56 protein-coding genes, 2 tRNA genes, 2 pseudogenes and 1 other annotated feature (2 of these 61 cut by a window edge) are annotated in these 57,671 nt (G+C 39.4%); of the genes and pseudogenes, 31 read left to right on the top strand and 29 right to left on the bottom strand.

Annotated elements, in window-relative coordinates:
• From BKG94_RS01685 to ndk, 10 genes are all read left to right on the top strand, one after another.
• Positions 1-712, top strand: partial view of a Stealth CR1 domain-containing protein gene (locus tag BKG94_RS01685; protein WP_077433602.1) — the 3' portion only. 290 nt of this gene lie to the left of the window's left edge; the window shows 712 of its 1,002 coding nt (coding positions 291-1,002); the start codon falls outside the window, past its left edge; it ends in the stop codon at positions 710-712.
• A gap of 3 nt (positions 713-715) precedes the next feature.
• Positions 716-2,017, top strand: a complete 1,302-nt coding sequence (locus tag BKG94_RS01680; protein WP_077433600.1) for an O-antigen ligase family protein — start codon at positions 716-718, stop codon at positions 2,015-2,017.
• Positions 2,001-3,449 (top strand): oligosaccharide flippase family protein, encoded by a 1,449-nt coding sequence (locus tag BKG94_RS01675; protein ID WP_077433598.1) that lies wholly within the window; start codon positions 2,001-2,003, stop codon positions 3,447-3,449. Before BKG94_RS01680 ends, BKG94_RS01675 begins: the two co-directional genes overlap by 17 nt.
• 122 nt (positions 3,450-3,571) lie before the next feature.
• Entirely contained in the window at positions 3,572-4,882 is a 1,311-nt protein-coding gene (locus BKG94_RS01670) for a sugar transferase (RefSeq protein ID WP_077433596.1), read from the top strand.
• 20 nt (positions 4,883-4,902) lie between these two features.
• Positions 4,903-5,964: a dTDP-glucose 4,6-dehydratase gene (rfbB, locus tag BKG94_RS01665; protein WP_077433594.1), complete on the top strand. Its 1,062-nt coding sequence runs from the start codon at positions 4,903-4,905 to the stop codon at positions 5,962-5,964.
• A gap of 70 nt (positions 5,965-6,034) precedes the next feature.
• Positions 6,035-6,907 carry a glucose-1-phosphate thymidylyltransferase RfbA gene (gene rfbA, locus BKG94_RS01660; RefSeq protein WP_077433592.1) on the top strand — a complete coding sequence of 291 codons (873 nt, stop codon included), beginning with the start codon at positions 6,035-6,037 and terminating at the stop codon, positions 6,905-6,907.
• Complete coding sequence (gene rfbD, locus BKG94_RS01655) at positions 6,908-7,786, top strand: dTDP-4-dehydrorhamnose reductase (protein ID WP_077433590.1); 879 nt, start codon at positions 6,908-6,910, stop codon at positions 7,784-7,786. It begins immediately after the preceding gene.
• A gap of 2 nt (positions 7,787-7,788) precedes the next feature.
• Complete coding sequence (rfbC, locus tag BKG94_RS01650; protein WP_077433588.1) at positions 7,789-8,331, top strand: dTDP-4-dehydrorhamnose 3,5-epimerase; 543 nt, start codon at positions 7,789-7,791, stop codon at positions 8,329-8,331.
• 72 nt (positions 8,332-8,403) lie between these two features.
• Positions 8,404-9,708 carry an aminopeptidase PepB gene (gene pepB, locus BKG94_RS01645; protein ID WP_077433586.1) on the top strand — a complete coding sequence of 435 codons (1,305 nt, stop codon included), beginning with the start codon at positions 8,404-8,406 and terminating at the stop codon, positions 9,706-9,708.
• A gap of 9 nt (positions 9,709-9,717) precedes the next feature.
• Positions 9,718-10,140, top strand: a complete 423-nt coding sequence (gene ndk / locus BKG94_RS01640) for a nucleoside-diphosphate kinase (RefSeq protein WP_077433584.1) — start codon at positions 9,718-9,720, stop codon at positions 10,138-10,140.
• A 63-nt stretch (positions 10,141-10,203) separates the two neighbouring features.
• Here ndk and frdD read toward each other — a convergent pair whose 3' ends face one another.
• From frdD to frdA, 4 genes are read right to left on the bottom strand one after another with little or no spacing between them, the layout of a single operon-like run.
• Complete coding sequence (gene frdD, locus BKG94_RS01635) at positions 10,204-10,548, bottom strand: fumarate reductase subunit FrdD (protein ID WP_077433582.1); 345 nt, start codon at positions 10,546-10,548, stop codon at positions 10,204-10,206.
• Positions 10,549-10,560: 12 nt separating this feature from the next.
• Positions 10,561-10,971, bottom strand: a complete 411-nt coding sequence (frdC, locus tag BKG94_RS01630; RefSeq protein ID WP_077433580.1) for a fumarate reductase subunit FrdC — start codon at positions 10,969-10,971, stop codon at positions 10,561-10,563.
• Between the two features lie 10 nt (positions 10,972-10,981).
• On the bottom strand, positions 10,982-11,752 hold the full coding sequence (locus tag BKG94_RS01625) for a succinate dehydrogenase/fumarate reductase iron-sulfur subunit (RefSeq protein ID WP_077433578.1): 771 nt from the start codon (positions 11,750-11,752) through the stop codon (positions 10,982-10,984).
• Entirely contained in the window at positions 11,745-13,544 is a 1,800-nt protein-coding gene (frdA, locus tag BKG94_RS01620; RefSeq protein WP_077433576.1) for a fumarate reductase (quinol) flavoprotein subunit, read from the bottom strand. The genes BKG94_RS01625 and frdA overlap by 8 nt, the downstream gene beginning before the upstream one ends.
• Before the next feature lie 291 nt (positions 13,545-13,835).
• Between frdA and epmA the strand changes: the two genes are divergently transcribed.
• The 5 genes from epmA to arcC all read left to right on the top strand — a co-directional run bounded on the left by epmA (position 13,836) and on the right by arcC (position 19,867).
• Positions 13,836-14,819 (top strand): elongation factor P--(R)-beta-lysine ligase, encoded by a 984-nt coding sequence (gene epmA / locus BKG94_RS01615; RefSeq protein WP_077434096.1) that lies wholly within the window; start codon positions 13,836-13,838, stop codon positions 14,817-14,819.
• Between the two features lie 227 nt (positions 14,820-15,046).
• On the top strand, positions 15,047-16,276 hold the full coding sequence (locus BKG94_RS01610; RefSeq protein WP_077433574.1) for an HAAAP family serine/threonine permease: 1,230 nt from the start codon (positions 15,047-15,049) through the stop codon (positions 16,274-16,276).
• 46 nt (positions 16,277-16,322) lie between these two features.
• Positions 16,323-17,690 carry an L-serine ammonia-lyase gene (locus BKG94_RS01605; protein ID WP_077433572.1) on the top strand — a complete coding sequence of 456 codons (1,368 nt, stop codon included), beginning with the start codon at positions 16,323-16,325 and terminating at the stop codon, positions 17,688-17,690.
• Between the two features lie 158 nt (positions 17,691-17,848).
• Complete coding sequence (locus BKG94_RS01600) at positions 17,849-18,853, top strand: ornithine carbamoyltransferase (protein ID WP_077433570.1); 1,005 nt, start codon at positions 17,849-17,851, stop codon at positions 18,851-18,853.
• Between the two features lie 69 nt (positions 18,854-18,922).
• Positions 18,923-19,867, top strand: coding sequence for a carbamate kinase (gene arcC / locus BKG94_RS01595; protein ID WP_077433568.1), 945 nt, complete (start codon positions 18,923-18,925; stop codon positions 19,865-19,867).
• A gap of 41 nt (positions 19,868-19,908) precedes the next feature.
• Here arcC and BKG94_RS01590 read toward each other — a convergent pair whose 3' ends face one another.
• The gene (locus BKG94_RS01590) at positions 19,909-21,000 is read right to left on the bottom strand and encodes a metallophosphoesterase (RefSeq protein WP_077433566.1); all 1,092 of its coding nucleotides are present in this window, start codon (positions 20,998-21,000) and stop codon (positions 19,909-19,911) included.
• A 115-nt stretch (positions 21,001-21,115) separates the two neighbouring features.
• Here BKG94_RS01590 and BKG94_RS01585 point away from each other — a divergent pair, with 115 nt between their 5' ends.
• From BKG94_RS01585 to BKG94_RS10115, 7 genes and pseudogenes are all read left to right on the top strand, one after another.
• Positions 21,116-21,445, top strand: coding sequence for a YbaB/EbfC family nucleoid-associated protein (locus BKG94_RS01585; protein ID WP_077433564.1), 330 nt, complete (start codon positions 21,116-21,118; stop codon positions 21,443-21,445).
• A gap of 60 nt (positions 21,446-21,505) precedes the next feature.
• Positions 21,506-22,108 (top strand): recombination mediator RecR, encoded by a 603-nt coding sequence (gene recR / locus BKG94_RS01580; protein ID WP_077433562.1) that lies wholly within the window; start codon positions 21,506-21,508, stop codon positions 22,106-22,108.
• A gap of 9 nt (positions 22,109-22,117) precedes the next feature.
• Positions 22,118-24,046 (top strand): DNA topoisomerase III, encoded by a 1,929-nt coding sequence (locus tag BKG94_RS01575; RefSeq protein ID WP_077433560.1) that lies wholly within the window; start codon positions 22,118-22,120, stop codon positions 24,044-24,046.
• Between the two features lie 136 nt (positions 24,047-24,182).
• On the top strand, positions 24,183-24,524 hold the full coding sequence (gene secG, locus BKG94_RS01570; RefSeq protein ID WP_077433558.1) for a preprotein translocase subunit SecG: 342 nt from the start codon (positions 24,183-24,185) through the stop codon (positions 24,522-24,524).
• 22 nt (positions 24,525-24,546) lie between these two features.
• Positions 24,547-24,632: transfer RNA gene (locus BKG94_RS01565), tRNA-Leu, on the top strand.
• Positions 24,633-24,743: 111 nt separating this feature from the next.
• Positions 24,744-25,166: pseudogene (locus BKG94_RS10120) on the top strand (glucose PTS transporter subunit EIIB); the annotation flags it as partial.
• Positions 25,167-25,301: 135 nt separating this feature from the next.
• Positions 25,302-26,300: pseudogene (locus BKG94_RS10115) on the top strand (PTS transporter subunit EIIC); the annotation flags it as partial.
• A 120-nt stretch (positions 26,301-26,420) separates the two neighbouring features.
• On the opposite strand, the gene mtgA reads toward BKG94_RS10115, so the two are convergent.
• From mtgA to BKG94_RS01525, 7 genes are all read right to left on the bottom strand, one after another.
• The gene (mtgA, locus tag BKG94_RS01555) at positions 26,421-27,173 is read right to left on the bottom strand and encodes a monofunctional biosynthetic peptidoglycan transglycosylase (protein ID WP_425272253.1); all 753 of its coding nucleotides are present in this window, start codon (positions 27,171-27,173) and stop codon (positions 26,421-26,423) included.
• Complete coding sequence (gene trpR / locus BKG94_RS01550; RefSeq protein ID WP_077433552.1) at positions 27,151-27,456, bottom strand: trp operon repressor; 306 nt, start codon at positions 27,454-27,456, stop codon at positions 27,151-27,153. The genes mtgA and trpR overlap by 23 nt, the downstream gene beginning before the upstream one ends.
• Before the next feature lie 32 nt (positions 27,457-27,488).
• A complete protein-coding gene (locus BKG94_RS01545) occupies positions 27,489-29,648 on the bottom strand; it encodes a transglycosylase SLT domain-containing protein (protein ID WP_077433550.1) in 2,160 nt (719 codons plus the stop codon).
• Positions 29,649-29,760: 112 nt separating this feature from the next.
• Complete coding sequence (locus BKG94_RS01540) at positions 29,761-30,057, bottom strand: YciI family protein (protein ID WP_077433548.1); 297 nt, start codon at positions 30,055-30,057, stop codon at positions 29,761-29,763.
• Between the two features lie 11 nt (positions 30,058-30,068).
• On the bottom strand, positions 30,069-30,551 hold the full coding sequence (gene yciA, locus BKG94_RS01535; RefSeq protein ID WP_077433546.1) for an acyl-CoA thioester hydrolase YciA: 483 nt from the start codon (positions 30,549-30,551) through the stop codon (positions 30,069-30,071).
• Complete coding sequence (locus tag BKG94_RS01530; RefSeq protein WP_077433544.1) at positions 30,551-31,111, bottom strand: septation protein A; 561 nt, start codon at positions 31,109-31,111, stop codon at positions 30,551-30,553. The genes yciA and BKG94_RS01530 overlap by 1 nt, the downstream gene beginning before the upstream one ends.
• Positions 31,112-31,861, bottom strand: a complete 750-nt coding sequence (locus BKG94_RS01525; RefSeq protein ID WP_077433542.1) for a hypothetical protein — start codon at positions 31,859-31,861, stop codon at positions 31,112-31,114.
• A gap of 276 nt (positions 31,862-32,137) precedes the next feature.
• Here BKG94_RS01525 and BKG94_RS01520 point away from each other — a divergent pair, with 276 nt between their 5' ends.
• Positions 32,138-32,818 carry an OmpW/AlkL family protein gene (locus BKG94_RS01520; RefSeq protein ID WP_077433540.1) on the top strand — a complete coding sequence of 227 codons (681 nt, stop codon included), beginning with the start codon at positions 32,138-32,140 and terminating at the stop codon, positions 32,816-32,818.
• A 57-nt stretch (positions 32,819-32,875) separates the two neighbouring features.
• On the opposite strand, the gene purN is transcribed toward BKG94_RS01520, so the two are convergent.
• The 3 genes from purN to BKG94_RS01505 all read right to left on the bottom strand — a co-directional run bounded on the left by purN (position 32,876) and on the right by BKG94_RS01505 (position 35,031).
• Positions 32,876-33,514, bottom strand: a complete 639-nt coding sequence (gene purN, locus BKG94_RS01515; protein ID WP_077433538.1) for a phosphoribosylglycinamide formyltransferase — start codon at positions 33,512-33,514, stop codon at positions 32,876-32,878.
• A 54-nt stretch (positions 33,515-33,568) separates the two neighbouring features.
• Positions 33,569-34,606, bottom strand: a complete 1,038-nt coding sequence (gene purM, locus BKG94_RS01510) for a phosphoribosylformylglycinamidine cyclo-ligase (RefSeq protein WP_077433536.1) — start codon at positions 34,604-34,606, stop codon at positions 33,569-33,571.
• Positions 34,607-34,743: 137 nt separating this feature from the next.
• The gene (locus tag BKG94_RS01505; RefSeq protein ID WP_077433534.1) at positions 34,744-35,031 is read right to left on the bottom strand and encodes a YfcZ/YiiS family protein; all 288 of its coding nucleotides are present in this window, start codon (positions 35,029-35,031) and stop codon (positions 34,744-34,746) included.
• 199 nt (positions 35,032-35,230) lie between these two features.
• On the opposite strand from BKG94_RS01505, the gene BKG94_RS01500 reads away from it, so the two are divergent.
• The 3 genes from BKG94_RS01500 to mutH all read left to right on the top strand — a co-directional run bounded on the left by BKG94_RS01500 (position 35,231) and on the right by mutH (position 37,912).
• Positions 35,231-36,643, top strand: coding sequence for an outer membrane protein transport protein (locus BKG94_RS01500; protein WP_077433532.1), 1,413 nt, complete (start codon positions 35,231-35,233; stop codon positions 36,641-36,643).
• A 70-nt stretch (positions 36,644-36,713) separates the two neighbouring features.
• On the top strand, positions 36,714-37,253 hold the full coding sequence (locus BKG94_RS01495) for a methylated-DNA--[protein]-cysteine S-methyltransferase (RefSeq protein WP_077433530.1): 540 nt from the start codon (positions 36,714-36,716) through the stop codon (positions 37,251-37,253).
• Positions 37,250-37,912 carry a DNA mismatch repair endonuclease MutH gene (gene mutH / locus BKG94_RS01490; RefSeq protein ID WP_077433528.1) on the top strand — a complete coding sequence of 221 codons (663 nt, stop codon included), beginning with the start codon at positions 37,250-37,252 and terminating at the stop codon, positions 37,910-37,912. Before BKG94_RS01495 ends, mutH begins: the two co-directional genes overlap by 4 nt.
• Positions 37,913-37,991: 79 nt before the next feature.
• Here mutH and BKG94_RS01485 read toward each other — a convergent pair whose 3' ends face one another.
• The 6 genes from BKG94_RS01485 to znuC all read right to left on the bottom strand — a co-directional run bounded on the left by BKG94_RS01485 (position 37,992) and on the right by znuC (position 43,626).
• Positions 37,992-38,609: a MarC family protein gene (locus tag BKG94_RS01485; RefSeq protein WP_077433526.1), complete on the bottom strand. Its 618-nt coding sequence runs from the start codon at positions 38,607-38,609 to the stop codon at positions 37,992-37,994.
• A gap of 78 nt (positions 38,610-38,687) precedes the next feature.
• On the bottom strand, positions 38,688-39,977 hold the full coding sequence (tilS, locus tag BKG94_RS01480; protein ID WP_077433524.1) for a tRNA lysidine(34) synthetase TilS: 1,290 nt from the start codon (positions 39,975-39,977) through the stop codon (positions 38,688-38,690).
• Complete coding sequence (pdxY, locus tag BKG94_RS01475) at positions 39,977-40,843, bottom strand: pyridoxal kinase (protein ID WP_077433522.1); 867 nt, start codon at positions 40,841-40,843, stop codon at positions 39,977-39,979. The genes tilS and pdxY overlap by 1 nt, the downstream gene beginning before the upstream one ends.
• A 156-nt stretch (positions 40,844-40,999) precedes the next feature.
• Positions 41,000-41,947 carry an acetyl-CoA carboxylase carboxyl transferase subunit alpha gene (accA, locus tag BKG94_RS01470; protein WP_077433520.1) on the bottom strand — a complete coding sequence of 316 codons (948 nt, stop codon included), beginning with the start codon at positions 41,945-41,947 and terminating at the stop codon, positions 41,000-41,002.
• Positions 41,948-42,037: 90 nt separating this feature from the next.
• Positions 42,038-42,823, bottom strand: a complete 786-nt coding sequence (gene znuB / locus BKG94_RS01465) for a zinc ABC transporter permease subunit ZnuB (protein WP_077433518.1) — start codon at positions 42,821-42,823, stop codon at positions 42,038-42,040.
• Positions 42,823-43,626, bottom strand: coding sequence for a zinc ABC transporter ATP-binding protein ZnuC (gene znuC / locus BKG94_RS01460; protein ID WP_077433516.1), 804 nt, complete (start codon positions 43,624-43,626; stop codon positions 42,823-42,825). The genes znuB and znuC overlap by 1 nt, the downstream gene beginning before the upstream one ends.
• 177 nt (positions 43,627-43,803) lie before the next feature.
• Here znuC and mepM point away from each other — a divergent pair, with 177 nt between their 5' ends.
• Both mepM and BKG94_RS01450 read left to right on the top strand, forming a co-directional pair.
• Positions 43,804-45,264: a murein DD-endopeptidase MepM gene (gene mepM, locus BKG94_RS01455; RefSeq protein WP_077433514.1), complete on the top strand. Its 1,461-nt coding sequence runs from the start codon at positions 43,804-43,806 to the stop codon at positions 45,262-45,264.
• Positions 45,265-45,429: 165 nt separating this feature from the next.
• A complete protein-coding gene (locus tag BKG94_RS01450; RefSeq protein ID WP_077433512.1) occupies positions 45,430-46,383 on the top strand; it encodes a sigma 54-interacting transcriptional regulator in 954 nt (317 codons plus the stop codon).
• Between the two features lie 26 nt (positions 46,384-46,409).
• Here BKG94_RS01450 and hflX read toward each other — a convergent pair whose 3' ends face one another.
• The 3 genes from hflX to rluC all read right to left on the bottom strand — a co-directional run bounded on the left by hflX (position 46,410) and on the right by rluC (position 49,116).
• Positions 46,410-47,765 carry a ribosome rescue GTPase HflX gene (gene hflX, locus BKG94_RS01445; RefSeq protein ID WP_077433510.1) on the bottom strand — a complete coding sequence of 452 codons (1,356 nt, stop codon included), beginning with the start codon at positions 47,763-47,765 and terminating at the stop codon, positions 46,410-46,412.
• Positions 47,766-47,773: 8 nt separating this feature from the next.
• Positions 47,774-48,052, bottom strand: coding sequence for an RNA chaperone Hfq (gene hfq, locus BKG94_RS01440; RefSeq protein WP_018355316.1), 279 nt, complete (start codon positions 48,050-48,052; stop codon positions 47,774-47,776).
• Between the two features lie 92 nt (positions 48,053-48,144).
• On the bottom strand, positions 48,145-49,116 hold the full coding sequence (gene rluC, locus BKG94_RS01435) for a 23S rRNA pseudouridine(955/2504/2580) synthase RluC (RefSeq protein ID WP_077433508.1): 972 nt from the start codon (positions 49,114-49,116) through the stop codon (positions 48,145-48,147).
• 402 nt (positions 49,117-49,518) lie between these two features.
• On the opposite strand from rluC, the gene rne reads away from it, so the two are divergent.
• Both rne and BKG94_RS01425 read left to right on the top strand, forming a co-directional pair.
• The gene (gene rne, locus BKG94_RS01430) at positions 49,519-52,326 is read left to right on the top strand and encodes a ribonuclease E (protein ID WP_077433506.1); all 2,808 of its coding nucleotides are present in this window, start codon (positions 49,519-49,521) and stop codon (positions 52,324-52,326) included.
• Positions 52,327-52,463: 137 nt separating this feature from the next.
• Positions 52,464-52,553 (top strand) — tRNA-Ser (locus BKG94_RS01425).
• Positions 52,554-52,601: 48 nt separating this feature from the next.
• On the opposite strand, the gene priC is transcribed toward BKG94_RS01425, so the two are convergent.
• From priC to cmoA, 5 genes are all read right to left on the bottom strand, one after another.
• Entirely contained in the window at positions 52,602-53,186 is a 585-nt protein-coding gene (priC, locus tag BKG94_RS01420) for a primosomal replication protein PriC (RefSeq protein ID WP_077433504.1), read from the bottom strand.
• Positions 53,187-53,219: 33 nt separating this feature from the next.
• Entirely contained in the window at positions 53,220-54,572 is a 1,353-nt protein-coding gene (locus tag BKG94_RS01415; protein ID WP_077433502.1) for a Na+/H+ antiporter family protein, read from the bottom strand.
• An 87-nt stretch (positions 54,573-54,659) separates the two neighbouring features.
• Positions 54,660-54,782, bottom strand: a sequence feature (His leader region).
• Positions 54,783-54,897: 115 nt separating this feature from the next.
• On the bottom strand, positions 54,898-55,557 hold the full coding sequence (gene rnt, locus BKG94_RS01410) for a ribonuclease T (protein ID WP_077433500.1): 660 nt from the start codon (positions 55,555-55,557) through the stop codon (positions 54,898-54,900).
• A gap of 74 nt (positions 55,558-55,631) precedes the next feature.
• The gene (gene gloA / locus BKG94_RS01405; RefSeq protein WP_077433498.1) at positions 55,632-56,039 is read right to left on the bottom strand and encodes a lactoylglutathione lyase; all 408 of its coding nucleotides are present in this window, start codon (positions 56,037-56,039) and stop codon (positions 55,632-55,634) included.
• Between the two features lie 100 nt (positions 56,040-56,139).
• A complete protein-coding gene (gene cmoA, locus BKG94_RS01400; protein WP_077433496.1) occupies positions 56,140-56,865 on the bottom strand; it encodes a carboxy-S-adenosyl-L-methionine synthase CmoA in 726 nt (241 codons plus the stop codon).
• A gap of 145 nt (positions 56,866-57,010) precedes the next feature.
• Between cmoA and aspS the strand changes: the two genes are divergently transcribed.
• On the top strand, positions 57,011-57,671 hold the 5' portion of the coding sequence (gene aspS, locus BKG94_RS01395) for an aspartate--tRNA ligase (RefSeq protein WP_077433494.1). The gene runs 1,109 nt beyond the window's last position; the window shows 661 of its 1,770 coding nt (coding positions 1-661); it begins with the start codon at positions 57,011-57,013; its stop codon lies off the right edge, out of view.

Here is a 57,671-nt window from a genome sequence, read left to right as displayed (position 1 = left end):
GTATTTACCCACGTTTAATTCTAATGTAATTGAAATGAATATTCATAATATAGAGGGATTGAGTGAAAAGTTTGTTCTTTTTAACGATGATACGTTTATTAACTCGCCTGTTGAGCAGAAAGATTTTTTTGATGGTAATTACCCTAAAGATGTGGGGGTTTTTAGTCCTATAGTTCCTAATTTTGGAGGGATTGCATCAATTGTACTAAATAATCTTGAAATTATTAATAAATATTTTTCTTTTCGAGATGTTGTTAAAAATAACTTTTTTAAATTTTATAACCTGAAATACAATAAGCATTTACTCAAAAATATATGTGTATCTCCTTGGAAAACAATATTGGGTTTTTATGATGTACATATCCCAATATCTTATAGTAAGAGCTATTTTAGAAAAATTTCTGAGCTTGAATCATCTATTTTTAGTGAAACCTATTCTCATAAATTTAGGGAGAAAAAAGATATTAATCATTGGTTAATTCGATATTGGCAATTATGTGATGGATATTTTTCACCAAGAAACATTAAATTTGGTAGTTATTATAATATATTAGATCAGTTAGACTTATCTTTAAATGATATTACTAATTCAATATCTAAGATTGTCTGTTTAAATGATGGAGAATCTGTAGATAATTTTTTATATGCTAAAAGCATGTTAGGTATAACATTTGAAAAGAAATTCCCCCAAAAATCTAAATTTGAATTATAAATCATGAAAGTTGCTATTGTTAGTGTTTTTTATATTTTCTTTATTTCTATATTATTTTTCCTTAGAAAGAATAAGTCAGATATCTTCTATATAGGAATGCCGTTAGTCCTAATTACAGGATTTTTAATCCCTTTTAGTGATGAAGTTTATAATATAGTTTTAGATGATATAAAATTTTCTATAAATAGTATTACTTTATATCTTGCTTTTTTATTCTTTATCCTGATAGATTTTAGGAAATTTAAATATAATAATTTTATCTTCTTTTGTCTATTTATATTTCTAATTACACCATTAATAAATCTTATCAATGGTGAGATATATAATAATCCTAGATTTTTAAATGTGTATTTGATTGATGTTTCTATCTTTTTTTGTCTAGCTATTATAATTAACTTTCAAAATTTAAATTTAAATAAGTTAATGGGTTTGTTTTATTTTATTTCTATATTTAATGGTGTTATTTCTATTCTTCAAATGATTACTAAGAAAGCTCTAAATTTTAATAATTGGAATACATCTATTTTATACACTGAAGGTATTGTAGATTCTTATAGAGCAGTTGGGGTTGCGGGTTCTAACAATTCAGCAGGAAATTTAGGTGCAATTTTGTTTACTATATGTTTTTATGGATACATAAATTCAAAAAATAAATATGCTGCGTTGGGCTCTATTTTATCTTTAGTTGCGATCGCGTTATCTCAAACTAGAATTGCAATGTTAGCTATTATTATTTTAATGTTTTATTTTTTATTTTCTTGTTTTATAGAAAATAGGTTGAGAATGAAAAAAAGTACTTTGCTATTCTTTATATTATTTTTTATTATTGCTTTTATAGTATTTATTTTTTTCTTAGATAAAATTTATCAAATTCTTTTCTTAGATCGTGGGAATACAGAGTCATCGAGATTTATTCAGTTTGATATAGCAATCACATATGGTGTTTTAAAGAATATATGGTTAGGTGTTGGCGTTGGTCAATGGCAATCTTATATTTATAACTTAAATAATTACGTAGATCTTTATATTCACTCTCAATATTTAAGTGTTCTTACTGAGCAAGGGATATTTTCATTCTTAGCTTTTATATTTTTTAATTTATATCTTTTATTTAAAATAAGAAATAGTGATTTTGTTGATATAAAATTAAAAAAATTTGCCACAATGTTATTCCTTGTAAATTTTATTATATGTAATGCAAATCCAAATCAAATGTATTTAATTACTAATGTTATATACTATTTGTTAATGGCTTCATTATATATGTTAAATAAAGGTAATACTAAGTATGAAACTATTAAGTAACTATTTATACAATGTTTCATTTCAATTGCTTAATGTATTAATTCCATTTGTTACTCTACCTTATGTGTCTAGAGTATTAGGGGTAGATAATATGGGAATTAATGCGTACACTAATTCTATAATTATATATTTTGTGTTAATTGCAAATTTTGGAACAAGTTTATATGGTAGTCGAACTATAGCATACAATAGAGATAATATATATAAAAGGACTCAAGTTTTTTGTGAAATTTTAACTATAAAATTTATAATGGCACTGATTTCATTTTTATTGTTATTAGGTTTCACGAGTGTTTGTCACAGTTATTCATATATTATTTATTTGCAAGCTATTCATATCATTGCGGCAGCTTTTGATATATCTTGGTTGTATACTGGATTGGAAGATTTTAAGAAGATTGCAATTAGAAATTTTTTTGTCAAATTATTTTCTTGTTTTTTAATGTTTTTATTGGTAACTAATGAAGATGATCTAGAAAATTATATTGTAATCTTGTCTGCATCGTCTTTATTAGGAAACTTATTGTTTTGGTTATATATTAAAAATTACTTGGTTAAAATTAGATTATCTACTATACGTGTTTATTCTCATATAGTGCCAATTATAATACTATTTATGCCTCAGATATCTATATCCATATTTACTACTGTGAATAGAATTTTTTTAGGAAACTTTTCTTCTCTTAGCCAGGTTGGATACTTTGATGTGGCAGATAAGTTGATTCGGATAGTATTACCTATTATTGTTGCTATTGGTGGGGTTTTTTTTCCTAGAATAGCAAATAATTTTAATAATGGTTATTATGATAAAGTAAATAAATTAACTCAAATTGCTTTTAGATTAACTTTTTTATTATCTGTTCCTATAGCTTTTGGACTTGTATGCATTAGTGATATTTTTTCTAATTTACTTTTTGGTGAAAAGTTTCATGGGATTTCTACCGTAATTTCTATTTTATCTATAGCATTGATTTTTATGTCTGGTGCATCAATCATTGGTAATCAATATTTAGTAGCAATAAATCAACCTAAGTATTTAACAGTATCTTTGACAATTGCAACAGCTGTTTTAATTTTATTTTCTATTTTATTAACGCCTTTACATGGTGCAATAGGTGCTGCTTTAGCTGCTCTTATAGGAGAGGCTACAGCTTTTCTAGTACTACTTTTTTGTGTCAGTAAATATTTTAAATTGAAATTTTTATTTGTAGATTTTTTTAAAATTCTTTTATCTGGTCTAGTTATGGTTATGGTATGTTTAAGTGCTAGGGGGTTGTTCTCAGTCTCAGAATATGCCGATTTTATAAATTTATTTACTCAAATCATTCTTGGAGTATTGTCCTATACTTTTTGTTTATTTTTACTTAAAACAGATATAGCTAATTTAATTAAAAATGAGGTTTATAATAAGTTTAGAGCGCTTAATAAATAAAAATATTTTAAATTTAGATAATGTTTTCAAATTTTATATGCTTTATTTAAAAATGTTTTAGAAATATCTATTTTATTGCATGGATAGTGTTGCTTTAAATTAGACTTGTAGAGGGTTATATTTTGAATAAATCTATTTCTATTGTGGTGTTGATAATTGCTGATATTATCGCTATATTTATATCCATTTTATTAGCTGTTTCATTAAGAAAGATATTAAATTTATTTTGGGATGTTCCTATTATAGAATATTCTTATGTTACTTTTAGTGCGGTTTATGTAACGCTTATTTTAATACTAACTTATTTTGGTGTTTATACTAAACGTTTTGACTTTTGGCATGAAAGTAAGCTTATTGTTCGCTCTTGTTTTTTATCATTTTTGATGTTGTTTGCTGGATTGGCCCTAGGACAAAATGCAGACTTTTATTCTAGAAGTACATTGATATTGATTTTTATCAGCTGTTCTGTATGCCTCCCAATTTCAAAACTTTTTTTGAAGAGATATTTATTTAAATTAGGTTTTTGGAGAAAGCCTATAAAAGTGATTACTGATAATGAAGAGTTTAAGAATCAATTATTTGAAGATCATTATCTAGGTTATGTAAGAGCTTCTGGATTAGAAAGAGGTGTAATCTTTATTGATGGACAATCTCTTAATAAGGAGAAGTTAAATAAAATTATAGAAAATAATATAAATAATAGTAGAGAGATTATATTTACACCAGTTTTAAGTAGTTATGATTTCTCACATTCTTATATCTATAATATGTTTAATTCAAGAACCAGTATTTTTACTCTAGAAAATGAGCTACTTAGTAAAACTAATAAAATTATAAAAGGTATACTTGATTATTTTGTTATTTTCACCTCAAGTATTTTTTGGATTCCCCTTTTGGGAATAATTGCTGTTGCGATAAAACTGGAAGATAAAAAAGGTGATATATTTTTTAAACAAAAAAGATTGGGGCTAAATGGTAAAGTATTTTTGTGCTATAAATTCCGTTCAATGTATTCAGATCAATCTTTTATGGAGGAATGGCTAAAAGCCCATCCAGATGAAAAGGAATATTACGATAAATATCACAAATACATTAATGATCCTAGAGTTACTAAAATTGGAAATATTTTGCGGAAAACTTCTCTAGATGAGTTGCCACAGCTCATTAATGTACTTAAAGGTGAGATGAGTTTAGTTGGTCCTCGCCCTTATATGGTAACGGAAAAAGAAGATATTGGGCAGAAGGCATATCTTGTTCTTTCAGTAAAACCAGGTATTAGTGGTCTGTGGCAAGTAAGCGGCCGAAGTGATGTTGATTTTGATAGTCGTGTTGAAATAGATATTTGGTATATGAAAAATTGGTCATTATGGAATGACATGGTTATTTTATTGAAAACTATTGGTACAGTTTTAGGGCGTGGTGGGGCACGCTAGTTTTAAGGGAGAGTTATTTTATGAAAATCCTCATTACTGGCGGGGCTGGCTTTATTGGTTCTGCAGTCGTTCGCCATATAATTAATGACACTCAAGATTCAGTTATTAACGTAGATAAATTAACTTACGCAGGCAATTTAGAATCACTTGAGTCTATTAAAGATAGCTCACGTTATTCTTTTGAACAGGTTGATATTTGTGATAAGTCTAAATTAGACTGTGTATTTAATCAATATCAGCCTGATGTGGTTATGCACTTGGCTGCAGAAAGTCATGTTGATCGTTCTATTGATGGACCGACTGCCTTTATCGAAACCAATATCGTCGGGACTTACACTTTATTAGAAGCAGCCCGTGCTTATTGGAACGGTTTAAGTGATGAGAAAAAATTGTCATTTCGTTTTCACCATATTTCAACGGACGAAGTTTATGGCGATCTAGCAGGCACGGATGATCTTTTTACCGAGACCACGCCTTATTCGCCATCTAGTCCTTATTCAGCCTCTAAAGCCTCAAGCGATCATCTCGTTCGTGCATGGTTGCGTACTTATGGTTTGCCGACCATTGTCACTAACTGTTCTAACAACTATGGTCCGTTCCATTTCCCTGAAAAATTGATTCCGTTGATGATTTTAAATGCCCTAGAAGGGAAAAAATTGCCTGTGTATGGTAACGGTATGCAAATTCGTGATTGGTTATTTGTCGAAGATCACGCTCGTGCGCTATATAAAGTTGTTACGGAAGGTGTCGTTGGAGAAACCTACAATATCGGCGGGCACAATGAAAAAGCCAATATTGAAGTGGTTCGTACAATTTGTGGTTTATTGGAAGAACTTGTTCCGAATAAACCGGCAGGCTTGGCGAAATATGAAGATTTAATCACTTACGTAACCGACCGCCCGGGGCATGATGTGCGTTATGCCATTGATGCAACCAAAATTGGTATTGAATTAGGCTGGAAACCGCAAGAAACCTTTGAAACCGGTATTCGTAAAACGGTGGAATGGTACTTGAATAACAAAAAGTGGTGGAGCCGTGTATTAGATGGTTCTTATAACCGTGAGCGTTTGGGGACTCAATAGTTTCTAATCGGTTTGATTTTGCAATTGATAAAATACAGTAAAATTTGACTGAGCTTTAAAAGGTATTTTTATGAAAGGTATTATTCTTGCAGGCGGGTCAGGTACCCGTCTCTATCCCATAACTCGCGGTGTTTCAAAACAGCTTTTGCCTGTATATGACAAACCGATGATTTATTATCCACTCTCTGTATTGATGTTGGCTGGTATTCGTGACATTTTGGTTATTACTACTCCTGAGGATAATGAGAGTTTTAAGCGTTTGTTAGGGAATGGCGATGATTTTGGGGTGAATTTGCAATACGCTATTCAACCTAGTCCTGATGGGTTAGCTCAAGCTTTTTTGATTGGTGAAGACTTTATCAATGGCGATAGCTGCTGCTTAGTTTTGGGTGATAACATTTTTTATGGGCAGCACTTTACGCAAATGCTTCAAGAAGCCGTTTCTCAGCCACATGGGGCGACAGTTTTTGGTTATTTAGTGAAAGATCCGGAACGTTTCGGTGTTGTGGAGTTCGATGAAAATTTCAAAGCCATTTCCATTGAAGAAAAGCCTGCTCAACCGAAATCTAATTATGCGGTAACGGGTTTGTATTTTTATGATAATCGTGTCGTTGAGTTTGCTAAACAAGTAAAACCTTCTGCTCGTGGAGAGCTTGAAATTACCACATTAAATGAAATGTATTTGAAAGATGGTTCGTTGAATGTTCAGTTGCTTGGTCGTGGTTTTGCGTGGTTAGATACTGGTACACATGAGAGCCTGCACGAGGCCGCCTCCTTCGTACGTACTATTGAAAATGTTCAAGGCTTACAGGTTGCCTGTTTAGAAGAAATTGCGTGGCGTAATGGCTGGTTGACTTCTGAACAAGTGAAAACATTGGCTAAACCAATGACAAAAAACGAATATGGTCAATATTTGCTACGTCTAATCAAAGAGGATAAGTAAATGGCAAAGTTTTTGATTACAGGGGCAAGCGGACAAGTCGGCTATTGTTTAACCAAACAATTACAAGGTAAACACGAAATTTTAGCCGTTGATCGTGATGAGCTTGATATTACCGATCAAAGTGAGGTACAAAATACGGTCGAAAATTTCTGCCCAGATGTTATTATCAATGCGGCAGCTCATACTGCTGTCGATCGTGCTGAAACAGAAATTGAACTTTCCGAAGCCATTAATGTGAAAGGTTCGCAATACTTAGCGGAAGCCGCAAAAGATGTAGGTGCGGCCATTTTACACATTTCAACCGACTATGTTTTTGACGGTCAGCGTAAAGGCAAATATAAAGAAACTGATGCCACCGATCCGCAAGGGGTCTATGGAAAAACTAAATTAGTAGGAGAGCAAGCGGTTGCAAAAGCCAATGATAAATTTATTGTTTTGCGTACCGCTTGGGTATTTGGTGAACACGGTAATAATTTTGTGAAGACAATGCTACGTTTAGCAAAAACACGAGATACTTTAGGTGTAGTTGCTGATCAAATTGGTGGTCCTACCTATGCAGGCGATATTGCAGCTGCCTTAATCCAAATTGCCGAAAAAATTATCGCAGGCGAAGAGGTGCAATATGGTATTTATCACTTCACAGGCGAGCCCTATGTAAGTTGGTGTGATTTTGCAAAAGCAATTTTTGATGAAGCGATTTCTCAGAATGTGTTAGAAAAAGCTCCGCTTGTAAATGCTATTAGCACGGCAGATTATCCAACACCAGCCAAACGCCCTACAAATTCTTGTTTAGATTTAACGAAAATCCGGCAGGTTTTTGGTATTGAGCCGAGTGATTGGAAAAAGGCGTTGAAAAATATTAAAGCTTATGCGGAGTAAAGATGAAAGTCATTGATACTAAAATCCCTGATGTGAAATTATTAGAACCACAAGTGTTTGGTGATGAACGTGGTTTTTTTATGGAAACCTTCCGTGATGAATGGTTCAGAGAAAATGTGGCCGATCGCACTTTTGTACAAGAAAACCATTCAAAATCCATTAAAGGCGTATTGCGTGGTTTACATTATCAAACAGAGAATACCCAAGGCAAATTAGTCAGGGTAATTTCTGGTGCTGTATTTGATGTGGCTGTGGATATGCGAGAAAGTTCACCAACTTTTGGACAATGGGTAGGCGAAATTTTATCTGTAGAGAATAAACGTCAATTGTGGGTGCCTGAAGGTTTTGCACACGGTTTCTATGTATTAACAGATGAAGCGGAGTTTACCTATAAATGCACGGATTATTATAATCCAAAAGCAGAACATTCACTGATCTGGAATGATAACGCTGTTGGGATTGAATGGCCGCTTGAAGGTGTGCCGAATTTGTCGGCGAAAGATTTAGCGGGTAAAAAATTAATTGATGCCGTGAAATTTAAATAAATTTTAGGTTTAAAAGGATAAAAACTGGTATAGTTCGCTAACCAGTTTTTTCTTTATAAGGGGAGTTAAAAAATGGAGATTATTCTTTCTAGTCGTCCTGCAGCAGATTGCTGGGGTAAAAATGCGATCGTAAGTTTTAATGGTGAAGAAGCGATTATTCACTTAAAAAATAATGAAAAAAATGACCGCACTTTGGTGCAACGTGCCGCTCGTAAGTTGCGTGGGCAAGGTATTAAAGATGTAGAATTAGTCGGTGAAGAATGGAATTTAGACTTTTGTTGGGCGTTTTATCAGGGATTTTATACGGCAAAACAGGATTACAGCATTGAATTTCCGCATTTAGAGCATGATTTACAAGATGAATTATTGGCTCGTATTGAATGTAGCGATTTTGTTCGAGATATAATTAATGAGCCTGCACAAAGTTTAACTCCTATTAAATTAGCCGAGCGAGCTGCAGAGTTTATTAGCGTTCAAGCAGAAAACCATTCTGAGAAAAGTGAGGTTAGTTTTCAGATTATTTCCGGGAAAGAATTGGAAGCGCAAGGTTATCAGGGAATTTGGAGCGTAGGGAAAGGTTCGTCAAATTCGCCGGCAATGTTGCAGCTGGATTTTAATCCGACGGGGGATTTGAATGCACCCATATTAGCTTGCTTAGTGGGTAAGGGTATTACTTTTGATAGTGGCGGATATAGTATTAAACCAAGTGATGGTATGAGTACAATGCGTACGGATATGGGAGGTGCAGCGTTATTAACAGGGGCTTTAAGCTTGGCTATTGCTCGCGGATTAAACCAACGCGTGAAACTTTATTTATGCTGTGCTGAAAATTTAGTGAGCAGCAACGCATTTAAACTAGGCGATATTATTACCTATAAAAACGGCATTACAGCGGAGATTTTAAATACCGATGCAGAAGGCCGTTTAGTGTTGGCAGACGGCTTAATTGAAGCGGATAATCAGCATCCTGAATTTATTATTGATTGTGCGACATTAACCGGTGCTGCTAAAGTGGCGGTGGGTAATGACTACCATTCGGTACTCACAATGGATGATGAACTTGCGACAGCGCTTTTCCAATCGGCGAAGGCTGAAAATGAGCCATTTTGGCGTTTACCTTTTGAGGAATTTCATCGTTCACAAATTAGCTCTTCATTTGCGGATATTGCCAATATTGGGACGGTGCCGGTTGGTGCCGGGGCAAGTACTGCGATAGCATTTCTTTCCTATTTTGTGAAAAATTACCAACAAAATTGGTTACATATTGATTGCTCTGCCACTTATCGTAAATCCGCAAGTGATTTATGGGCGGTTGGAGCAACGGGTATTGGGGTTCAAACATTAGCGAATTTATTGTTGTCAAAATCAGAAAAGTGAGGATGAAATATGGCAGAAAGAACACTTTCAATTATTAAGCCTGATGCGGTGAGACGTCACCTTATTGGGGCAATTTTGGCGCGCTTTGAGCAAAATGGATTTAAAATTGTTGCAACCAAAATGGTACATTTAAAGAGAGAGCAGGCTGAGGGGTTCTATGCCGAACATCAAGGCAAGGCATTTTTTGAGCCATTAGTGGATTACATGATGTCTGCGCCTGTTGTGGTTTCGGTATTGGAAAAAGAAAATGCCGTAAAAAACTACCGCACTTTGATTGGGGCAACAAATCCGGAAAATGCAGAAGAAGGAACGATTCGTAAGGATTTTGCATTAAGTCAGAGTGAAAATTCTGTTCACGGCTCGGATAGCATCGAAAGTGCAAATCGTGAAATTGCCTATTTCTTTGCTGATTCGGAAATTTGTAACTATTAATAATATTATTGGAGATAAAAAAATAGCGAGTATAAAACTCGCTATTTTTTATATCTGATTTGCTTATAAACCAATCACCGCAAATAATACCCAAATGGTATAAATAGTTGCTAAACCATAGAAGATAAAGTTACCTGCCGGTACATGGATTTTAAGATCGTGCATCCCGTGGTGAATTCGGTGTAAACCACACCACATTGGGAAAATGGTTAGCACGAGAATCACAAGTTTACCGATCCAAGAATAGGCAAAAGTGACGAGGTTTACCGGGTCAATTAAACCAAAGGGAAGTAACAAACCCAAGATTAAAATCACCACAGGAAAGAAAATTGCGCTTACTGTACCACCTGCACCGAAAAGTAACCATACCGGTGGCTCGCCGGAGCGTTTTGGATTTTTATCAACCATTTTTTCTCTCCCTTAAATATAAGCTAAAACTAATGCAATCACGCTGATAAGCGCAGTCACAGCCCAAAGTGCATTTCTGATGACATGATGTGGTAAACGTTCATTTTTGACAATGATGTTCATCACTTTTGGTGTCATTAAGAAATAGGTGACGGTATGGTAAAGTGTGGCGACCAGCGTAAGGATATTTAAGATCACCACAATTGGGTTTCTTAAAAACTCAATAAAGCTAAAAATGCCGTGTCCTGGGATAGGATTACTGGCAAGACAGAGTACGCCATAAAGCAGCACAATACAGAACCACACAGCAAAGATTGAGGTAGCTTCACGCAGCATATAGGCTTTGTAGAAGTCTAATTTTTGCCACCAAGTAGCCGTCATCGGGCGAACATATTTTTTGCGTTTACTTACAGTTACTGACATTTCTTCCCCCTTAGCCTTTTGGTTTTAGCATAGAGATAACATAATCTTTGGCACTTTCTACTTTACCTTGGTTAATTGCAGAAGCCGGATCCACGTGTTTTGGACAGACTTCAGAACAATAACCCACGAAAGTACAGCTCCACACCCCGTTTTTACCGTTTAACAATGGCATACGTTGTGCTTTTCCATGGTCACGGTTATCAAGGTTATAACGATGAGCCATAGTGATCGCTGCCGGTCCTAAGAATTCAGGGTTTAAACCGAATTGTGGGCAAGCGGCATAACATAAACCACAGTTAATACACATTGAGAAAGTACGGTATTTTTCAAGTTGTGCCGGGGTTTGTTTCGTACGGCTTTTCGCAAGTTCTGCCGATGGATGTGGTTTGCCATCTAATGCCGGAGCTTCGTTGCCGATAATGTATGGTTTGATCGCTTCCAAACTTTCAATAAAGTGGCTTAAATCTACCACCAAATCACGTTCAATAGGGAAGTTTGCCAATGGTTCAATACGCATATGACCGCTGTAATCACGCAAGAAAGTTTTACAGGCCAGTTTTGGCTTATTGTTAACCATCATTCCACAAGAACCACAGATTGCCATACGACAAGACCAACGGTAGGAAAGGGAAGGTTCAAGTTTATCTTTAATATAACCTAACGCATCAAGTAAAGAGGTTTGGTTGTCATAAGGCACTTGGTAAGTGCTTAAATGTGGTTCTTGATCGCTTTCAGGGTTGTAGCGTAAAACTTCCACATTCATTACTGGTGAATTAGCCATTTGCTTGCTCCTTAGCTTTCGCAGCAGCTTCGGCAGCTTCTGCTTCCGCACCATAAACACGTTTTGCAGGTTGGGATTTAGTGATTTTCACCGGGCTGTATTCAATGCGCGGTGCACCATTCTCATTGTAGAAAGCAAGGGTGTGTTTTAAATAATTGACATCATCACGTTCAGTGTAATCTAAGCGTTGATGCGCCCCACGAGATTCTTTACGTTCGATAGCTGAGTTAGCGATAGATTGTGCTACATCAAGGATGTAACCTAATTCAACGGTGTAAAGCACATCGGTGTTAAATACACTTGAATTATCTGCAACACGGATACGTTTATAACGCTCTTTTAATTCTGCAATTTTATCAACCGCTCTTTGCATACTCGCTTGGTCACGGTAAATACCACAACCCTCTTCCATCACGGTACCCATTTCATCACGGATTTCAGACCAAGATTCGTCACCTTCTTGCTTATGAAGGGCTTCTAAACGTGCGACAACGTCTTTAGCTTGAGCATCAACCGCACTTTGATTTGCCGGTTGGGCTTCAACGGCACGTTGTGCCGCATATTCACCGGCGACGCGACCAAGTACAACAAGTTCTGCCAATGAGTTAGAACCTAAGCGGTTTGCGCCGTGTAACCCGGAAGAAGCACATTCGCCCACAGCAAATAGGCCTTTAATACGGGTTTCACTATTGAAATCAACTTCAATACCGCCCATAGTATAGTGAACAACAGGGCGTACCGGAATTGGTTCATTGACCGGATTTACGCCTTCATAGGCACTGGATAATTCACAAATAAACGGAAGGCGTTCGTGTAAGTATTTTTCACCGAGATGGCGTAAATCTAAATGCACAACATCTACACCTTTAGCCGTTTTTAAAGTATTCCCTTTTTTCCATTCTTGCCAGAAAGCCTGGGAAACTTTATCGCGAGGCCCTAGTTCCATATATTTATTTTCAGGTTTGCCGATTGGTGTTTCAGGACCTAGTCCATAATCTTGAAGGTAACGATAGCCATCTTTATTAACTAAAATACCGCCTTCACCACGACAACCTTCAGTCATCAAAATACCGGTATTTGGTAAGCCGGTTGGATGATATTGTACAAATTCCATATCACGTAGCGGTACACCATGACGATATGCCATGGATAAACCGTCACCGGTTACAATGCCGCCGTTTGTGTTGAATTTAAATGCACGACAACCACCGCCGGTTGCGATCACCACCGCATTGGCATTAATTTGAACCAACGTACCTTCCATCATATTCATTGCGACCATACCACGTGCGTGACCATCATCGACTAAAATGTCTAACACGAAGTGCTCGTCAAAGCGTTGAATTTGAGGGAATTGTGTTGAGGTTTGGAAAAGTGTATGTAATAAATGGAAACCGGTTTTATCCGCGGCAAACCAAGTTCGCTCGATTTTCATTCCACCGAAACGACGTACATTCACGTCACCATCAGCTTTACGACTCCAAGGGCAGCCCCAACGTTCTAACTGGGTCATTTCTACCGGAGAATGTTCTACAAAATACTCTACAACATCTTGTTCGCACAACCAGTCGCCGCCGGCAACAGTATCGTGAAAGTGTTTATCATAGGAATCTTCTTCTTTAATAACTGCTGCTGCGCCACCTTCTGCCGCAACCGTATGGCTACGCATTGGATAAACTTTTGAAACCAATGCGATTTTTAAATTAGGATTTGCTTCTGCTGCTGCAATTGCCGCACGTAATCCGCCGCCGCCAGCACCAACAATTGCAATATCGACATTAACTGTTTGCACGATATCCTCCAATCATGTAGTAAAGTATAAATAAAAATTCCCTTAAAGGGTGAGCAGAGGCATTGTGCCATTTTTTTTACAAATTAATAACTTTTTTTAGGCGGAATTCCGGAGAAATTGCGAATTTTGTGATCTACCTCAAAAAAGTTAATTTATCTAAGTAAATCAAATGAGAAAACTTTTTATTTGGTATGCTTTTTAACGATGACGGGAGGGAAAGTTGAGTTATCAAATAGCCTCGTTTACAATGCTCGGATTAATTATGATTTCATTAAGAAAACAACAGAAAAAATGACCGCACTTACTCCGAAAACTGTGTCGTGGCAACCTTCTGCCTCCATTAAAAATTTACTTGCCAGAGCAAAAATTATTGCTGAAATCCGCCGTTTTTTTACCGATCGTGGTTTACTTGAAGTTGAAACCCCGGTGCTGAGTGAATTTGGTGTGACGGATCTTCACCTTTCTACGTTTAGCACGGAATTTATTGCCCCGCTTAATGAACAGTCGAAAACATTATGGCTTTCAACCAGTCCTGAGTATCATATGAAGCGGCTATTGGCTGCGGGTAGCGGGCCTATCTTTCAAATTAGCAAAGTATTTCGCAATGAGGAGGCTGGTAATCGTCACAATCCCGAGTTTACTATGTTGGAATGGTATCGACCGCACTTTGATATGTACCGTTTGATTAATGAAGTAGATGATTTACTCCAACAGATTCTTGATTGTAAGCCGGCAGAAAGTATGAGTTACCAGTTTGTTTTCCAAGAATATGTAGGGCTTGATCCGCTTTCTGCAAGCCGTAAAGAATTGGTAGAGGCGGCGCATCAACATCATTTTATGGCAGAAGAGGATGAGGATCGCGATACGTTATTGCAGTTTTTATTTAGCGCAGTAGTTGAGCCAAAAATTGGGCAAGATGCTCCGGTAGCGATTTACCATTTTCCTTCCTCACAAGCCGCACTAGCCCAATTAAGCCCGGAAGATCAGCGTGTAGCAGAACGTTTTGAGTTTTATTATAAAGGATTAGAACTCGCCAATGGCTTTCATGAATTAACTGATGCTGGCGAGCAACGTCGCCGTTTTGAGCAAGATAATCGTCAGCGTGAAAAAATGGGTTTGCCGGAACGGGCAATAGATGAGCGTCTCCTCAGTGCATTGCAAGCAGGGATCCCAAATACATCAGGTGTTGCCTTAGGTGTAGATCGTTTAATTATGATTGCCTTAAATACTCTCAGTATTAAAGATGTGCTCTCTTTCTCTATTGATAACTCTTAAGTAGTAGCAAGTGCGGTTAAAATATTGATTGCTTTTTGACCGCACTTTAATCTAAACCAAATTTTGTTCATTTAATCTCTGAAAAACTGTTATCTAGATCACATTTCTAAAAATATTCCTTTGAATTTCATTTTCTTAAAGCATATTATGCGCGCCAGATTTTCAGGTGCTTACCTGAATAATTGACAGTAAATTAATTTCTTTTTTAATTTTTGAAGGTCTTTATTATGAAAAATTCAAAATGGAATAAATTTGATGCATCGTGGATGTTAAATTTATTTGGTACGGCAGTGGGTGCCGGTGTTTTGTTCCTACCGATTAATGCAGGTATGGGTGGTTTCTGGCCGTTAGTCATTATGGCAATTTTAGTCGGACCAATGACTTATTTTGCACATCGTGGTTTAGCATATTTTGTTCTTTCTTCCAAAAATCCGGGCAGTGATATCACTGAAGTAGTGGAAGAGCATTTTGGTAAAACTGCGGGCAAATTGATTACTTTATTGTACTTTTTTGCAATTTTTCCAATCTTGTTGATCTATGGCAACGGTATTACTAATACCGTAGATTCTTTTATTGTTAATCAACTTGGCATGGCATCACCTAATCGTGCGTTACTTTCTTTTATTTTAATTGCTGTACTAATTTCAGTGATGCTATTCAATGAAAAAGTGATGTTAAAAATTACGGAATGGCTTGTATATCCGTTGGTACTTATTTTATTTGCATTATCAATTTATTTAATTCCGGAATGGAACAGTTCTATGTTACAGGAATTTCCAACTGCAAGTGGTTTTCTTACTACATTATGGGTGACGATTCCGGTTTTAGTGTTCTCTTTCAATCATTCTCCGGCAATTTCTTCTTTTACTTGCTCACAATACCGTGAATATAAAGAATTTGATCTTACCGAACGCCATATTGAGCGTACTGAAAAAGGCACATCAACGATTTTACTTTTCTTTGTCATGTTCTTTGTATTCAGCTGTGTATTAACTTTAACACCGGAAGAATTATTGGCAGCAAAAGAACAAAATATTAGTATCTTGTCTTTCCTCGCGAACAAATTCGATAATCCTTATATCTCCTACTTTGGACCATTAGTTGCATTTTTAGCAATTACCAGTTCTTTCTTTGGTCATTACATGGGGGCTCGTGAAGGCTTAGAAGGATTGTACTTAAAAATGAAAGGTGAGTCGGTTAACCGTAAAAAATTAAATTATGCAACCGCACTTTTCTTCTTAGTTACTCTGTGGGGTGTTGCAATTATCAATCCAAGTATTCTTGGCTTAATTGAATCTCTTGGTGGTCCAATTATTGCGATGATTCTGTTTATTATGCCAATGTATGCTATTCGTAAAGTACCGGCAATGAAACGTTATCAAGGTCGCTTTAGTAATGTATTTGTAACCATAATGGGATTAATAGCTATCTCTGCGGTCGTATATGGATTATTATAGGCAGCTTAGAATTTTAGTTTAGCTTATCTTAATTAACGAGAAATATATGATTAGCGTATTTGATATGTTTAAAGTGGGAATTGGGCCGTCCAGTTCCCACACTGTTGGCCCAATGAAAGCGGGTAAACAATTTGTTGATGATCTTATTAAGCTTGGTCAGTTTGAAAATACAACCGAAATCCATGTAGATGTCTATGGTTCCCTTTCTATGACAGGGCGTGGTCATAATACGGATATTGCGATCATCATGGGGCTTGCCGGCTATTTACCGCATGATGTAGATATTGATCTCATTCCCGGTTTTATCGAAAAAGTGAAAGAAACGGCACAGTTACCGATCGCTCAAGGCGAGAAAACGGTGAAGTTTGATTTTGATAATAACCTCATTTTTCACAGTACTTTTTTGAAATTACATGAAAATGGTATGACGATCGCTGCATTAGATGCAGATCGTAAAGAACTTTACCGTCAAACTTATTACTCGATCGGTGGTGGTTTTATCGTAGATGAAGCGCATTTCGGTCAGGAAGAAGAAAGCCCGGTTAGCGTGCCTTATCCTTATAAAAATGCAGAAGATATTTTAAAACATTGCAGCGAAAACGGCTTAATGTTCTCCACGGTGATGCTTGAAAATGAAATTGCATTACATGGAAAAGAAGCGGTAAGTGCACATTTAGACAATGTGTGGAAAACCATGCAGGCTTGTATTGATCACGGGCTACATACTGAAGGCATTTTGCCGGGGCCGTTGCGTGTGCCTCGCCGTGCCGCATCCTTATATCGAATGTTAGAAGCCAATACGAATTTATCCAATGACCCGATGCGTGTTATTGACTGGGTGAATATGTTTGCCCTTGCTGTGAATGAAGAAAATGCAGCAGGAGGACGGGTTGTCACTGCCCCGACAAATGGTGCTTGTGGTATTATTCCGGCGGTGCTTTCTTACTATGATAAATTTATCTCACCTTTAACACCTGAGACGGTTGAACGTTATTTGTTAGCGGCGGGAATGATCGGTTCGCTTTATAAAATGAATGCCTCGATTTCCGGTGCTGAAGTGGGGTGTCAAGGGGAAGTCGGTGTGGCTTGCTCTATGGCGGCGGCAGGCTTGGCTGAGATTCTTGGGGCAAATCCAATGCAAGTATGTATTGCGGCGGAAATTGCTATGGAACATAATCTTGGCTTAACTTGTGATCCTGTTGGCGGACAAGTTCAGGTGCCTTGTATTGAACGTAATGCGATTGCCTCGGTGAAAGCGATTAATGCGGCCCGTATGGCATTGCGCCGTACCACCAATCCTCGAGTTACGCTCGATAAAGTGATTGAAACCATGTACGAAACAGGTAAAGATATGAATGCAAAATACCGTGAAACTTCGCAAGGCGGGTTGGCGGTAAAAATTGTTTGTACCTAATAAACTATCATGGGATGCGAAAGCATCCCTATTTTTTACCGCACTTTTTACTATTCTCCTCTATTTCTCCTATTTTTCACTTTTTTCTTGAACGCAAACGTTTGCTTTGCTAGAATTTCGCGATTTTTTATCAACACACGAGAAAAAAGGAAGCAACTATGGCGTTTAATCTTAAAAACAGACATTTACTAAGTTTAGTGAATCATACTGAGCGTGAAATCCGATTCTTATTGGACTTAGCGAGAGATTTAAAAAGAGCAAAATATGCGGGAACCGAACAACCTCGTTTAACCGGTAAAAATATTGCACTTATTTTTGAGAAAACGTCAACTCGCACGAGATGTGCTTTTGAAGTGGCTGCTTACGATCAAGGTGCACACGTAACTTATATTGATCCGAATTCTTCACAAATTGGGCATAAAGAATCAATGAAAGATACCGCGCGAGTACTAGGTAGAATGTATGATGCCATCGAATATCGTGGGTTTAAACAATCTACCGTAAATGAACTTGCACAATATTCAGGTGTGCCGGTATTTAATGGTTTAACCGATGAATTTCATCCTACCCAAATGTTTGCTGATGTTCTAACAATGATTGAAAATTGTGAGAAACCACTGAGCCAAATTAGCTATGTGTACATTGGCGATGCGCGTAATAACATGGGGAATTCTTTATTGTTAATTGGTGCAAAATTAGGTATGGATGTACGCATTTGTGCACCGAAAGGCTTATTACCGGAAGATTCACTTGTGAAAATGTGTCAAGAATTTGCCGCACAATCCGGCGCACGTATCACTGTTACCGACGATATTGATCTCGCGGTCAAAGGGGTAGATTTTGTGCATACGGATGTATGGGTTTCTATGGGTGAACCACTTGAGGCTTGGGCGGAGCGAATCGATATGTTAATGCCTTACCAAGTCACACCGGAATTAATGAAACGCACGGGTAATCCAAGAGTCAAGTTTATGCATTGTTTACCGGCATTCCATAATAGTGAAACCAAAATGGGGAAAGAAATTGCAGAAAAATATCCTCAGTTGGCAAATGGTATTGAGGTGACAGAAGACGTATTTGAGTCACCGGCAAATGTGGCATTTGAGCAAGCCGAAAATCGAATGCACACAATTAAAGCTGTGATGGTGGCAAGTTTGGCATAGTAAATTATAGATAGCATCGTAAATATTAATTAACGATGCTATTTTTTTATCAATTAAAAGGAAAGTAAAATGAAAATTGTCGTTGCATTAGGCGGAAACGCCTTATTAAAAAGAGGGGAGCCGATGACGGCTCAAAATCAGTCTGCCAATATTCGTATTGCGGCAGAACAATTGGCAAAAATTAAACAAGAAAATGAATTGGTGATTTCCCATGGCAATGGGCCACAGGTCGGACTGTTAGCATTGCAACATGCCGCCTATCATGCACAAGATTCAAAAATTGAGCCTTATCCGCTCGATGTACTGGTTTCGCAAACCGTGGGAATGATCGGTTATATGTTGCAACAAGAATTAACCAATCTGTTGCCACAAACCCCAACGATTACGGTATTAAACCAGGTGATTGTAGATCCAAAAGATCCGGCGTTTGAAAAGCCAAGCAAACCCATTGGGCAAGTTTATTCCAAAGAAGAGGCGGAAAAGCTGGCGGCAGAAAAAGGCTGGGCAGTGATGGCAGATGGGCAATATTATCGCCGTGCCGTACCAAGCCCTTTACCAAAATCCGTGACAGGAATTGACTCGGTGAAAGCTTTATTAGCCAATCATAACATTGTCATTTGTGGCGGCGGTGGCGGCATACCAAGCTATTATAATGAGAAAGGGGAACTACAAGGCGTTGAAGCTGTGGTGGATAAAGATTTATGTACAGCCGTGATTTCTCAAGAATTAGAGGCGGATTTATTTATAATCGCCACCGACGTTCCCGCAGCCTGTGTGAATTTCAACCAACCGGATCAAAAACAAATAACCAAAGCCAATCCACAGGCTCTAGAAACTCTTGCTTCAGAGTTTGCGCCGGGTTCTATGGGACCAAAAGTGAAAGCGGTGATCAATTTCGTAAAAGCCACCGGTAAAGAGGCGGTTATTGGATCGTTAAATGACATTGAACGCATTGTCAAAGGCGAAGCCGGCACAAGAGTCACCAATAGCATTGAAGGCATTGAGTTTTACTAAACAGTAAAGGGGATGAAAACATCCCCATTTTTGACCGCACTTTATTTGCCCTTCACATCAATAATCACCACTTCCGATTGTGTTCCCAAGCGCATTGGGATTCCCCAGAATCCGTAGCCTGATGTCACCATAAAGTACGGGTTGCCAATTTTTTCTAAGCCATAATCAATGGGGTAGGTGAGGGCGGTGATGAGATTCGCCGGAAAAATTTGCCCTTTGTGAGTGTGGCCGGAAACCTGTAAATCAAAAGGCAAGGTGGAATGGATTTCCACTTCGGAAGGGCGGTGATCGAGGACAATAATCGGTAAATCCGGTTTAGCTTGTTTTAACAACATTTCCGTAGTTGGACGGTGTTTTTCGAGATCGTCATTTCGACCGATTAACACGAGTTCGTCATCAATGGTTGCCACTTGATCTTTTAATAGAATGATGCCCGCTTGGCGGATTTCTTCGGTAATTTCCTCTTGGTGTCCAAAAAAATCGTGGTTGCCTAGGGTGACATAAACCCCCAATGGCGCACTCAGTTTTTCTAAATGTGGACGCATATTTTCCGCTAAATAGGCGGTCACATTATCGTCCATAATATCGCCGGGGAGCAGGATTAAATCGACTTTTTGTTCATCCATGATTTGTGCCAGTTTATCGAGGGCTTTCCCGCCAAATAATGTGCCTAGGTGTAAATCGCTTGCCACACCAATTCTCAGCGGTTTCATGGGCTTATCCAATGTGATTTCATAATGTACAAGACGTGGGACATAGGCGTTATAAAGGCTTAATCCGAGTAATCCAGCCAAGGCGAAAGGATAGGCGAGGCGTAAAGTGCGGTTGATTTTTGCGATGATTTTGGTTTTTTTAAAGAGAAAATGAATAATTGCTATGCCAAGGCTGATGAAGGCGGAAAAGAGTAATAAGGCGAGCATAAAGGCGATAAAACGTGCCGTCATAAAAAGTTGCAGGATTTGCCCAATCAAGACAGCATTGGGTATGCCAAAAGTGATGAGGGCGAGATATTTTTTGCCTTTTGGCGAGAGTTTTCCATCAAAAAGCCAATGCAATGTGCGGTTAAAAATCGTGATAAATAATTGTAAGCTGATAATCGCTATGGCAAAAATAATGTAGTAACGGAATTCCATAAAGTTCGCTGCTTTCCTCAAAATTCTAAAAAGCCGAATAATAAATTTCTCTGTTTGCAAAGGCAAATTTTTTCGCTAGAATGCCCCTAATTTTTTGACTTAAAAGGATAACATTATGTTTGGAAAAGGCGGTTTGGGCGGCTTGATGAAACAAGCACAACAAATGCAAGAAAAAATGCAGAAAATGCAGGAAGAAATTGCACAACTTGAAGTAACCGGTGAGTCAGGCGCAGGACTCGTGAAAATCACCCTTAACGGTGCACACAATTGCCGCCGTATTGATATCGATCCTTCTTTAATGGAAGACGATAAAGAAATGTTGGAAGATTTAATTGCCGCAGCATTCAACGATGCGGTACGTCGTGCCGAAGAGTTGCAAAAAGAAAAAATGGCATCGGTTACTGCAGGTATGCCGTTACCGCCGGGAATGAAGTTTCCTTTTTAATTGTTTGGTGCGTGAAGAAGTATTCACGCACGATTTCCTATTGTCCTTTCATTTATCATTATGCAAAGCAGTCCACTTTTAGAACATCTCATCGAAAATCTCCGTTGTTTGCCGGGCGTAGGGCCGAAATCTGCACAGCGTATGGCATATCATCTTCTGCAACGCAATCGCAGTGGGGGAATGAATTTAGCACGTGCGCTCACTGAGGCGATGTCTAAAATTGGGCATTGTTCTCACTGTCGTGATTTCACGGAAGAAGAGGTGTGTAATATTTGCAATAATCCGCGCCGTCAAAATTCAGGTTTGCTGTGCGTGGTGGAAATGCCGGCGGATATTCAAGCCATTGAGCAAACAGGGCAATTTTCCGGTCGATATTTTGTGTTGATGGGGCATTTATCGCCACTTGATGGCATTGGGCCTCGTGAAATTGGTTTGGATTTATTGCAAAAACGCTTGGTAGAGGAATCTTTCCATGAAGTGATCCTTGCTACCAATCCTACCGTAGAAGGGGATGCCACAGCAAATTATATTGCGGAAATTTGCCGTCAACACAATATTAAAGTGAGCCGTATTGCCCATGGTATCCCTGTGGGGGGGGAACTTGAAACCGTTGATGGCACCACACTGACCCATTCTTTCCTTGGTCGCCGTCAAATCGACTAATTTTTTCTTATGCGTTTATTTATCGCCGAAAAACCCAGTTTAGCTCGAGCTATTGCTGATGTATTGCCTAAACCGCATCAGCGTGGTGACGGCTTTATTAAATGTGGTGATAAGGACGTGGTGACTTGGTGTGTGGGGCATTTGTTGGAGCAAGCGGAACCCGATGTTTATGATCCCAAATTTAAACAATGGCGATTAGAGCATTTACCCATCATTCCCGAAAAATGGCAACTTTTACCACGTAAAGAGGCAAAAAAGCAGCTTGCTGTGGTGGAAAAACTCATTCATCAGGCGGACGAATTAGTCAATGCGGGCGACCCGGATCGAGAAGGGCAGCTTTTGGTGGATGAGGTGTTTAGCTATGCAAAGTTGAGTGCAGAAAAGCGTGATAAGATCCAACGTTGCTTAATCAGCGATCTCAATCCCAGTGCGGTGGAAAAAGCGGTTAACAAATTACAGCCGAACCGCAATTTTATTCCGCTCTCCACCTCAGCCTTGGCAAGGGCGCGTGCCGATTGGCTTTATGGCATTAATATGACAAGGGCTTACACCATTCGTGGTCGTCAGGCAGGCTATAACGGTGTGCTTTCTGTGGGGAGGGTACAAACCCCGGTGCTGGGCTTGATTGTACGCCGAGATTTAGACATTGAGCATTTTCAGCCGAAAGATTTCTATGAAGTGCTGGCGTGGATCAATCCGGAAGAACAGCGGGAAAAAACAGCGGAAAAATCGACCGCACTTTTCAGTGCTTTATGGCAACCGAGCAAGGCGTGCGAAGATTACCAAGATGAAGATGGGCGTGTGCTTTCTAAAGCCTTAGCAGAAAATGTGGTAAAACGTATTACCGCTCAGCCGGCGGAAGTGACGGATTATAAAGATGTGCGAGAGAAAGAAACCGCCCCCTTACCTTATTCTTTATCTGCCTTACAAATTGATGCGGCGAAACGCTTTGGTATGTCGGCACAAGCAGTGTTGGATATTTGTCAGCGATTGTATGAAACCCATCGTCTGATTACTTATCCTCGTTCGGATAATCGTTATTTGCCGGAGGAGCATTTTGCCGAACGTCAGCAAGTATTGAAAGCGATTTCTGCTCATAGTGAAACCTATCAAACCTTGCCGGATGTGGTGGATATAAAACAAAAAAATCGTTGCTGGAATGATAAAAAAGTGGAGGCGCACCACGCCATCATTCCTACGGTGAAAAGTCGTGCAGTGAATTTAACCCAGGAAGAACGCCATATTTATGAGCTTATTGCTCGCCAATATTTAATGCAATTTTGTCCTGATGCGGAATATCGTAAAAGTAAGATTACATTGAATATTGCCGGCGGCACCTTTATTGCACAAGCACGAAATTTACAAGTGGCAGGCTGGAAAGCACTACTTGGTAAAGAAGACGATACGGAAAATCAAGAACCCTTATTGCCGATTGTGAAGAAAGGGCAGGTTTTGTATTGTGAACGAGGGGAAGTGATTAGCAAAAAAACACAACCGCCCAAACCTTTCACGGATGCTACCTTGCTTTCAGCGATGACGGGGATTGCCCGTTTTGTGCAAGATAAAGAATTGAAAAAAATTCTGCGGGAAACTGATGGATTAGGTACAGAAGCCACCCGAGCTGGTATTATTGAATTACTCTTTAAGCGTGGTTTTTTAACGAAAAAAGGACGCAATATTCATAGTACGGAAACAGGGAGAATTTTGATTCAAGCTTTGCCGGATATCGCCACCCAACCGGATATGACGGCCCATTGGGAAGCACAACTTACCGATATCAGCAAAAAGCAAGCTACCTACCAACAATTTATGTATGGGGTGAATCAGATGTTGCCGGATTTGGTGCGTTTTGTCGATTTCAATGCGTTGAGGCAGTTAAGCCAAATAAGTCAAACTTCAGAAAAACCACGAAAAAGAGCGGTTAAAAAAACAGAATGATTTCATATTGGAAAATAAGTTGATTAAAGTTGATACAGTCGAGCAATAAATAAGAAAAAAAACTTGCGAAAAAAACGAAATCTTTATATTATTCGCCCCAGTTTTCTTGCGTAATACGCAATCTAGAGTAGAAAAAATGTATCAAGTTCTTTTATTTATTTATGTTGTTGTCGCTATTGCGTTGATCGGGTTTATCCTCGTTCAACAGGGCAAAGGTGCAAACGCCGGGGCTTCTTTCGGTGGCGGTGCATCAGGCACAATGTTTGGCTCAGCCGGTGCCGGTAACTTTTTAACCCGTACCAGTGCGATTTTAGCTACAGCATTTTTTGTTATTGCACTCGTATTAGGTAACTTAAACTCTCATCGTGGTAATGTAGAGAAAGGTGCATTTGATGATTTATCAAAAACTGCGGAGCAAGTTCAGCAACAACAGGCTGCACCTAAAGTAGAGAATAAAAATAACGATATTCCTCAATAAATTAAAATAGATAAAATTTAACGCTCTGGTGGTGGAATTGGTAGACACGCTATCTTGAGGGGGTAGTGACCACAGGTCGTGCGAGTTCAAGTCTCGCCCAGAGCACCAAATTTAAAACCGGCTTTTAAAGCCGGTTTTTTGCTTTTAAGCTAGTCATTATTAACGAAGTTGGTTACAATCCACCAGTTTTATTTTTAACCATTGTAGTAGGAGAAATCTATGAACTTCCCCAAAATTGCTGAACAAGTGATAGAAAAGCTGGGCGGTAAAAGTAATATTGCCACAGCGGCACATTGTGCAACGCGCTTGCGTATCGTTTTGAACGATGAAAGCAAAGTTGATAAAGAAGGTATTGATAATATTGAGGGGGTGAAAGGACAGTTTTCTGTTGCCGGTCAATATCAAATTATCTTCGGTTCCGGCACGGTGAATAAAGTTCACGAACAATTAACCAAGCAATTGGGGATTGGTGATGTGAGTAAAGCAGAGGTTGCTGAAGCAGCCGCCGGCAACCAAGGTTTATTACAACGTTTGGTGAAAGGGTTGGCGGATATTTTCGTACCGATTATTCCGGCGATTGTGGCAGGTGGTTTGTTGATGGGGATTCACTCCATGTTGACTGCCCAAGGTTTCTTTTGGCAGGTTCCAGAAGCTGTGCGACTCGCAGTCGATGCAGCTCATGCTCAAGCTAGTGCAGCACTTGAAGCAGCGAAAGCTCTCAATGATACTGCCGCCATTGAATTGGCTGAAAAACAATTAAAATTGGCGGTGATTACAGGCTATTCTGTTGTTGATAAATTCCCGAATATTTCAGATTTAGTCGATTTCATTAATACGATTGCCAATGCGCCTTTTGTCTTTTTACCTGTCTTGCTGGGATTTTCCGCAACCCGTAAATTCGGTGGGAATCCGTTCTTAGGGGCGGCTTTGGGTATGCTCTTAGTTCACCCTAATTTAGCTGATGGTTGGAACTATGCAAAAACCTTAATGGAAGGCAATATTCAATATTGGAATGTACTTGGGCTTGAAATTGAGAAAGTCGGTTATCAAGGAACGGTGATCCCAACCATCATTTCTGCTTGGGTATTGGCGACATTAGAAAAAACCTTCCGTAAATTTGTGCCTTCTTATTTGGATAATCTGATTACGCCATTATGTTCGCTCTTTATTGCCGGTTTCTTGGCATTTACCGTGATCGGGCCGTTCGGTCGTGAGGCTGGTTCACTCATTTCGGCGGGATTGACCTGGTTGTATGACACCCTTGGTTTTGTGGGCGGTGCGATTTTCGGGACATTCTATGCGCCGATTGTTATCACCGGTATGCATCAAACCTTTATTGCGGTAGAAACCCAATTACTAGCCGATGTTGCACACACGGGCGGTACGTTTATTTTCCCAATTGCAGCGATGTCTAACATTGCACAAGGGGCAGCTTGTTTAGGCGTGGCATTAGCATTAAAAGATCCAAAAGTTCGTGGTTTGGCGGTGCCTTCAGGGATTTCTGCCTTGTTAGGGATTACTGAGCCGGCGATGTTCGGGGTGAACTTACGTTATCGTCAAGCGTTCTTTGCGGCAATGATTGGTTCAGGTTTGGCAAGTGCGTTCATCGCATTCTTTAATGTAAAAGCCATTGCGTTAGGTGCGGCAGGTTTCTTAGGTGTGCCATCAATCAAACCGGATAGCCTTGCAATGTACAGCATTGGTATGGCAATTTCTTTTATTGTGGCATTTAGCCTATCTTTTGTGATGGTAAAACGTGCAAACGTAAAAGCTTAATTTCTAAAAAAAAGTGCGGTTTAAATTATTCACAAACTTGCTTACTTGTTTGTTCCCCCTATCGGGGCTGTTGGTCACGCCAACGTTCAAAAAACATTGTTTTTTGTGACCGCACTTTTTTTAATCCAATTGTTTTAAATAATTTATCCCTAAATTTCTCATTTGTCTGATAATCCATTGTTGTTTTTTGCGTACCAATGCACTCGGCTTTTTGACTTTATAAATGATAGGATTGGGCAAAACGGCTGCCAGCAATGCGGCTTCGGATTGTGTCAAATTTTTTGCGGATTTATTAAAGTAAAAACGGCTTGCTGCTTCCACACCAAAAATCCCTTCGCCAAACTCCGCAATATTTAAATAGACTTCCAAAATTCGTTTTTTTGACCAACCTAGTTCTAATAACATTGTAGCCGGCACTTCTAATCCTTTACGCAGCCAACTTTGCCCGTGCCACAGCATTAAATTTTTGGCCGTTTGTTGGGAAATGGTTGAACCGCCCCGAATTTGGCGCGTTGATTTTCCGTTATGTTTGAAGGCTTTCTGAATAGCGGCGAAATCAAAACCGTAATGAGAGGGGAATTTTTGATCTTCTGCGGTAATCACGGCAAGTTGCATATTGGGTGAAATTTTTTCAAGGCTGACCCAAGTTGATCTTGCCCGATAATGGAAATCGCCTTGTAACCAATGTCCCACTTGTTGTTGAACCATATAAGAAGAAAAAGGCACAGGAACAAATCGAAAAAAAAGGATAAAGGCAAAAATGGCAAAGAAAAATCGGATTGCGATGCGTTGCCAATTTTTCTTCCACCATTTGAGACTGAATAACCGTAAAACTGCGGTTAAAATTTGCTTAGTTTTTTTCAAGGCGATCAAGTTGCTTTTTCACCCATTCCATAAAATCCGGATCCATGGTTTTGATCATATTTGAACCACGCGTAATGGTGGCGGCACTGGTATTCAGATTTTGTTGGATTTCACGTTGAGATAAATTTTTGTCTAATAGCTGTGAAACAATTTGTAAACGTAATCCCACGGCATCACGCTCATCAGCGGTGAGAAGCAAGGTTAACAAATCTTGGGCTTTGCCTTGTTCAAAAGCGGTTTGTAGCATGGCAAGAAAAGCGTTCCATTGATCTAAATTGCGACTGATATACATGAGTATTATCCTATACTATTAAACTAGTGCGCTTAGTATAGCCGATCAAATTCTTCCTGGCTAAAGGTTTGTGGATTTTCTTTATGTTGTAAGAGTTGGTAATAAAAATCATAGGCTAACACATTTTGCACATAACCACGGGTTTCAAAAAAGGGAATGGAAGCGATAAATTCATCCATCGTCAATTTTCCGTCGGCTCTTGACAGCCATTTTTCCACCCGGCTTGCGCCAGCATTGTAAGCGGCGGCAATAAGGATCCGATTATTCGGATATTTCTCATTAAGCTCATTCAAATGTGCTGTGCCGAGCAAAATATTATTGAATGGTTTGAATAAATCCTTTTCCGTTTGATACGGTAGTTGATTGTTATCGGCGGTTGCTTTAGCGGTGCTAGGCAAAAGCTGCATTAATCCTCGTGCATTCGCAGAAGATTGCGCCATTGGATTCCAGGCACTTTCCTGACGGGCGATTGCCATAGCAAAGGTTTTGTTGATCGTGCTACCGCTTTTTTCCGAAACGGGCGTTAAAGCAATATCAAAATAATTTTGGTGGGCATTTGGCAAACGTAAGGCGATATGATTCCACGCTTTGGCAATAATCGAGCCGTCCACCGCTAAATCAAACCAACCTTGTTGATTAGCATATTCACTCAACGCCACTTGCTGCGCTTGTTTTGATTCATCGGGAAGATTTTCGAGCAAAAAACGCCAACGTTGTTTAGCGGCACCAAGACGATCTAATTGGCGAAGTTCGGTAATTTCGGCTAATTCATTCGCGTACGTGTTGATCAGCTTTTCATTCATTGCTGGTTGGCTTAGTTCAACACGATAATCTGCCCCTCGATTTTGAGGATTGAGCATCGCTTTGGCGAGCATTGGGTAAAATCCCCGCTCTTGAGAAAGTGCGGTTAAAATTTCTTGTGTTTTTTGTTTATCGCTTTTTGCCAACCAATAACGCCATTCTTGTTTTTCCTTTCCTTCTTTTGAGAGGGCATTAAGCCAAGGTATCAGATCGGTTTTTTGCCAAATTGCCATTCGCAAACGGCGTTCAACAAGATTATCAGCCTTTAACGCCAGGATTTCAGTATCACGCCATTGTTGAAAATGGGGGGATTCATTATCAAAAAAGCGACTGATAAAAGCGATTTTCCAATCACGAATTTGAGCATCGCTGAGTTGCCAGTTTTTTGCCCATTGTAAATAGGGAGCAAAATCCGGATTATCCCTATTTTCAGGAAGGGTACGTAAATAACGTGAAAAGCCTTGTACGACCGCAAATTGATGACGAATTTTGTCTTTTTCACTATCAGGCAATGTTTCCGCAAATGATTTGAAGTTTGCCGGATTTTTCAGTAAATCAGCATACTGTTGTAGGTGTGCCTGAATGCTCGGATCTTCTTTTATATTATCAAGATGATCCAATTCCCCTGTCAGTAATGCCAAGCCCTTTACATCATTCTGACCGAATAATTTTTCTGCTTTTTGATAAATTTTGTCTTCGCTTCTGCCTCCGTTGGCATACCATTTTTGCCACAGTTCAGAATCGTTAGCAAGTTCGCCATTATTCAGCCAAAGTGTTTCAAAACCTTTCAAAATATCCGTTTCTTGAGTGGTTTTTGATTCCGACGATTTTTGAGCGAGTTGATATTCCCCATTTAATACGGCAATTTGCATTGCCAAACTGTTTGGTTTGATCTTTTTGGCGTAATCCACGAATTGTTCGGGATCACTATTATTAAGCAATGTAAGAATATTTTGCGCTAAACGGGAACGGAGAAAATGCCGGGGATGCTGAGCAATATAATCCTCAATTTCTTTTTTTAGTGTCGTCACTTCCGTTGAGGAGGTGCTTTGCGTGACTGATTTTATTTGGCTGTCAAAGTAGGCAAACCAAGCATCAGTTTGTAACGGATAGCCTTCTAAGGAATGAATTAATGATAAAAAAATGGTTCGGTTTTCAAAAACTCGCTGATTTTTCACCGCACTTTTCAACAGATTCTCAAATTGTAAGAAAGTTGTCCGTTGATTCAGACGTTTTAACTCAGCATTATGTTGATTTTGTTGCCATTTCAACTGTTCTTCTGCGAGATTAATGGTTTGCGTGCTTTTCGGCTGAGCCGCATTTGTATTCGCTCTAATCGGCTGAGAAAGTGCGGTTAAAATTGAAAGAGAAATAAGAGAAAGTTTTTTCATACCATTCCTGTAAGATAAGAATATTCCTTGTGAGGTTGAGTTGGTTAAACCTGTATGATTCAATTAATAAAAAAGCGAATCCTTAGATTCGCTTTTCCATGTGTTAGTTCCCTTAGAATACTTTTTTAAAGGGTTTAACAATCACTTCACCATAAACGCCGGCCTCTACGTAAGGATCTTGCGCAGCCCAATCTTTTGCGGCAAGTAAGCTATCAAATTGAGCAATCACAGTAGAACCGGTGAATCCGGCATCGCCGGGGTTTTCATCGTCAATTGCCGGATTAGGGCCTGCGGTAAGTAAACGATCTTCGGCTTGTAACTGTTTTAAACGGGCTAAATGCTGTTCACGCACGGCAAGGCGTTTTTCAAGCGTGCCGGGAATATCTTGGGCAAAAATAACGTAATACATCGTTTTCTCCTTTAAGTGTTTTTAACTTGTTGATTCTCATATTCTTGAATGGAGGCAAGCGCTTTTTCCAGCTCTTCATTACCTTCTCGTGGAATTGCACGGGATTTTCCTTTGCTATCCACGGCAACGAAGGTGAACACCGCATCAGTTACGCAATAGCGTTCACCAATGGGTTCACTGGCGACCTTTTTCACCCAAACTTCCATTTTTATTTGAATGGAAGAACGCCCGATTTTGAGGCATTGACCGTAGCAGCACACCACATCGCCCACTGCAATTGGTTTAATGAAATTCATACTTTCTACGGCAACGGTAACAACCCGTCCATGGGCGATTTCTTTGGCTAAAATCGCCCCACCCATATCCATTTGCGACATAATCCAGCCGCCAAAAATATCACCGTTTGCATTGGTATCTGATGGCATAGCAAGGGTACGCAGTAAAGGTACGCCTTTTGATTGACGCCCGTTTTTATCAATAAAATTTGAGGACATTAGTTCCCTCCGTCTTTATGGTTGTTTTGTTCATCTTTTGGCAAAAACTTGTAAATATAAGCACCGGAAATAATGGTCGCAATGAGGGTCATCCCAATTAAACCGAAGGATTTAAAATTAACCCAGGCTTCTTCCGACATATTATGGCTAATATAAATATTCACCAACATACAAATAATAAAGAAAACTGCCCAGCCAAGGTTGAGTGTGTTCCACGCCTGATCTGGCAACTTAATTTCTTCTTCTAGAAATTTTTTTATTAAAGGAATTTTAAATTGAAATTGTGCTACAAGTAAGATCACTGCAAAGAGTGCATTGACTACGGTAACTTTCCATTGAAGATAATGTATTTCATTAAAATAGGCGGTTAAAAGCCCAAAAAAAATGACTGCACTTGCGAGGATTTTCTGTCGTTTTTCAATAGTGCCGTATTTCCATTTTAAGATCACCATTTGTAAAATAGTTGCGACTACTAATACGATTGCTGCATCACGCACACCGCTTAATTTATAAGTGATAAAAAATAAAATCAGTGGAATAAATTCAAGTAATTGTTTCACTTATGCCTCCTTCATAAATAAACTGTAAAAGCGATAGGTCACAACCTGAATTAATATATTTAATAGTGAAGCAAACGCACTTACTACAAGTATAAAAATCATATTGTTTGATAAGGTCGTGAGTTGAAAAATTAATGTTGGTACAACAAAATACACTAATAGCGCATAAATAAATAATGCACCTTTTTGGTTTCGCCCCTGTAGCCAAATTTTTTGCAGAGTTTGTCCTATGCCGTCTAGTGTTGTTAAGTAGTGGGTTGTGGATAAATTTAGACGAATAAAAAACCAAATGCCGACAATAATTGCCACAAGTGAAACTATTGAGGGAGAGCTTTTGGTTAATATTGCTGCGCCGATTTCAAATAAGCCAAGAAATATAGGAATCACAATAATCAGATCTAAGATCACGACACCGATAAAGCGTGAGAGGGTTGCACTGAAAGTCTGTCCTAAAGTGTGGTAATTTTGTTGGCTGATTTTATGGACCGCCATCAATCCCCAAGCGCTGACAAAGGTTGTCGCTAATTGTGTGAGCAAAAAGGAAAGGGCAAAGCTTGGTGCGTTTTCTTCCATTAATTGGGGAAGGGTATCTGTACTGATAACAGTATCTTTTACAACAATTGAGGGGCTTAATAACACGCTGAATACTTGCACCATAAAGAGAATGGAAGCAAATTGAAACATGATTTTTTGTTGATTGCGGAAAAAATTCCAACTATCTTGTAAAATTTGTGTAAAGTTGATATTCATTCGATCTCTCTTTTTTCAAAATGAGGCGATTATACCTTCTTTATAGTACTATGCCATTTATCTTCTGTAAAAATTTACTCTTCAGTGGTGAATCGAGTTTGTGATTTCAGGTTTTTAGACTAAATCAAAATAATTTTATATAAATAATTTTATCAAATGTTTAAAATCTTGAATTAGATCACAGAATTAATACTCAATATGGAGTATATTACACTCCGCAAATAGCCATAGCCTTTTTATGGTTATAAATTAAACATTATACTTAAGGAGCTCAAAATGAAAAAAACAGCACTAGCATTAGGTTTAACCGCTGCATTATTCGCAGGTATGGCAAATGCTCATCAAGCGGGCGACGTGATTTTACGTGTCGGTGGTGTGTTTGTGTCAGCTAATTCTGAATCAGATACAACAAGTAATCGCAATGTTCCAGGTTTAGGTAATGTAGATGTAAATCTTGATGTTGGTGATAATGCACAGTTAGGTTTAACCGGTACTTATATGTTTACTGATAATATCGGTTTAGAATTGTTAGCGGCAACTCCGTTTTCTCATAAGATTAAAGCAAGTGCTTATGCTGGTGGTAACGAGTTAGTGAATTTAGGTGATACAGTGAAACTTAAACAATTACCGCCAAGCTTGTATTTACAATATTATTTCTTAGATAAAGATGCTGGCTCTCGTCCATATCTTGGTTTAGGTTTAAACTACACTCGTTTCTTTAACGCCAAATCTCTTCGTCCGGAAGTCACAGAGCTGAATGTTAAGAAACACTCTTTTGCTCCTGTTGTTAATGCGGGTATTGATATTAAACTAACCGATAACGTGTATTGGAATACCTCAATGTGGTATACACAAATTAAAACTAAAGCAAAATTTAAAGCATTAGGTTTAGATCACGAAGTAAAAGTTAAACTTGATCCATTTGTGTTCTTCACAGGTCTTGCATATCGTTTCTAATTATAAATTGTCCTCTATTTAACAAAAAAGCGATGAATGATTTCATCGCTTTTCTTTTTACTCACAGGCATAACCTTGCGCAGATAATGGTTTTCCGTCTAAATAAGCAATCCCTTCTTTTAGGGTTAAGCGGTTTTCCACAAACCATTTAACCACCATAGGATAAATGTGATATTCTTGCTCTCTTGTGCGTAATTCAATGTCTTCCACATTATCATTTGGGAAAATAGGCACTTTGGCTTGTAAAATAATTGCGCCGCCATCTACTTCTTCATTCACAAAATGAACCGTTGTACCGTGTTCGGTATCACCCGCTTCTATGGCTCGTTGATAAGTGTTTAGCCCTGGGTATTTGGGTAATAATGACGGATGAATATTAATAATTTTGCCATTAAAACGCTGCACAAAATCCGAGGTTAAAATTTTCATGTAACCGGCTAGTACAATAAGATCAACATCAAAATTTGCTAAATAATCGCCGATTTGGCGATCCATTTCTTGATTGTTAATAAAATTTTGACGCAAAAAAACACCGGTGGGAATGACCGCACTTTTTGCCCGTTCAAGCCCAAAGGCATCCGCTTTATTGCTGACCACGCACGCAATTTTAGCGGGGATAAAACCTTTTTCACAAGCATCGATGATAGCTTGTAGATTATTTCCTTGTCCTGAAATCAGAACGGCAATTTTTTTCATAAAGATCCTAAAAATAGAGAAAAGAAAGGCGAATTTTCATTCGCCTCGAAGGGGTTATTGAATCACAACTTGTTCTTCGCCATCTGTTGCGTGTTCAATATGTCCGATAAGCCATGCATTTTCACCGGCTTGTTTTAAAAGTGCTAATGCGGTTTCCACTTGATCTTGCGGAAGGGCAATCACCATCCCCACGCCACAGTTAAAGGTACGGTACATTTCATAAGTGGAAATATTGCCTTGTTCTTGCAACCATTTGAAAATCGGTTGCCATTCCCAACTTTTTTCATCAATCACGGCTTTCATATTTTTCGGTAATACGCGTGGAATGTTTTCCCAAAAACCGCCGCCGGTAAGATGAGCAATAGCATGAACATCCGTTTGTTTAATCAAGGATAAAATAGATTTCACATAAATTTTAGTCGGCGCAAGCACTTGTTCGCTTAATGGTTTGCCGGCTAATTGTTCGGTTGCCGGATTGATGCCAGAAACGTCAATCACTTTACGGATTAAAGAATAACCGTTTGAATGAGGGCCACTTGAACCTAGCGCGATTAAGGCATCACCGCTACGTACCCGGCTGCCGTCAATAATTTCGGATTTTTCTACTACGCCCACACAGAAACCGGCTAAATCATAATCACCTTCATGATACATTCCCGGCATTTCAGCGGTTTCACCCCCAACGAGTGAGCAGCCTGATTGCACGCAACCCTCTGCAATGCCTTTCACCACATCTGCTGCCACATCGACTTCTAATTTTCCGGTCGCATAATAATCTAAGAAAAACAAAGGTTCAGCACCTTGTACCACCAAATCATTGACGCACATTGCCACGAGATCAACACCAATGGTGTCGTGTTTTTTTAAATCAATGGCTAAGCGTAATTTTGTTCCGACCCCGTCAGTACCTGAAACCAAAATCGGCTCTTTATATTTGCTTGGAATGGCACACAATGCCCCGAATCCGCCCAAGCCACCGATCACTTCAGGACGTGTCGTGCGTTTTACATGTGGTTTGATTCGTTCGACAAGTTCATTGCCTGCATTAATATCAACGCCGGCATCTTTGTAACTTAATGATGGTTTACTCACAATGTTTTTCCCATGTTAATTAAATGAAAAATCAGGGCGGATTGTATCAGTTTAGGCAAACGTTTGCGATATATTTTATATGAAAAAAGACCGCACTTTATAACTTGATAAAAGAGCGGTCTAATGGAGGAGTGTTTTTAGCGATTTGCCAATTCAAATATCATCGCTTCGGCTTGGCAACTGAAGGTAAAATTTGCATTTAACTGTACGCCACCTTCAATAGGCGAGATTTCACTTAGAATTTCACAAGGTTCACTTTCTGTTTTGCGTGCTTTTTCTGTGAAACGGGCGAGGGCTTGTTCTGCCTCTGCTTGGGTCACATAAGTTTGTGCAATATTGACAGTGCGATCTGAGCCATCAATAATGGTTCCCACATCTACGCAGCTACAAGTCAATGATTCTTCTGCTTTGCATTTTACGGCCATATTTTGTCCTTAATCTTGAAATTAAATTGGCGTTATTTTATCACTTTTAAAAAGCAGATGAAAACTCACCGCACTTTAAATAGAAAATTATCACTGGTCGGAACTCTATAAAAATAAACAAAATGAATTTGCACTTGATTAAATGGAGTTTTAGAATCTCGTAAATTTTATTTTTTATATAAATAACAAAGGGTTCTAAATGAAAAAATTTAATCAATCTTTATTAACAACAGCAATGTTGCTTGCGGCCGGAGGCGTAAACGCTGCGGCATTTCAGTTAGCGGAAGTTTCTACCTCCGGTTTAGGACGTGCCTATGCCGGTGAAGCCGCAATAGCGGATAATGCCTCAGTGGTGGCAACGAACCCTGCGTTGATGAGTCAATTTAAAACTAATCAATTTTCTATTGGTGGCGTTTATGTCCATTCAAAAATTCGTATGGAAGGGCCTGTTCGTGCAAATATATTAGGTGTTCAGGTTGCAGAAGGTTCCGCTAATAAAGAAAGTGTTGTACCGGGATCTTTTATTCCAAATATGTATTTTGTTGCACCAATTAATGATAAGTTTGCTATTGGTGGTGGGATGAATGTAAATTTTGGTTTAAAAACCGAATATGATAATAATTATGATGCCGGTGTATTTGGTGGAAAAACAGAGTTAAGTGCGATAAATTTAAATTTAAGTGGTTCTTATCGTATTACTCAAGGGCTGAGTGCGGGTGTAGGCGTTAATGCTGTTTATGCAAAAGCAGAAGTTCAACGTAATGCAGGTATTTTAGATACAGCGATTGATAATATTGCGAGAAATCCGAATTTAATGCAACAAATGATTGATAATGCTCGGGCATTGGGACGAGATCCAGAAAGATTAGTATCTGGTCTTGGAGGGTTAGGTTCTCAAATTAGCAAAGAAACCGTTTTAACCCATTTAGAAGATCGCTCTGCTTGGGGATTCGGTTGGAACCTTGGTTTGGCTTACGATTTTAATGAGCGCAATCGTCTTGGTATTGCATACCATTCTAAAATTGATATTGATTTTAAAGATCGTAATGCTGTGAGCTATTTACCTTATGGTACACAGGCTTATGTAGGAAATGGCGGTTTAACTTTACATCTACCTGATTATTTAGAAGTATCAGGATTTCATCAGTTAACAGATAAATTTGCTATGCATTATAGCTATAAGTACACCCGTTGGAGCCGTTTAAAAAATCTTCATGCTACCTACACGGATAGCAGTTTACGTAATGGCGGTTTAGCTTTCCACAAAGATGAAGAATATGATGATACTTCTCGTATTGCATTGGGGGCAACTTATGATGTTAATGATAAACTCACGGTGCGTGCAGGGATTGCTTACGATGAGTCAGCGGCGCCAATAACTCATGTTAGCGCATCAATTCCGGATACAGACCGGACATGGTATAGCGTGGGGGCAACATATAAATTTACACCGGCATTATCAGTAGATTTTGGTTTTGCACACTTACGCGGTAAAAAATTGAAATTTAAAGAAACACAAAGTATTGCTGGTGGTTTGGCGACAATTCAAGCGGATTATTCCTCCAAAGCAACCGCTAATCTCTATGGTTTAAATGTAAACTATACTTTCTAATCTGGGAAAAATTCCGCATAATAAAGCGTACTTCGGTACGCTTTTTTTATGTTGAAAAATGAGGCAGAAAATGACCGCACTTTATTACACCTATTATCCTTCCCCCGTGGGGAAACTCTTGATTCTATCTGACGGTGAACATATCACGCATATTGATTTTGAAAAAGAGCAGTTTGAACCGAACTCTAAATGGATTGAAGAAAATAATTTGCCTCTTTTTCAAAAAGTGCGGTCAGCTTTCGATCGTTATTTTAAGGGAGAAGCGGAAAGTTTTTCGGATATTCCCTTGAAAACGGAGGGAACGCCATTCCAACAAGCCATTTGGCAGGCATTACGGAAAATTGGTTATGGGGAAATCTCGAGCTATGGCGAATTAGCAAAAATGATTGATAATCCAAAAGCCGTGCGTGCCGTGGGGGGAGCAGTGGGAAGTAATCCGATCAGTATTATCATTCCATGCCATCGTATTTTAGGCAAAGATAAAACGCTTACCGGTTTTGGTGGCGGACTGGCGGCAAAACGTTTTTTACTCCAATTAGAGAATATTCCTTATATTGACAAAGGAACAGAAGACACCAAACCCCGTTTTTTCAAGAAATATCACGAATGATTCCACATACATTAACGCAGCTTCTTGAGCGGGCACAATCCATTGCAGGTTTAACATTTGGCGAGCTTGCCGATACTTTAGGCATGCCTGTTCCCTCTGATTTAAAACGTGATAAAGGCTGGGTGGGAATGCTTTTGGAAATCGCATTAGGGGCGACTGCCGGCAGTAAAGCCGAACAAGATTTTGCCCATCTTGGGGTAGAACTCAAAACCTTACCGATTAATGAACAGGGGTTTCCGCTGGAAACGACCTTTGTGAGCCTTGCACCGTTGACACAAAATTCCGGTGTGCAATGGGAAAATTCTCATGTTCGTCATAAATTATCTTGTGTACTTTGGATTCCTATTGAAGGTAGCCGGCATATTGCTTTGCGTGATCGCCATATTGGTGCGCCGATTTTATGGCAGCCTAACCCGGAACAAGAACGCCAATTAAAACGGGATTGGGAAGAATTGATGGAATATATCACCTTGGGAAGACTCAATGAAATTACCGCCCGTATTGGGGAAGTGATGCAGCTACGACCAAAAGGGGCAAACAGTAAAGCCATTACCAAAGGCATTGGAAAAAATGGGGAAATGATAGATACGCTGCCATTGGGGTTTTATTTGCGGAAGGAGTTTACAGCGGGGATATTAAGGGATTTTTTAGGCAATTAGCTTGAAACCCGATATCAATGTCAAAAAAGAAAACAAAAAAGGCTCCTATCTCAGAAGCCTAATTTTCAATCTCTAACCTTTATGCCACCTGAGTAAAAAAGTCCCTTAATCCGATTAATACATTATTCACCGCCACTGTTGCCAAAATTAATCCCATCACTCGGCTGATAATTGCCGCACCAGAGTTACCGATGAAGTGCTGAATACGGTTCGCAGCAAGCAATAAAATATAAGTGATTAACAGTACCGCTAACATAATTCCTGCGGTAATGAATTGTTCGGTGAAATTAAAACGGTGGTTATCCGTTAAAAGTACAATCGCCATCATCGCACCCGGTGAGGCAATAGAGGGCACGGCAAGAGGGTAAACGGCGATTTCCGTAATGTTTGCTCTCATCTTAATTTCTTGTTCCGGTTTACTTTCACCAAAAATCATGGTTAGTGCAAAGAGGAAAAGAACCAATCCCCCTGCGATTTGGAAAGCTGGTAGTGGCACCTGCATGGCTTCAAAGAGAATTTGTCCGCCTACTAAAAAGAAAAGGAGAATACCGGCAGAAATAATCACTGCATTACGCGCAATTTTTCGACGTTCCTCAAGGGAAAAACCAATAGTTTTAGAAAGATAAACGGGAATCGAGCCAATTGGGTCAATTACAGCCCAAAGTACAACAAACTGAACAATTAAAGAATCAAACATTTATTTTCCTTTATGTCATAAAAATATAAGCCAAGGTTATTCTATCAGATAAAAGGTATAAAGTGCGGTAAGTTTTGGTCATTTTTCAGAATGTTCAAAAACCTTGAAAAAACCGACCGCACTTTGTAGTTGATCACCGTAAAAAATGAGTGGAATGCGGCTACGTTGCCAAGGGGGAACGCCCAATTCTTGCCAAATTTTTTTGATATCCTCTCTTGGGCGTTTCGGATGATGTTTGATTTTTCCTGCATAACTGAAGCGGATTTGAATCGGTAAATCGGTAGGCGGCAATTCAACGGAAAATTGCTGCCAAGAAAAAATAAAATGTTGTGGAGTTCGCTGTAAATGAAGTTCACCAAGATTGTCGGGAAGCAAAAGGTTGTTATTTCGCATTTCAAGGCAAATTCCCGTTAGATCCGTAAAATCAGCGGTGAGGTACAAACAGGATTGATAACGGCGGACAATCTGTTTTCCTAAATGAAACTGCGGATTGGCTTCTTTTTTTGCTAAAACAACATCATTGATGAGTTGTTCGAGTTGGCGTTTACTTGGCATTTCCCATTGATTTTGAGAAAACCACATTCGCAAAAGTGCGGTCTGTTTTGGCGATGAATATTGATTGAATCTGTGAAGTTGAAATTCTGTTGGTGTTTGGCAATGCTCAAGAAAAGTGTCTTGTAAGAGTTCATTAATGAGCTGCTGATCTTCAAAACAATGTTGTGCAGCGCGTTGAACGACGTGATCAATATGTCTCCAACGTGCACGGAGTTTTGGCAGAATTTCATTACGTAAAAAATTGCGTTCATAACGGGTATCATCGTTGCTTTCGTCATAAACCCAAGTTAAATGTTCAGTGTGTGCGTAGTGTTCTAATTGTTCCCGAGTAAAAGAAAGTAATGGGCGAAAAATCTTCATACCGAATAATTCGCTGTGCTTTTGTATTGCGCCTAGTCCTTGTAAACCGCTACCTCGTTTTAGTGCGAGGAAAAACGTTTCCGTTTGATCGTTTAAATGATGGGCCGTGACGAGAATTTCATTGGATTGAATATGTCGCAAAATAGCCTGATAACGCGCCTCGCGTGCGCCGGCTTCGATACCGTTGCGGTAGTCAATTTTTACTTTCTCAATGATTAATGGAATCTCATATTGAGCACACAAAGATTGACAATGTGCAACCCAGCTATCGGCATTAGGGCTTAAACCATGGTGAATATGAATCGCTCGGAGATAAAAGTGCGGTTGAATTTGACGGAGTTTTGCCAATAAAGTAAGAAGAACAGTAGAATCTAAACCACCGCTCAAGGCGATAAGATAATGTTGAGCGGTGGTTTGTTTAAGTTGTTGTTCAAAAGCCGAAAACAAATCCATTAGGCAATTTTTTCTGCTTTATATTGGGCGCTCGGATTGAGAATTTCAAAACGTGCCGCAATGGTTTGTAACTCGTAGGAATTGAGTTCAAAGGTGGTTTTCATTACGCCTGCCACTTCATTATTCATGGCTTCAAAGGCTTCCACATCGGATTTCCCATTGAGTAAATTCGCTAAGAATGTACCGGCAATTAAATCACCTACGCCTACCGGTTCAAAGTTGAATTGATAAAGTGGGCGGCTTAAATGCCAAATGCCTTCCGGTGTTGCCATAATGATTTCAAAGGTGTCCGGATCATTGATTTTCCCTACCTTGCCTAAATGTTTCACGAGGACTTTTTTCACGCCTTTGTCCAGCAAAGCACGCGCGGCTTTTAATACATCATCAAAAGAATTGATAGGGAACTCGCTGAGTTGACGCAGTTCATTCATATTCGGCGTCATAATATCCGCAACAGGAATGGCTTTCTCAATAAGCGCTTCACGAACGCCATTTGCCACCACACAAATTTTTTCCGGATTCGGCATCACCGGATCGCATAAATAAAGGGCGTTTGGGTTGTGTTTTTTAATTTGTTCCAAGGCATAAAGGATTTGATCCACTTGTTCCGCTGATCCTAAATAACCTGAAAGCAACGCATCGCATTCTTGTAATTTTTCAATGTTCTCCAAGCCGGTGACGATTTCACGAATTTGCTCTTGTGGAATTACCATACCCGTCCATTTGCCGTATTGGGTATGGTTGGAAAATTGCACGGTATTGAGAGCCCATACATCCACACCTAATAACTGCATTGGAAAAGTGGCGGATTTATTGCCGGCAAAGCCGTACACCACGTGGGATTGGATGGAAAGTACATTTTTCATATTTATCTCCTTTTTATTAATGTGATTTTCCGTATATTGAATCCAAAATCGATTTGTAAGATAGATGACCCCTTGCTTGACGTGATTCTAAAATAATATTCAATAATTTTAGACGAAAAAAAGAGCGAAAAATAACCGCTCTTTTTTTTAATTAACTTAGCAATAGCCATAAGACATTAAACGCTGATAACGGCGGTTTAATAATTCTTCTTGGTTTAATTCGTCAAGTTCTGCCAAATCTTCAGCGAGACGTTTTTTCAAATTTTCAGCCATCAAAGCATAGTTACGATGTGCGCCACCTAATGGCTCCTGTACGATGTTATCAATTAAATTCAGTTCTTTTAAACGCGTAGCCGTTAAACCCATGACTTCTGCTGCGGTTGAGGCTTTTTCTGCACTTTTCCATAAAATGGAAGCACAACCTTCCGGTGAAATAACGGAATAGGTGGAATATTGCAACATATTCACTTTATCGCCCACACCGATCGCCAAGGCACCGCCTGAGCCGCCTTCACCAATGACGGTACAGATGACAGGAACGGAGAGTTGCGACATTTCACGTAAGTTACGGGCAATCGCTTCTGCTTGGCCTCGTTCTTCAGCACCGATGCCGGGATAGGCGCCGGGGGTGTCAATAAAAGTGATGATTGGGAGTTTAAAACGCTCCGCCATTTCCATTAAACGTAACGCTTTACGATAACCTTCCGGGGCAGGCATACCAAAATTGCGTTGTACTTTTTCTTTTACCGTTCGACCTTTTTGATGGCCGATAACCATAACCGGACGACCGTCCAAACGTGCTAATCCGCCCACAATAGCTTTGTCATCTGCAAACGCACGATCACCGGCAAGCTCTTCAAATTCGGTAAAAATATGTTCAATATAATCAAGGGTATAAGGACGGTTTGGATGACGGGCCATACGTGAAACTTGCCACGCATCAAGGTTGGCAAAGGTTTTTTTGGTTAATTCATCGCTTTTCTTTTGTAAACGTGTAATTTCGTCGGTTAAATCAACTTTATCGTTAGAGGCAGAGCGTAATGCACCAATTTTGGCTTCCAGCTCTGCAATAGGTAATTCAAAATCTAAATATTCTTGGGTCATTTTCTTATCCTAAAAAACACCGTAAAAAATCCACCGCACTTTATCAAGAATTAACTGGTGGCGCAAATAGTTTTCACTGGTTGGGGGAGCTTACAAACGTGCCTTTTTTAGCAATGACAAAACAAATAAGAAGGTCGAGCAAATGACAACCGATGGGCCTGCTGCTGTGTCATAAAATGCCGAAAGCATTAATCCGCCGATAACCGAAAGCATGCTGATCCCCACGGCAAATCCGACCATCGATTCGGGGGTTTTGGCGAAACGGCGTGCCGTCGCAGCCGGAATGATTAATAAGGAAGTAATAATTAGTGCACCGACAAATTTCATACTTAAGGCAATAGTGAGGGCTGTCAAAATCATCAAAATAAAACGCATTTTTCTTATATTGATGCCTTCTACTTGGGCGAGTTCTGGAGAAACGGTGGTGGAAAGGAGGGCTTGCCAGAAATGAAGCAATGTACCAAGTACGATCACCACTCCGATAGCGATATAAATTAAGTCGGTGTAATTTATCGCCAATAAATCGCCGAATAAATAGCTCATCAAATCAACCCGAACATTTTTTAGCAAACCAACGGTAACAACGCCAAGGGATAAACAACTGTGCGCAATAATGCCGAGCAAAGTATCAATGGAAAACTGAGTATTGCTTTCTAGCCATACCATAATAATCGCCAAAAGAAGAGTGAGGATGACGATGGCAATATAAGGATTAATTTGTAGGAAAATTCCTAATGCAACGCCGAGTAAAGCCGAATGAGAAAGCGTATCGCCAAAGTATGCCATTTTACGCCATACTACAAAGACCCCAAGCGGTGCGGTGATTAGGGACAATAAAATGCCGGTAAGCAGCGCCGGAAATAGAATTTCAAACATTAAAGATCCTTATTTTGACAATGATCGGCAGTGCCGTTACAGCCACATACATCACCGTGTAAATTATGATGGTGATTATGATGATGGGTATAAAAGCCCACATTTTGTGAGATCTGATTACCCCATAAACGCATAAATGTCGGATCGTTTGATAGGGTTTCCGGTGTACCGGCACAGCAAATGTGCTGATTAATACAAATCACTTCTTTACTGTCCGCCATCACGATATGTAAATCGTGGGAAACCATCAACACGGCACAATTTAATTGTTGTTGGGTTTGATGAATCAGTTGATAAAGCTCTGCTTGACCGGTGATATCCACACCTTGAGTGGGTTCGTCCAATACTAATAGATTCGGTTTGTTTAAAATCGCACGGGCAAGCAACACTCTCTGCATTTCCCCCCCGGAAAGTTTTTGCATATTATTTTTGCCTAAATGGGCAATGGAGAGTTGTTCAAGTGCGGTTGAAATTTCTTGTGGTTTTGCCCCTTTTTTTAAGGCAAGAAAGCGTTCTACCGTGAGTGGTAAACTATGGTCTAAATGAATTTTTTGCGGCACATAGCCAATGCGTACATTTTGACTATAAATGACCTCGCCTGATGTCGGTTGTTGTAGTTTTAAGAGCGTTTTTAATAATGTGGATTTCCCGCCGCCATTTGGTCCAACGATGGTGATGATAGACTGGGGATAAATATTTAAATTGATATTTTGTAATGCTGTTTTTTGTTCAAATACCACATTGATATTTTTGAGTTCTATTAACGGGGAATTTGGATCGCGTTGAATGGAATGAATTTGCATAATGCCGCCTATGTCAAATTTAGCGACTCACATTAGCTCATTTTGCCATCTTTCTCAAGATGTTCTCTCTTTATGATGAATATTTCGACAACTTTTTTATATGTTTTAGGGTAGAATGAACCTCTTTTATGATTCGCAGTCTGAAGACGATATTATTTCCACTTTAGGTACTTATCCTTGCAACATGTTAAATTAGCCCGAGACAGACGAAAAAGAAAATCCCGTATTAAAGCGGCGATTTTTTTTGTCGCATTGGCGTTGATTTTTAGCGGTATTATGTTGGGATTAAAAGATAGTGCGGAATCGGAACCCTCGGTTCAAAGTAATCTTGAGCCTGAGATGGTAGATGATGTACAGTATCAACCTCTCAAACCTGAAGAAAATGTGCATACCCCACCGGTAGTTGAACAATCACAATCACCACCACATACTGAAGATGCAACTTCTTACGATGATGAATTGCAGGCTCAAGATGATGAAGTAGAAGAAGTTAAACCGGAATTTGATGAACTTGACGAGCTTCCGCAAGATGCGCAAGATGCTTTGAGCGGTTTATTGGATGTTGCGGATCAAGCCTTACGTATCACCCACCAATTCAGTCATACTGTCGTACGCGGCGATACTTTGAAAGACGTCTTGGAGCTTTCAGGGTTAGAAGACGATACGGCAAAAGGATTAATTGCCTCTTATCCAGAACTTAAAAATCTTCGGGCAGGACAACAATTTTATTGGATTTTAGATAAAAACGATCAACTGGAATATTTAAATTGGCTTGTTTCTGAAAAGGAAGAGCGAATTTATGAACGCACAGAAGAAGGCAAATTTAAACGCCAAATTTTAGAGAAACAAAGCGTTTGGAAAAAAGAAGTGTTGAAAGGGCAGGTGAATGGCTCTTTTGCTGCGAGCTTGCGTTCGTTAGATTTAGATAGTCGTCAAATCTCGCAATTAAGTTCCGCATTGCAATGGCAAGTGAGTTTGCAAAAACTTAAAAAAGGCACAAAATTTTCGATTTTGGTTTCTCGTGAATATTTGGGCGATAAATTGACCGGTCAGGGTAATGTTGAGGCAATTCATATACTTGCAGACGGTAAGAGTTATTATGCTATTCAAGCGGCAAACGGTCGTTATTATAACCAACAGGGTGAAACCTTAGGTAAGGGGTTTGCTCGTTACCCATTACAACGTCAGGCAAGAGTGTCTTCCGGTTTTAATCCGAATCGCCGTCATCCGGTAACCGGACGGGTGCGTCCTCACAAAGGGGTGGATTTTTCTGTACCGCAAGGTACACCGATTATTGCACCGGCAGACGGTTTGGTGGAAAAAGTCGCCTATCAAGCCGGGGGAGCTGGGCGCTATGTGGTATTGCGTCACGGACGTGAATATCAAACGATATATATGCACTTGAGCCGCCCGTTGGTTCGAGCCGGACAAACAGTGAAAAAAGGTGAACGTATTGCACTTTCCGGTAATACGGGTATTTCAACCGGTCCGCATTTGCATTATGAATTCCATATTAATGGCCGCCCAGTGAATCCACTCACCGTGAAATTACCGGGAAGTAGTAGCAGTATGGCAACGGCAGAGCGTAAGCAATTCTTGAGAAGAGCAAAAGAAGCAGAGCGAATGCTAAAACTATAATTCAGATTTAATTGAAAAAAGTGCGGTTAAAACTAACCGCACTTTTTTCGATCTTTTAATAAAACCCCTTTCTAGGTGTTTTCGTTTATCTGTAAAATAATCTTTACAGGTTTGTGTAAACGACATATTATTAGTTCAATTTCCATTCTATTCGGATTGTTTAAAATGACGCTTAAATTTGATCCTCAGTATCCCTTCGCCTGTTTCATTACCCAAAGTGAAACCATGAAAAGTGCGGTAGAAAATGCCCAACGTTTTGCCATGTTTGATGTGCCGTTATTAATTCAAGGTGAAACCGGTACGGGAAAAGATTTATTGGCAAAAGCCTGCCACTATCAAAGTTTGCGCCGAGATAAGAAATTTATTGCGGTGAATTGTGCAGGCTTGCCTGATGAAGATGCCGAGAGCGAAATGTTTGGCCGAAAAGTGGGGGAAAGTGAAACTATCGGTTTTTTTGAATATGCTAATGAAGGTACGGTACTGCTAGATGGGATTGCTGAGTTATCACTTAATCTTCAAGCTAAATTATTGCGTTTTTTAACGGACGGCTCATTCCGCCGAGTGGGAGAAGAAAAGGAGCACTATGCTAATGTGCGTGTTATTTGTACCTCTCAAGTTCCGCTTAATCGCTTAGTCGAGGAGGGGAAAGTTCGGGCAGATTTATTTCACCGTTTGAATGTATTAACTATCAATATACCGTCATTACGAGAGCGTATAGCGGATATTCAACCCTTGGTTGAAGGCTTTTTACAAGAAATTAGTGATGAGTTGAATATAAAATTACCCGTTTTCGATCAGGATTTTCTCGTTTATTTGCAACAATATGATTGGCAAGGAAATGTTCGGGAACTTTATAATACCCTATATCGCGCCTGTTCTTTATCAAAGGATAATCAGTTGCGTGTTGAAAATTTAAATCTCACCTTACCGCAAAGTGCGGTTATTTCTGTCGATGAATTTGAAAACCAAACATTAGAGGAAATTATTGGGCAATATGAAGCCAAGGTCTTGCAGGCTTTTTACAAAGAGTATCCGAGTACCCGAAAACTTGCGCAACGCTTGGGCGTGTCTCATACAGCGATTGCAAATAAGCTAAAGCAGTATGAGATTGGAAAATAATATTGCACGGTATAAAAATGTACGTGCTAAATTTGTATCTGAGTCAAAGCTGGAAATTGTTTGCACAACTTTAGCCATTCTACTTTATTGATCTGCACATTTAATATAAATTCGCCTTGCTCTGTAATTTGTTCGTTTCGTACGGCATCTAATTGATAAAGGGTATGACGGAGTTTTCCCTCGTGAGGTTGAAGAACGAGCGTCAGCGAAAGTACTTCGTTTTTTAACCGCAGTTTAATGGCTTCAAGCAATAATTCAATGTCTTCCCGTTTATGGGCTGAAAGATAAACCGCAATGGGATTATTTTCATCATCATATTCAATATGGGGTGGCACGCCATCCAATAAATCAATTTTATTGTAAACCAGCAAGGCAGGGACTTTATCCGCTTTGATTTCTTCCAATACTAAGGTAACCGCCTCTATATTTTCTAACATTCGAGGATCGGTAGCATCGATGATATGCAATAAAAGGCTGGCTTCGACAGTTTCTTGTAAAGTGGATTTGAATGCGGAAACCAAATCGTGCGGCAGCTGGCGCACAAAACCCACCGTGTCAGCAAGAATAGTTGTGCCGACATCTTGAATTTGTAAACGACGAAAAGTGGGATCGAGAGTGGCAAAGAGCTGATCCGCCGCATATACTTTGGCTTGTGTGATCGCATTGAAAAGTGTTGATTTCCCCGCATTGGTATAGCCAACCAATGAAATTGTCGGAATATCCGCTTTCTGTCTTGTTTGACGATTTTGGTTGCGTTGTCTTTCTACTTTTGCCAAACGATTTTGTAATTGACTAATACGCACTTTGATGAGTCGGCGATCTGTCTCTAACTGTGTTTCTCCCGGTCCTCTAAGTCCAACAGCCCCTTTTTGTTGGTCTAAACCGGTTTTACGACGAACCAAACGAGTTGCTAAATGTTTTAATTGAGCTAATTCTACTTGTAATTTCCCTTCGTGGGATCTTGCTCTTTGGGCAAAAATATCTAATATCACGCCCGTACGATCAACAACACGGCAGTTACATAAATTCTCTAAATTACGTGCCTGAGCCGGTGTAAGTTGATGATTAACCAATATCACATCAGCATTATATGTTTTTACTGCATCGGCGATTTCCTGCGCTTTTCCTTCCCCCACAAAATATTTAGCTTGAGGAGTACTGCGACTGGCGGTAATCACATTTAAAGTATTCACATTGGCAGATTTGACCAATAGAAGAAATTCTTGGAGGTCGTCAAGATTTTTAATTTGTGAAAAAAAGGTATGCACGACGATGGCGTTGTCATGCTGAGAATCTGAATGTTGATGAATTTGAGGCAAAGAAAGTGCGGTTGAAATTTCAGCTAAATTTTCAACCGCACTTGGTGTTTTTTTACAATCCATTTAATAGATTATTCTGCTTGTGTTTGGGTTTCTTCTGCCGTTTCAACCGGTTGCACATTGTGGTGATTATTGTTGTGATGAGAAACAGAACGTGCCGGTACAACAGTAGAAATCGCATGTTTGTACACCATTTGATTTACGGTGTTTTTTAATAAAATCACAAACTGATCGAATGATTCAATTTGTCCTTGTAATTTAATCCCGTTCACCAGATAAATTGATACAGGAATACGCTCACGACGTAGAGCGTTCAAGTAAGGATCTTGTAAAGATTGTCCTTTTGCCATTTTGCTATCCTTTATATGTTGTCGTTATTATGAAATCACGGTAGAAACGAGTTGTCTCCGAATCCAAATATAACAATAAATACCAAATTTGTCTATTTGCTTTCCCGTAACTTTTTCAATACCGCCTTTATTTTTTCATCAAGTGGCGCATTAAAGCGTAAAGTTTCCCCTGTTTTGGGGTGTTCAAAACGAATTGAGAAAGCGTGTAAGAACAGGCGATTTAAACCCAATGCTTGTATTTGCATATCAAAATCCTTATCCCCGTATTTGCTGTCTAATGCAATAGGGTGGCCGGCATATTGAGTATGCACACGGATTTGATGGGTTCGTCCGGTGATGGGTGAGGCCTTGATTAGAGTCGCATTAGAATAGCGTTCCTCAATAGAAAAACGGGTTTCGGAAGGCTTACCTTGTTCACTCACACGTACAATACGCTCACCACCGGCAAGTTCATTTTTCAGTAGTGGCGCTTTTACGACTTTAACATGTGATTGCCATTGTCCTCTGACGAGTGCCAAATAATCTTTTTGTACCGTTTTTAAACGAAGCTGTTCGTGCAGATTTCGTAGCGCAGAACGTTTTTTAGCAATAAGTAGAATACCGGAGGTATCCCGATCCAAACGATGCACTAATTCTAAAAAACGGGCTTCAGGGCGTAATGCGCGTAAGGCTTCAATTACGCCGAAATTCAATCCGCTCCCACCGTGAACGGCAATTCCGGAGGGTTTGTTTAATATGATAAGATGTTCATCTTCAAACAGAATGTTATGTTCAAGATCCGCAACTTTATTTAAATTTTTTGATACCGGGGCACTCTCTTTTTCTGTTGTTCGCACCGGTGGTATGCGTACCACATCACCGGTTTGTAATTTATACTCAGGCTTAATTCGTCCTTTATTCACCCGCACTTCACCTTTACGAATGATGCGATAAATCAAACTTTTGGGTACGCCTTTGAGTTTTGCCAACAAATAATTATCTATGCGCTGAGCCGCTTCATCTTCACTAATTGTGAGCATTTTCACGGAGGAATTAATGATATTTTCTTTCTGTTCTTTTGTCATTTTTTCACCTTTTGGAAATTGGCGCGAATCATATCATAAAAGCCTTATCTAAGGTAATTATGACCTTGCTAATTTATCGGTTTATATGGATAATAGAGCGTCTTTTTACGCATAAAATTTGACGTAAAAAATGACTCATTTGGTTGGTGGAAACTCAATGCGGCATTTGGCATAAGACATTGATAATCAACATTTTTTCTCAAAATAAACAAGCTGCTTGTAACGCGTGTGAAATATCGCGTTATTTTATTAAACAATCCTTTTATCGTTTCATAACGTTATCAATGCACCCAGCAACATACAATCGTGAGATTGACTGGCGCGAGAAACACGAGGTCGATAGCGAAGCAAAGTGCGGTTTATTTTGAGGTACTTTTAAAAATTTAAAAAAGAGAATTGACAATGAAAAGAATGTTAATCAATGCGACTCAAAAAGAAGAGTTGCGTGTGGCGCTTGTTGATGGACAACGCCTTTTTGACTTGGATATTGAAAGTCCGGGACATGAACAAAAAAAAGCAAATATCTACAAAGGGAAGATTACCCGTGTAGAGCCAAGCCTTGAAGCGGCTTTTGTGGATTACGGTGCGGAACGCCACGGTTTTTTACCGTTAAAGGAGATTGCACGAGAATATTTTCCGGCGGATTATGTGTTCCAAGGTCGTCCGAATATTCGTGATATTTTAAGCGAAGGGCAAGAGGTTATTGTTCAAGTAAATAAAGAAGAACGTGGCAATAAAGGCGCAGCTTTGACAACCTTTGTTTCTCTTGCCGGTAGTTATTTGGTGATTATGCCTAACAATCCGCGTGCGGGTGGAATTTCTCGTCGTATTGAAGGCGATGAGCGCACAGAATTAAAAGAAGCGTTAAGCTCACTTGATGTACCGGAAGGCGTAGGCTTAATCGTTCGTACTGCGGGCGTAGGCAAATCGCCGGAAGAATTACAATGGGATTTAAAAGTTCTATTGCATCACTGGGAAGCGATCAAACAGGCCTCTCAAAGTCGCCCTGCACCGTTTTTAATTCACCAAGAAAGTGATGTCATCGTGCGTGCGATCCGTGATTATTTACGCCGTGATATCGGTGAAATTTTAATTGATAGTCCGAAGATTTTTGAAAAAGCGAAAGAGCACATCAAACTGGTTCGTCCGGATTTTGTGAATCGAGTGAAATTATATCAAGGCGAAGTGCCGCTTTTTAGCCATTATCAAATCGAATCTCAAATCGAATCCGCATTCCAACGTGAAGTGCGTTTGCCGTCAGGCGGTTCGATTGTGATTGATGTAACAGAAGCGTTAACGGCGATTGATATTAACTCTGCGCGTTCAACACGTGGTGGCGATATTGAAGAAACCGCGCTTAATACAAACCTTGAAGCGGCGGACGAAATTGCACGCCAATTACGTTTGCGCGACTTGGGCGGACTGGTGGTTATAGATTTTATTGATATGACTCCGATCCGTCATCAACGTGAAGTGGAAAATCGTATTCGTGATGCGGTACGTCAAGATCGTGCACGTATTCAAATTAGCCGTATTTCACGTTTCGGCTTGCTGGAAATGTCTCGTCAGCGTTTAAGCCCGTCGCTCGGTGAATCTTCCCATCATATTTGCCCACGTTGTCAAGGAACCGGTAAAGTACGTGATAATGAATCCCTTTCTTTATCAATTTTACGTTTGATTGAAGAAGAGGCATTGAAAGAAAATACCAAGCAGGTACACACCATTGTGCCGGTGCAAATTGCTTCTTACCTATTAAATGAAAAACGTAAAGCGATTAGTAGCATTGAGAAACGTCATGATGTTGATGTTATTGTCGTGCCGAATGAAGCGATGGAAACACCGAATTTTAGTGTATTCCGTATGCGTGATGGGGAAGAGCTTAATGAGCTCAGTTACAATTTAGCAAAAATCCACTGCGCACAGGATGATGTGCCAGATGAATCATCGGGTTCACGAAATACCGAAACAACGGTTGTTTTTGAACAGCCTGCAGTAGAAAGTGCGGCTCTCTCACTTTCTATCTCTGAAGCAGCGCCAACGCCAATGGAACGTAAGTCTAATGAGCAGTCACTATTGGCAAAAATTATTGCAAAACTTAAAGCATTATTCAGTCCGGCACCGGTGGTTGAAGAAAAACCAAAACATCATCGTAATAACAATCGTCATCAGCGACGCACTCAAGAACGTCGTAATGTAGCGCATCGTTCAAAATCAGAGAATAATGCAGCGGAAAAAACGGAGCAGGGCAATGCCGCTTCTACGCGTGAGCGTAATCAACGCCGTTTACGTCGTCATTCCGTGGCAAATGAAAATCCAGCTGAAAGTGCGGTCAATTCTACGCCAGTTTCCGATAATAAGAGTGACAAAGTAGAGCAGCCGACACAACAACGCCGTCAACGTCGTGAACTACAAAAACGCGTGCGTATTGATGATCATGCGGTTAATACCAATGTGCCTCATGCGCCGGTAGCAACAAACGTTGAGATTATTGAGGAAACGCTAGAGACGGCACCGGCTGAAATAACCCAAGCAGTAGTAGAGGTTGAAGAAAAGCAAAATCGCCAGGATCGTCAGCGTCGTACGCCACGCCACTTGCGTGTATCAAATAATCAGCGTCGCCGCCGTCAAGAGCCTAAATCACCAATGCCTCTGTCTTTAGCCGTTTCTTCTCCTGAATTGGCAAGTGGAAAAGTTTGGGTCGATTATTCGGCATTGAATACAGCAAAAGAAAATAACTTCTTATCTGTGGATGAGTTGCTTGAACAAGAAAAAACCAAAAAAGGATTTATCACGCCTGCGACCGGTATTGTGGTTGAAAATACTTCAGTAGAAGTGAAACCTGCTTTAGATTTCATTACGCAACCGGCAAATGAATCGGTACAGAAAAAAGTACAGGAATCATTAGAGCGTCTTAATGCGGAAAAAGTGCAAAATGAAGTCGTTTCAAATGAACCTGAACCTGCTGAGGTTGAAAATCCAGTAAAATTTGACCGCACTTACGAGTTTTCAGGTCGTTTAGGTACGGTCTCTTCAGTGACTCACACTAAAGCAGAAATGACCCTTGCAAAAGCTGGTGAAGAAATGGCAGAATCTTTTCCAATTGTAGAATGGACGGAATCGCGTTATTACTTCTATGGAAAAGGAGCGGCGGGGCATCATAGCGCAATTAGCCATGTGTATTCCGAACCCACACATGCAAAATCGGAATAAGTAAAAATAAAATTGGTACGTAAAGTACCAATTTTTTACCTTTAGATTGAGCTAAAATTAATCACTCAAGAAAAAGATATCTTTTTATTCTTGACGGAATTGGGGAAAAAACGTATTATTCACCCCGCTTAAATCACGGAGGAATGGTCGAGTGGTTGAAGGCACCGGTCTTGAAAACCGGCGAGGGTTTATGCCCTCCGTGAGTTCGAATCTCACTTCCTCCGCCATCAAATTTTAAAAATCCCTTAATCTATTGATTAAGGGATTTTTGTTTTCTATTTATCCGTTGTATTACTACTTTCTTGTTCTTCTTTAAAGGTTAAATATTCTTCTAATAAATCAATAGCTTCTTGGCATTTCTGACGACGATGTTTATAGCTATTGGCTAATTCTGATGTTCTTTTTTTCTCAATAGGATCATTTTGCGTGAGAGCGAAATCTCTATGTTGTTGATATAAATTATTCAGTTGTTCAAGTGCTTCGTAATATTTCTCTAAACGTTCACGTGGGGGTAATTTATGAATACTATGCTGTGTTTTTTTTATGGTCGAATTTTGTTGTCGTTTCTGTTGAGTAAAGGTTGTATTTTTCCGATTGAGCGTTTCAGACAACGCGTTACATTGTTTGAACAGATGTTCTGCAATAAAGTTGTAATGATTTACATCATTAGAATCAAGGGATTTAATTCGTATCAGCGTTTGATTAATTTCGGCAAAATAAAATGACAGAGTTTGCCCATTTTCACTGAATAAAGTGCGGTCAAATTTTGTGAAAATTTTTTCTTCAAGTTGGGCTGAGTGAATTTGATAAAGCTGTTGAACCTTTTGTTCCAGCTTTTCAATGAGTTGTTGAATGAGCATAAAAAATCCCCCTGTTGAGGGGGATTATAATCGTTAAAGGTATATTGCGGCAATCCAACCAAATACTAGTAATGGAATATTGTAGTGGATGAATGTCGGTACAACGGAATCCCAAATGTGGTCGTGTTTACCATCTATATTTAATCCCGAGGTCGGTCCTAAGGTTGAATCGGAAGCGGGAGAACCTGCATCACCAAGGGCCGCAGCAACGCCTACAATTGACACAGTTGCCAATGGTGAGAAACCAAAGGAGAGGCACAGTGGCACGTAAATTGAGGTAATAATCGGTACCGTAGAGAAAGAAGAGCCGATTCCCATTGTGATTAATAAGCCGACAACTAACATTAAGAATGCGGCTAATCCTTTGCTTTGAATTGCACCATTGCTAAGATTTTGCACCAAATCCGTTACGCCTGTGGTGGCGTTAATGACATTTGCAAAGCCAGATGCGGCGATCATTACAAAGCCGATCATTGCCATTAAACGCAAGCCTTGTTGGAAAATATCATTACTTTCTTTGAGTTTGAAAATACCGAATAGGGCAAAGATCGTTAAACCTACTAAACCGCCGATAATCGTTGAACTGGTAACCAGTTGTGTTGCAAAGGTTGCAAAAATTGCAATAAGGCTTGCTGTAATTTGTTTTGGTCGAATATTGGCAATATGCGCTTCAATTTCTTTAGTTGTAGGTTCTTCAACAAGAACATTATATTGGCGTGGTTTGCGATAAGTGATAAATACAGCGGTTAATAAACCTAATATCATGCCGATGACCGGTAGCAACATTGCAAGGGAAACTTGGGCGACATCCGTTTGTAAACCAAGGTTTGCCCCTGCCTGATTGATATTTTTTACCAAAATACTTTCAATAAAAATCTTACCGAAACCGACAGGGAGTAGCATATAAGTTGCGGTTAGACCGAAGGTGAGTACGCAGGCAACAGCACGGCGGTCGATGTTTAAACGATTAAAGATGGAAAGCAATGGCGGCACGACGATTGGGATAAAGGCGATGTGTACCGGTAGCAAGTTTTGGGATGAAATGGAAAATAATACCAAAATACCGAAAATGAAATATTTAAACCATGCAAGATTGTTACTTGTCGGAGTTTTGTTTATTTTTGTGATGATTTTATAGGCGAGTAAATCCGTAATACCGGATTTGGAAATCGCAATGGCGAAAGCGCCGAGCATCGCATAGTTCATTGCCACTTCAGCACCGCCGCCTAGCCCACCAGTGAAGGTTTCAATGGTTTTAGTTAAACCAAGACCACCACATAAACCCGCAGTGAGTGCGGCAATGACGAGAGCGATAATCACATTAATACGTAGTAAGCTGAGTGTCAGCAATACGATAATTGAGATAACAACTGGGTTTGATAACATTGTGTTTTTCCTTATAAATAAATGTGTAAATTGAGTTATTTAATTTTATTGAATATATAATGTTGATGGTCGGTGCTCCTCTAATCATAAAATTACCCCCCGAAAGTCGCCTTCCGAGGGGTAAGATTTTTTACTATCCTGTCTGCTCGGAAGAAATCTTCCAAGCACACCAAAAACCTGAAAGATTATTCAGTTAAATGGTGGCGATGATGGCGACGGATTATATTCATTTTCAAATCTCTAAATAAGAATTGTGTATTAAGCTACTGTAAAATTAGAAGAATTGCAACTTAATTTTTGAAAAAATAAAGTGCGGTTATTTTTCTCACATTTTTTCATTTTGCGGGATATGCGGAAAGCCCCCTAAATTTTTCAAATGATTTACCATATAGCAAAATAACTCTGCGGTGCGTTCTGTGTCATAGAGGGCAGAGTGAGCTTGTTTCCCATCAAAAGGAATGTTTGCCGCCTGACAGGCTTTTACTAACACTGTTTGCCCAAACATTAATCCCGCTAGGCTTGCGGTATCAAACATAGCAAAAGGGTGGAACGGATTACGTTTGATGCCGGTGCGTTCTGCTGCTGCCATGACGAAACTTTGATCAAAAGTCGCATTATGCGCGACGATGATGGAACGTTGGCAGTCTGCTTCTTTTTGTCCTCGGCGAACCATTTGAAACAATCCGGTTATTGCATCTAACTCTGATACTGCGCCACGTAAGGGATTATGAATATCTATACCGTTAAATTTTAATGATTCCGGATTGATATTTGCGCCTTCAAAGGGCTCAATATGAAAGTGGCATTTTTGATCAGGGTGTAAATAGCCGTTTTCATCCATTTTTAACGTAATCGCCGCTAATTCTAATAAGGCATCTTTTTTGGCGTCAAAACCTGCAGTTTCCACATCAATGATGACGGGAAAATAACCTCGAAAACGATTTTTTAATTGATTGTGATGAGGAATTTCTTGAGAATCGGACATTATTTATCCTTAAAAAATAAAATAACGCAGGTAAACCTACGTTATAAAAACATCATAGAAAATGACCGCACTTTTTAGTTGCCAAGTCCGGCTTTTGCATTTTTATTTTCAATAAATTCAATTTTGTAACCATCCGGATCTTCCACGAAAGCAATTACAGTGCTACCGCCTTTCACCGGGCCGGGCTCACGGGTGATTTTTCCACCGTTCGCACGGACAGCATCGCAAGTTTCCACGATGTTATCCACACCAATCGCAATATGTCCGTACGCCGTGCCGAGATCATATTCCGTGACGCCCCAGTTATAAGTCAGTTCAATGACTGAGGATTTATCCTCATCATCGTAACCTAAAAATGCGAGGGTATATTTATATTCAGGGTTTTCACTGGTGCGTAATAAACGCATTCCTAATACATCTTGATAAAACTTAACTGAGCGATCTAAGTCACCTACTCGTAACATGGTGTGTAAAATTCGCATGAGTTCATCCTTTTTTAAATAGGGAAAAGAGTGCGTGAATTATGCCATAAATTGAATGATAAATCAGCTAGCTGTTGTGATACAGCAAGATTTCCTTTTATCATTTCACCGCAATCATCGAACCAAAATTAAAACATTGAAACCATAATTCTACCTGAGAAAAGCCGATATTTTTTAACCGCACTTTGTGGGTTTCAATGCTGTCTGTCCGCATTACATTTTCCAGTGCTGTGCGTTTCTGGCTGACTTCAAGTTCACTATAGCCATTGGCTCGTTTAAACTGGTGGTGCATATCAATCAGTAAATTATCCACCTTTTCGTTTTCAAAGCGGAATTTTTCTGAAAGCACCAATACGCCATTTGGATTTAAACCTTGGTAAATTTTTGTGAGCAATGCTATACGATCTTCCGGTGGTAAAAATTGTAAAGTGAAATTTAAAATCACCATTGAGGCATTTTTGATTTCGATATGTCGAATATCATCGCATAAAATTTCTACTGGAATCTCACTGTGATAGGCGGCAATATGCTGACGACAACGTTCAACCATCGGTTGGGAATTATCGATACCAATAATTTTTACATTGGGTTGATGGATATTACGACGTACGGAAAGCGTTGCAGCGCCTCGAGAACAACCTAAATCATATACAAGGCTGTTTGCTGTCACAAAGCGTTCTGCAAGCATACCGATGGCGGTAATGATATTGGAATAACCGGGGATAGAGCGTTGGATCATATCAGGGAAGACTTCGGCAACGCTTTCGTCAAAAGTGAAATCGCCTAGCTTTTCAATAGGGGCGGAGAAAAGGGTATCTTTTTGCATATAATTTGGGAGGGAGAGTTAAAAGTGCGGTTATTTTAGAGAAAGTTTTGTCGGGCGCAAATAAATTTCTGTTTCCAATTTAAAAGCGGCACTAATTTCCGTATAATCAATCGGCTAATTTCAGAATATAAAAAGGAATATAAAAATGATGCGTACACACTATTGCGGTGCTTTGAACCGTAGCCATGTAGGACAAGAAGTGACATTAAGCGGTTGGGTTCATCGTCGTCGTGATTTAGGCGGCTTGATTTTTATTGATATGCGAGATCGCGAAGGGATCGTACAAGTGTATTTTGATCCAAAATTCCAAGATGCCCTTACCGCTGCAAGCGCGTTGCGTAATGAGTTCTGTATTCAAATTAAAGGGGAAGTGATCCCACGTCCGGATAATCAAATTAATAAAAATATGGCAACGGGCGAAGTGGAAGTGCTTGCCAAAGAGCTCAAAATTTATAACGCATCTGATGTATTGCCGTTAGATTTCAATCAAAATAATACGGAAGAACAACGTTTAAAATTCCGCTATTTGGATTTACGCCGACCGGAAATGGCGCAACGTTTGAAAACCCGTGCTAAAATTACCAGTTTCGTCCGTCGTTTTATGGACGATAATGGTTTCTTGGATATTGAAACCCCAATGCTTACCAAAGCCACACCGGAGGGGGCGCGTGATTATCTTGTTCCAAGTCGCGTGCATAAAGGAAAATTCTATGCGTTACCGCAATCACCGCAATTATTCAAACAGTTGCTGATGATGTCAGGTTTTGATCGTTATTACCAAATCGTGAAATGTTTCCGCGATGAAG

This window comes from Rodentibacter ratti (assembly GCF_002000485.1).
Lineage (GTDB): Bacteria > Pseudomonadota > Gammaproteobacteria > Enterobacterales > Pasteurellaceae > Rodentibacter > Rodentibacter ratti.
Note: the sequence above shows the minus strand (reverse complement) of the source record. Positions and strands in the feature narration are given on the sequence as shown.

Excerpts from the sequence above, each read along its gene's own strand:
- BKG94_RS01680 (WP_077433600.1), top strand. The coding sequence starts at position 716 with ATGAAAGTTGCTATTGTTAGTGTTTTTTATATTTTCTTTATTTCTATA.
- BKG94_RS01675 (WP_077433598.1), top strand. The coding sequence starts at position 2,001 with ATGAAACTATTAAGTAACTATTTATACAATGTTTCATTTCAATTGCTT.
- rfbB (WP_077433594.1), top strand. The coding sequence starts at position 4,903 with ATGAAAATCCTCATTACTGGCGGGGCTGGCTTTATTGGTTCTGCAGTC.
- rfbA (WP_077433592.1), top strand. The coding sequence starts at position 6,035 with ATGAAAGGTATTATTCTTGCAGGCGGGTCAGGTACCCGTCTCTATCCC.
- rfbD (WP_077433590.1), top strand. The coding sequence starts at position 6,908 with ATGGCAAAGTTTTTGATTACAGGGGCAAGCGGACAAGTCGGCTATTGT.
- rfbC (WP_077433588.1), top strand. The coding sequence starts at position 7,789 with ATGAAAGTCATTGATACTAAAATCCCTGATGTGAAATTATTAGAACCA.
- pepB (WP_077433586.1), top strand. The coding sequence starts at position 8,404 with ATGGAGATTATTCTTTCTAGTCGTCCTGCAGCAGATTGCTGGGGTAAA.
- ndk (WP_077433584.1), top strand. The coding sequence starts at position 9,718 with ATGGCAGAAAGAACACTTTCAATTATTAAGCCTGATGCGGTGAGACGT.
- frdD (WP_077433582.1), bottom strand. The coding sequence starts at position 10,548 with ATGGTTGATAAAAATCCAAAACGCTCCGGCGAGCCACCGGTATGGTTA.
- frdC (WP_077433580.1), bottom strand. The coding sequence starts at position 10,971 with ATGTCAGTAACTGTAAGTAAACGCAAAAAATATGTTCGCCCGATGACG.
- BKG94_RS01625 (WP_077433578.1), bottom strand. The coding sequence starts at position 11,752 with ATGGCTAATTCACCAGTAATGAATGTGGAAGTTTTACGCTACAACCCT.
- epmA (WP_077434096.1), top strand. The coding sequence starts at position 13,836 with ATGACCGCACTTACTCCGAAAACTGTGTCGTGGCAACCTTCTGCCTCC.
- BKG94_RS01610 (WP_077433574.1), top strand. The coding sequence starts at position 15,047 with ATGAAAAATTCAAAATGGAATAAATTTGATGCATCGTGGATGTTAAAT.
- BKG94_RS01605 (WP_077433572.1), top strand. The coding sequence starts at position 16,323 with ATGATTAGCGTATTTGATATGTTTAAAGTGGGAATTGGGCCGTCCAGT.
- BKG94_RS01600 (WP_077433570.1), top strand. The coding sequence starts at position 17,849 with ATGGCGTTTAATCTTAAAAACAGACATTTACTAAGTTTAGTGAATCAT.
- arcC (WP_077433568.1), top strand. The coding sequence starts at position 18,923 with ATGAAAATTGTCGTTGCATTAGGCGGAAACGCCTTATTAAAAAGAGGG.
- BKG94_RS01590 (WP_077433566.1), bottom strand. The coding sequence starts at position 21,000 with ATGGAATTCCGTTACTACATTATTTTTGCCATAGCGATTATCAGCTTA.
- BKG94_RS01585 (WP_077433564.1), top strand. The coding sequence starts at position 21,116 with ATGTTTGGAAAAGGCGGTTTGGGCGGCTTGATGAAACAAGCACAACAA.
- recR (WP_077433562.1), top strand. The coding sequence starts at position 21,506 with ATGCAAAGCAGTCCACTTTTAGAACATCTCATCGAAAATCTCCGTTGT.
- BKG94_RS01575 (WP_077433560.1), top strand. The coding sequence starts at position 22,118 with ATGCGTTTATTTATCGCCGAAAAACCCAGTTTAGCTCGAGCTATTGCT.
- secG (WP_077433558.1), top strand. The coding sequence starts at position 24,183 with ATGTATCAAGTTCTTTTATTTATTTATGTTGTTGTCGCTATTGCGTTG.
- trpR (WP_077433552.1), bottom strand. The coding sequence starts at position 27,456 with ATGTATATCAGTCGCAATTTAGATCAATGGAACGCTTTTCTTGCCATG.
- BKG94_RS01545 (WP_077433550.1), bottom strand. The coding sequence starts at position 29,648 with ATGAAAAAACTTTCTCTTATTTCTCTTTCAATTTTAACCGCACTTTCT.
- BKG94_RS01540 (WP_077433548.1), bottom strand. The coding sequence starts at position 30,057 with ATGTATTACGTTATTTTTGCCCAAGATATTCCCGGCACGCTTGAAAAA.
- yciA (WP_077433546.1), bottom strand. The coding sequence starts at position 30,551 with ATGTCCTCAAATTTTATTGATAAAAACGGGCGTCAATCAAAAGGCGTA.
- BKG94_RS01525 (WP_077433542.1), bottom strand. The coding sequence starts at position 31,861 with ATGAATATCAACTTTACACAAATTTTACAAGATAGTTGGAATTTTTTC.
- BKG94_RS01520 (WP_077433540.1), top strand. The coding sequence starts at position 32,138 with ATGAAAAAAACAGCACTAGCATTAGGTTTAACCGCTGCATTATTCGCA.
- purN (WP_077433538.1), bottom strand. The coding sequence starts at position 33,514 with ATGAAAAAAATTGCCGTTCTGATTTCAGGACAAGGAAATAATCTACAA.
- BKG94_RS01505 (WP_077433534.1), bottom strand. The coding sequence starts at position 35,031 with ATGGCCGTAAAATGCAAAGCAGAAGAATCATTGACTTGTAGCTGCGTA.
- BKG94_RS01500 (WP_077433532.1), top strand. The coding sequence starts at position 35,231 with ATGAAAAAATTTAATCAATCTTTATTAACAACAGCAATGTTGCTTGCG.
- BKG94_RS01495 (WP_077433530.1), top strand. The coding sequence starts at position 36,714 with ATGACCGCACTTTATTACACCTATTATCCTTCCCCCGTGGGGAAACTC.
- mutH (WP_077433528.1), top strand. The coding sequence starts at position 37,250 with ATGATTCCACATACATTAACGCAGCTTCTTGAGCGGGCACAATCCATT.
- BKG94_RS01485 (WP_077433526.1), bottom strand. The coding sequence starts at position 38,609 with ATGTTTGATTCTTTAATTGTTCAGTTTGTTGTACTTTGGGCTGTAATT.
- tilS (WP_077433524.1), bottom strand. The coding sequence starts at position 39,977 with ATGGATTTGTTTTCGGCTTTTGAACAACAACTTAAACAAACCACCGCT.
- pdxY (WP_077433522.1), bottom strand. The coding sequence starts at position 40,843 with ATGAAAAATGTACTTTCCATCCAATCCCACGTGGTGTACGGCTTTGCC.
- accA (WP_077433520.1), bottom strand. The coding sequence starts at position 41,947 with ATGACCCAAGAATATTTAGATTTTGAATTACCTATTGCAGAGCTGGAA.
- znuB (WP_077433518.1), bottom strand. The coding sequence starts at position 42,823 with ATGTTTGAAATTCTATTTCCGGCGCTGCTTACCGGCATTTTATTGTCC.
- znuC (WP_077433516.1), bottom strand. The coding sequence starts at position 43,626 with ATGCAAATTCATTCCATTCAACGCGATCCAAATTCCCCGTTAATAGAA.
- BKG94_RS01450 (WP_077433512.1), top strand. The coding sequence starts at position 45,430 with ATGACGCTTAAATTTGATCCTCAGTATCCCTTCGCCTGTTTCATTACC.
- hflX (WP_077433510.1), bottom strand. The coding sequence starts at position 47,765 with ATGGATTGTAAAAAAACACCAAGTGCGGTTGAAAATTTAGCTGAAATT.
- hfq (WP_018355316.1), bottom strand. The coding sequence starts at position 48,052 with ATGGCAAAAGGACAATCTTTACAAGATCCTTACTTGAACGCTCTACGT.
- rluC (WP_077433508.1), bottom strand. The coding sequence starts at position 49,116 with ATGACAAAAGAACAGAAAGAAAATATCATTAATTCCTCCGTGAAAATG.
- rne (WP_077433506.1), top strand. The coding sequence starts at position 49,519 with ATGAAAAGAATGTTAATCAATGCGACTCAAAAAGAAGAGTTGCGTGTG.
- priC (WP_077433504.1), bottom strand. The coding sequence starts at position 53,186 with ATGCTCATTCAACAACTCATTGAAAAGCTGGAACAAAAGGTTCAACAG.
- BKG94_RS01415 (WP_077433502.1), bottom strand. The coding sequence starts at position 54,572 with ATGTTATCAAACCCAGTTGTTATCTCAATTATCGTATTGCTGACACTC.
- rnt (WP_077433500.1), bottom strand. The coding sequence starts at position 55,557 with ATGTCCGATTCTCAAGAAATTCCTCATCACAATCAATTAAAAAATCGT.
- gloA (WP_077433498.1), bottom strand. The coding sequence starts at position 56,039 with ATGCGAATTTTACACACCATGTTACGAGTAGGTGACTTAGATCGCTCA.
- cmoA (WP_077433496.1), bottom strand. The coding sequence starts at position 56,865 with ATGCAAAAAGATACCCTTTTCTCCGCCCCTATTGAAAAGCTAGGCGAT.